Origin of the sequence: Ensifer sp. M14 (assembly GCF_003355565.1) — a bacterium.
Classification (GTDB): Bacteria; Pseudomonadota; Alphaproteobacteria; order Rhizobiales; family Rhizobiaceae; genus Ensifer.
Genome location: NZ_QJNR01000004.1, coordinates 1,334,521 through 1,391,555, shown reverse-complemented (window position 1 = coordinate 1,391,555; position 57,035 = coordinate 1,334,521). Strand labels below are relative to the sequence as shown.

The window sequence follows — 57,035 nt, the reverse complement described above, 5'->3', positions numbered from 1 at the left end:
CCTATACGGTGGCACTTCGCTGGAAGCCTGTCATGCATTGGCAAAGCTTCATCGCTGCGCCCGCCTTCGGCGCGCTCATCAGCGCCATTCCGTTGCTGTTCTGGGAAATCGGCAGCGGCACGGCAATCTTTCCCGACATGACCGGCTGGATCATCGTCCTCTACGCCGCCATCTTCCCATCCTTGATGTCGCAGGTGCTCTATGTGCGCGGCGTCGAGATGATCGGCGCCAATCGGGCCGGCCTGTTCATCAATGCTATTCCCGTCTTCGGCACCTTGCTGTCGGTGATGCTGATCGGCGAGACATTCCACACTTTCCACTTCATCGCCCTTCTGCTTGTTCTCGGCGGCATCGCCATTGCCGAAAAGGGCCGGCCCAAGCACTGACCGTGCGCGTCTGCGTAGTGAAGCCAAGCCGATGCAATCCCTAGACCTAGGGAGGCGCCTTAAGGCTTGGTTAGCAGATGGATGTTTCTGTCCGACCCAGATTATATTTCTGGGGCTAAGGCAGTGAAAAATATTAGAATTTCGACACGTATCTACTTACTGACAGCCATGGCGCTGATCTTCATGGCCGCCGCCATGGCCTACAAGACGCAGGTCGCCAACGCCGAAGTGAGCCAGGAGCGGCAGCAGATGCTGCGCAACGTCACCGAAGCGGCAATCTCGGCGATCGCAAGCTTCGAAGAACAGGAGCGCAGCGGCGCGCTGACCCGTGAGGAAGCGCAGAGCCGCGCCATCGCAGCCGTCATGGCCATGCGCTTCGGCCAGGACGGCTACTTCTTCATCAACAGCTTCGAAGGCATGATGGTGGCGCATCCGCTCGCCAAAAAGTTGATCGGCACCGATATCCGCGGCCTCAAGGATGCCAATGGCAAGGCGTTCAACGTCGAGCTGATCGCGCTTGCCCAAAACCCGGGCAACGGCATCGTCAACTACTACTGGGACAAGCCAGGCTACGAGGAGCCAGTCGAAAAATACTCCTACATCCAGGGCTTCAAGCCATGGGGCTGGGGCGTCGGCACTGGCGTTTACGCCGACGATCTCGCGGCAAAGTACAATGCTTCGCTGATGATGACTGTTATCATCACGGCGATTGCCGCCATCGCCACGCTAGCCGCCGCCATGGCGATCGGCCGGTCTATCAGCCGCCCGATCAACCGGCTGAAGGACGTCATGCTCGAAGTCTCGCGCAACGAAACCCGCTCGGATGTTCCCGACACCGGTCGCCGCGACGAGATCGGCAACATGGCCGATGCGCTCGTGCTGCTGCGCGCTTCGGTGATCGAACGCAACGCGCTCGAAATCCGCCAGCGCGAACAGCAGAAGGTGCTCGACAGCGAACGTAACGCCAGCGAGGAAATGCAGCAGGCGACCTCGCGCACCCAGGCCCACGTCGTCAGCACCATCGGGGGCGCTCTGGAAAGGCTTGCAAGTGGCGACCTGACAATCGACGTTCCCGAACTCGGCGTCGAATACGAAAAGCTACGCAAGGACTTCAACACCGCCGTCGACGCGCTACGCTCGACGGTAAGCGCGATCACCGACTCGACCTCGGTCGTCAACGGCAATGCCAATGAGATCAGCAAGGCGGCCAACGATCTGTCGCAGCGCACCGAGCAGCAGGCGGCCTCGCTTGAAGAGACTGCCGCGGCACTCGACGAGATCACCTCGGCCGTGCAGAACTCCACCAACCGTGCCGAAGAGGCAAGCCGCATGGTGGCCGACGCCCGCAAGGGCGCCACGGCATCGAGCGAGGTCGTGCGCGATGCGATCACCGCCATGGGACGCATCGAAACCTCATCGTCCAAGATCGGCGAGATCATCGGCGTCATCGACGACATCGCCTTCCAGACCAACCTTCTGGCGCTGAACGCAGGCGTCGAGGCGGCCCGCGCCGGCGATGCCGGCAAGGGCTTTGCCGTCGTTGCCCAGGAGGTTCGCGAACTGGCGCAGCGTTCGGCAACGGCTGCCAAGGAGATCAAGGGCCTGATCACCGCGTCGAGTGTCGAGGTTTCGGCCGGCGTGCGCCTGGTCGAAGCGACAGGCACAGCGCTCGGCGACATCGAACACCGGGTCAACGAGATCAACGACCGGATCGTGGCGATTGCGACCGCGGCGCGCGAACAGTCGGTCGGACTTCGCGAGATCAACACCGCCGTCAACCAGATGGACCAGATGACCCAGCAGAACGCCGCAATGGTGGAGCAGACATCGGCTGCAAGCCAGACGCTCGCTTCCGAAAGCAGCGTGCTCGCCGGCCGGCTGGCGCATTTCACCGTCGAGGAAAAGCAGTGGCGGCCTTCGGCCCGCCGCGCAGCCTGATCTGATAGCGACACAAGCAGAACGAAACAGGGGCGCCGGCCGAGCCGGCGCCCCTGTCGTTTCAGGTCAGTGAGCGTTCCATGTAGACCGCATCTTCGCCGTAGCTGGCGAGCTTCGATGCCAGCCGCTCGTCCATGCGGACGGAAAACCCCTGCCGCTCCCAGAAGCCGCGCGAACCGTTGACCGAGACCAGCGACATCGAGCGATAGCCTTCCGATCGGGCGATATCGGCAAGCAACGGCACGACATTGCCCCCTGCCCCGGATCCTCGCGTTTCAGGCAGAAGCGCCAGATCGTGAATGTACCAGGTGTCGGCAGCGTCAGGGATCTCTCCCAGTATCGAGTTCAGCGCAGGCGGCGCGCGGCGAAGCCACGGATGGCTCAGCACATAGCCTTGCGCGATGCCGCCGACCTCCAGCATGAAGCAGCCCTCAGGGCTCAGTTCCAACCGATCAGCCAGCACCTGATCTTCCTCAGGGAATGCCTCGTGCACCACCAGCTGAATTTCGGAAACCGAAACAAGATCGGGAAGGCTGGCTTCGCGCCAGCGGAAGGTCTGTTTTGCCATCACTGCCATCAACATTTCAAACCGAAAGAACGCACCGGCTTGACCCCGATGCGTTCCTGGTAGTCCTGGAATTCAACCGTCGGTTCGCCACCAAGCGGATCGTTCGCCCGGCGCATAGGCCTGAAAACCATGGCCGATTTGCGCCCGCCAGTCTTGTCCGCCAGACGGTGAACAAGACTGGCGCCTCGTTAATCAATCGACGTTGAACACCAGCGGCTTTGCCTGGCGGATGGCGGCGTTGGCGCGCAGCTTGTCGAGCACATCCTCGGAAACCGGGCCGTCGACATAAAGCAGCGCGATGGCGTCGCCGGCTTCCTTCTCGCGACCGAGCTGGAAGTTGGCGATGTTGACGCCGGCATTGCCGAGCGTGGTGCCGATAAAGCCGATCATGCCCGGCACGTCGGTGTTGGTGATGTAGACCATGTGGCTGCCGACATCGGCGTCGAGATTGATGCCCTTGATCTGGATGAAGCGCGGCTTGCCGTCGGAAAACACCGTGCCGGCGACCGAGCGCGTCTGGTTGGCGGTCTTGACCGTCAGCTTGATGTAGCCGTCGAACACACCGGTCTTGTCACGCTTGACCTCGGACAGGATGACGCCCTTTTCCTTGATCATGATCGGTGCCGAAACCATGTTGACGTCGGCAACCTGCGGCCGGATGAGGCCGGCAAGCACGGCGCTTGTCAGCGCCTTGGTGTTCATCGACGCAGTTGCGCCATCGTAGAGGATCTCGATTTCCTTGATCGCGCTTTCCGTCACCTGGCCGACGAAGGCGCCGAGCACGTCGGCAAGCCGGATGAAGGGCTTGAGGAGCGGGGCTTCTTCGGCAGTGATCGAGGGCATGTTGATGGCGTTGGAAACGGCACCCTTGACGAGGTAGTCCGACATCTGTTCGGCCACCTGCAGGGCGACGTTTTCCTGGGCTTCCGTGGTCGAAGCGCCGAGATGTGGCGTGCAGACAACGTTCGGCAGCCCGAAGAGCGGGCTCTCGGTTGCGGGCTCGACCTCGAACACGTCGAAGCCGGCGCCGGCAACATGGCCGGACTTGATCGCCTCGGCGAGCGCCTTCTCGTCGACGAGGCCGCCGCGAGCGCAATTGACGATCCGCACACCCGGCTTGGTCTTGGCAAGCGCTTCGGCATTGAGGATGCTGCGCGTCTTGTCCGTCAGTGGCACGTGCAGGGTGATGAAGTCGGCCTGGGCCAAAAGTTCGTCGAGCTCGACCTTGGTGACGCCCATTTCCTCGGCGCGCTCCTTCGACAGGAACGGGTCGTAGGCAAGCACATGCATCTTCAGGCCGATGGCGCGCGAGCAGACGATCGAGCCGATGTTGCCGGCGCCGATGACACCGAGCGTCTTGCCGGTGATTTCAACACCCATGAAGCGGGACTTCTCCCACTTGCCGGCCTGCGTCGAGGTATCGGCGGCCGGAAGCTGGCGGGCAACGGCAAAGAGCAGCGCGATCGCGTGTTCGGCCGTCGTGATCGAATTGCCGAAAGGCGTGTTCATGACGATGATACCGCGGCGCGAAGCGGCCGGAATATCGACATTGTCGACGCCGATGCCGGCGCGGCCGATGACCTTGAGATTGGTCGCAGCCGCGATCAGCTTCTCGGTCGCCTTGGTAGCCGAGCGGATGGCAAGGCCGTCATAATTACCGATGATTTCGGCAAGCTTGTCCTTGTCCTTGCCGAGCTTCGGCTGGAAATCGACTTCGACGCCGCGGTCGCGGAAGATCTGGACGGCAGTTTCCGACAGTTCGTCGGATACGAGAACGCGAGGTGCCATGATGGCCTCCTTGAAAAGATCAGGTCTGAACTTGAATGCGGTACAAGGGCTTCGCTCCCCATGAGGAGCGAAGCAAACGCTTGGGTTAGGCCGCTGCTTGCGACAGCGTCGCCTTCTGGGTCTCGAAGGCCCAGGTCAGCCACGGCATCAGCGCTGCCATGTCGGATGCTTCGATCGTGGCGCCGGCCCAGATCCGGAGACCGGACGGTGCATCGCGATAATGGCCGATGTCGAATGCGACACCTTCCTTTTCGAGGAGGGCGACAACGCCCTTGGCAAAGGCTGCCTGTCCGTCGGCATCAAGTGCTGCGACGTCCTTGTCGACGATCTTCAGGCAGACCGACGTATTGGAGCGGGTCTCGTCCTTCACCGCCAGGTTGGCGATCCAGCCGTTGGCGGCAACGAAGTCGAAGATCACCTGGGCATTGGCGTCGGCACGCGCCATCAGCCCCTTGAGCCCGCCGGCCTTCTCGGCCCAGACGAGGGCGTCGATATAGTCCTCGACGCAGAGCATCGACGGCGTGTTGATGGTTTCGCCGGTGAAGATGCCTTCGATCAGCTTGCCGCCCGAGGTCATGCGGAAGATCTTCGGCAACGGCCAAGCCGGCACGTAGGTCAGCAGGCGCTCAACGGCACGCGGCGAAAGGATGATGACGCCGTGGGCGCCCTCGCCGCCCAGAACCTTCTGCCAGGAGAAGGTGACGACATCGAGCTTGGCGAAATCGAGGTTCTGCGCGAAGGCGGCAGACGTCGCATCGCAGATCGTCAGGCCCTTGCGGTCGGCAGGGATGAAGTCGGCGTTCGGAACACGCACACCCGAGGTCGTGCCGTTCCAGGTGAAGACGACGTCGCGGTCGAAATCGACCTTCGAGAGATCGGGAAGTTCGCCGTAACCGGCTTCGAACTTGCGCACGTCGGCGAGCTTCAGCTGCTTGACCACATCGGTCACCCAGCCGGCGCCAAAGCTTTCCCAGGCGACCATGTCGACGCCGCGCTCACCGAGCATCGACCAGAGCGCCATTTCGACGGCGCCGGTATCGGAAGCGGGCACGATGCCGATGCGGTAATCGGCCGGCACTTCAAGAATGTCACGGGTAAGATCGATGGCCTGCTTGAGCTTCGTCTTGCCGACCTTGGCGCGGTGCGAACGACCGAGCGGAGCGTCGGAGAGAGCATCGAGCGACCAACCGGGGCGCTTCGAGCAAGGGCCAGAAGAAAAATGGGTGTTGTTCGGACGGACGTCCGGCTTGGCAGGCTTCGTCATGTGCTATCCTTCCAGATAGATAGCCCTTCGTTGGGGAAGGGTGTCCCGCCGTCGGAGATATTGCGGGTCCGGAAGGAAGTCAAGCGACTTGTGTCGCAATCGGGAATATTTTTGGCGTCGCAGGCAAGATCAGCAAAGGCGCAAGCAAGCCCGCCGACCGATTGTTACCAGAACGAGAAACGCAAGCCGGCTCTGATCTCATGACGGGAAAGACCGTCATCGAAGCCCTTTGTCCCGCTCGCGCCCGCAAGCGTCTCGGCGCCAAAGCCGAACATCTCGCCATCGCCGATATGCGAATAGCGGTAGCCGACGTCGAGCTTCAGGCGATCGCTGAGATCATAGGAAACACCGGCCATCAGTGCATAGGTGAAGCGCCAGCTGTCGTGGCCGTCGAATGAGGTGGTGGCTGGGACGCCGGCACAGGCGCCGCCGCCGGCAACGCAGCTCTCGCTGGCAAAGGTGGTGTTCCAGCGCAGATTGGTCGCTCCGATACCGGCGCCGAGATAGGGCGTGAAGCCGGCGAGCGTTCCGAAGTCGACATAGGCGTTGGCCATCAGGCCCAGCGCGGAAAAATCGGCCGTCGTCGACAAGGCGCAGGACGTGCCGCCCCCCTGCCCCGCGCAAGGGCTGGCACCGATTGACGAGCCGTCGAATCGGCCCGCGAAGTAGTCAGCCGTCACATCGGCGCGCACAGTGTCGGTGATCTGGTAGCCGAGGCCGATCGTGCCGGAAAGCGGCTTGTCGAAGCGCGCGCCGTCGAACGAGGTAGTGCTGTAGCTGCCGGTGCCCGCATCGAAGGTGCGGTAGAAGGGATCACCCGCGTCGCGCCAGCCGGCATAGCCGATGTCACCGCGGATGTAGAGGCCGTTGCTGCCGGTCGCTTCCTGGGCAATGGTGATTTCCGGCGCGTCGATCAGGGCCTCGTCAGCGGCAAGCGCCGCACCTGAGGCAATAAGGCCGATACCGAACGTGGCTCCGCAGATCCCGTTTCGCCATTCCATGCCCATGCCCTTTCGCTGCAATTGCCGTCACCGTACGGGATCCACCCATCGGCTGCTTCGTTCGGCGTTAACTATTGCAGGCGGAGGTTAACTCCCGGTTAACCACGATCTTTAACGGTTTTCGGTGTTGAAGAACGCAAAAAGGGCCGCCCTTGGCGACCCTTTGAAATACCAGATTGCTCTGCCGGTTATTGCAGGGCGTAGCGCATCCCGAGCTTGAAGTCGTGCGACGTGATATCCTTGAACTGCATCGGGCTGTTGACGACGGTGTTGTCGTAGGTGCGGATTTCGCCTGTCTTGGCATCGCCTAGATCCACATAGCTGTAGCCGAAATCCAGCGTCAGCCTATCCGTCGCCTTGTAGCCGACACCAGCGTGCAGCGCCCAGGCGAAATTCCACGTGGCATCGCTATCGGCCCAAGCAACCCCCTGCGTCGGTACGTTGATGTCGCGGAAACCGGAGATCTGGTTGCGCGAGGCACCTATGCCGGCGCCGACATAGGGAACGATCCCATTCCAGTCACCGATATCGACGTAGGCATTGGCCATTAGCAACCATTCGGATTTTGCCCCGTCATAGTCGTTCGTACCGTCCCAGATGGGACCGCTTGGGCCGCTGTGACCATACCGGTCAAGCGCCGCGAAATCGGCTTTGCCGCGATATTCAACTATGCCGTCCATGCGCAGCCAGTCATTGAACTGGTAGCCGATACCGACACCGACGACGGGTGCACTGTTGAAACCGCCCTCATCCACAAGCTCGTGATATTCGATCGCGTCGAACAACTCGTGGTTCAACTCTCCGAGCCTCTGGTTGCTCATACCAATATGGCCGCGCAGGTACCAGCCGCCGGCGGGAACAATTACCGGCACCGGTTCCTCAATGTAAAGGTCAGCCGCAGTGACCGGGCCCACGAGGGAGGCGCCAGCGACCACAGCAAGAATATACGTTCTCATCATATGACTCCGTGAATACCGGCAATTTTTGAACACAGGCGAAAGCCCGCAGAGATCAACATTTGTCTCGCTAGATGTCGCATGCGGGAGTTAAAGTTCGATTAAGCATAGAAATTAACTGAGAATCTTTACTTTGGCCGTGAATCAGCGACAGGCGCGTCCCGCATCAAACAAAAATGCCGGCCACCAAAGGTGCCGGCATCCTGGCTCAGACCATAGAACCGACGCCACTGGGCGCCGGAAATCGTGTCATCACGCAGCAGCGCTACGCGCGCTGCCGATGACATTGATCAGACCGTCGACGATCCGCTCGACCTGGCCGCGGTCATCCCCTTCGGCCATGACCCGTATCAAAGGCTCCGTGCCTGACGGACGGATCAGCAGGCGGCCGGACTTGGCAAGCTCGGCTTCCGCATCGGCGATCGCCTGGCGCACGGTTGCGTCTTCGAGCGGCTTGCCGGCGGAAACGCGCACATTCTTCAAAACCTGAGGCACCGGCTCGAAGCGATGGCAAATCTCGCTCACCGGTTTGCCCAGGCGCTTGACGACTGCAAGGATCTGCAGGGCAGCGACGAGACCGTCACCGGTCGTGCCGAAGTCCGAAAGCACGATATGGCCGGACTGCTCGCCACCGACGTTCAGCCCCTCCTGGCGCATCTGCTCGACAACGTAGCGGTCTCCGACCTTGGTGCGGCGCAGCTCGATACCACGGCCCGTGAGGTAACGTTCCAGGCCCAGGTTGGACATGACGGTTGCGGCGATTGCACCGCCGCGCAGCGTGCCGTCCTCGGCCCAGCTGTCGGCGATGACGGCCATCAACTGGTCGCCGTCGATGACGGTGCCGTTCTCGTCGACGATCAGAACCCGGTCGGCGTCGCCGTCGAGCGCGATGCCGATATCCGCCCGTACCTCATGCACCTTTCTGGACAGGGCTGCCGGATGGGTCGAGCCGCAATCGAGATTGATGTTGACGCCGTTCGGCTCGGTCCCGATCGTCACCACTTCTGCGCCGAGTTCCCAAAGTGCCTGGGGTGCAACCTTGTAGGCGGCGCCGTTGGCGCAATCGATGGCGATCCGCAGACCCTGAAGGGTGACATCGCGCGGCAAGGTGCGCTTGGCATGTTCGAGATAGCGGTAGATGTCGCCGTCAACGCGCTTGGCACGGCCGATGTCTTCCGCCTTGGCAAGCTGGCCGGAAAGGTCCTGATCGAGCAACGCCTCGATCCTGGCCTCGATATCGTCCGAAAGCTTGTAGCCATCGGGGCCGAACAGCTTGATGCCGTTGTCCTGGAAGGGATTGTGCGAGGCCGAGATCATCACGCCGATATCCGCGCGCAGCGAGCGCGTCAGCATCGCAACGCCCGGCGTCGGGATCGGCCCGAGCAGGAACACGTCGAGCCCCGCTGCCGTGAAACCGGCGACCATGGCGTTTTCGAGCATGTAGCCGGACAGACGTGTGTCCTTGCCGATCACCACCCGGTGGCGATGGGCGCCGTTGCGGAAGATCGTGCCGACGGCGATGCCCACCCGCATGGCGAGATCCGGCGTCATCGGAAAGGTGTTGGACTGGCCGCGGATACCGTCCGTGCCGAAATACTTGCGCTTCATAAGAACTCCATCGTTCCGCTGGGTCAACGCAGGCTTTGCCTGCTTCGCCTGTCTGCGTGCACCGCGACTGGGTTTCATTGACCAGACCTCATATCATTCCGGCTGTTGCCGTTGCTCCCGCGCTATAACAGCAAACCAAAGGCTGGGAGCTTTCGAATCTTCTTTGACACAAAACCAATGCAAACGGCAGCAACCGTAGCATCAGAAATCATTACATCGCGTTACCAAGTGCAATCCTGCGCCTCGGCAACAAAAAGCCGCCGCACCCTCCGGCGCGGCGGCTTCTAAGATAAGCGTCTGAAACCAACGCCGCTATTGCGGCTGCGGCTCGAACCCACCTTCGGATTCTTCGCCCTTGTTGCCGGACGAGCCTTCCTTCTTCACGCCGGCCGAAGGCACGGCGGAGCCGCGGTGCGGCGGCGTGTCGTCGCCAAGGTCGCGCGCCGGCTTTTCGCCGCGGATGAGCGCCTTGATTTCTTCACCGGTCAGGGTTTCATATTCGAGCAGCCCTTCCGCCAGCGCCACGAACTCGTGGTTCTTATCGGTGAGGATCTTGCGGGCGGTCTCGTAGGCCTCATCGATCAGGCGACGGATTTCGTTGTCGATCTTCTGGGCTGTCGCTTCCGACACGTTCTTCTGCTGGGCGACGGAGTGACCGAGGAACACTTCCTGCTGGTTCTCGCCGTAGGAAACCTGCCCGAGCTGGTCGGAGAAGCCCCATTGCGTCACCATTGCACGCGCAAGCTTGGTTGCCTGCTCGATGTCGGACGAGGCGCCCGAGGTGATGTTCTCCTTACCGAAGGTCAGTTCTTCGGCAACACGCCCACCCATCATGATGGCGAGACGCGAGACCATCCACTTGTAGCTCATGGAATAGCGGTCGCCTTCCGGCAGCTGCATCACCATGCCAAGTGCCCGTCCGCGCGGAATGATCGTCGCCTTGTGCAGCGGATCGGCAGAGGGAACATTGAGCGCCAGGATCGCGTGACCGGCTTCGTGGTAGGCGGTCAGCTTCTTTTCGGCTTCGGTCATGGCGGAGGAGCGGCGCTCCGCACCCATCATGATCTTGTCCTTGGCGTCTTCGAACTCAAGCATGGTGACGACGCGCTTGTTGCGACGCGCAGCCATCAGGGCAGCCTCGTTGACGAGGTTCATCAGGTCGGCACCGGAGAAGCCGGGCGTACCGCGAGCCAGAACCTTGAGGTCGACATTCGGCGCCAGCGGCACGTTGCGAACGTGCACCTTGAGGATGCGCTCGCGGCCGTTGATATCCGGGTTCGGCACGACGACCTGGCGGTCGAAACGGCCCGGACGCAGAAGGGCAGGATCAAGAACGTCGGGACGGTTGGTCGCCGCGATCAGGATGATGCCTTCATTGGCTTCGAAACCGTCCATCTCGACCAGCAACTGGTTGAGCGTCTGTTCGCGTTCGTCGTTACCGCCGCCGAGACCGGCACCACGGTGGCGACCGACGGCATCGATTTCGTCGATGAAGATGATGCAGGGTGCGTTCTTCTTGGCCTGCTCGAACATGTCGCGCACACGGCTTGCGCCGACGCCGACGAACATTTCGACGAAGTCAGAGCCGGAGATGGTGAAGAACGGAACGTTGGCTTCGCCAGCAACCGAGCGGGCAAGCAATGTCTTACCGGTACCGGGAGGACCGACGAGCAGCACGCCGCGCGGAATACGGCCGCCGAGACGCTGGAACTTCTGCGGGTCGCGCAGGAATTCGACGATTTCTTCCAGATCCTGCTTGGCTTCGTCGACGCCGGCAACATCATCAAAGGTGACGCGGCCATGTGCTTCGGTCAGAAGCTTGGCCTTGGACTTGCCGAAACCCATGGCGCCGCGCGAACCGCCCTGCATCTGGCGCATGAAGAACAGCCAGACGCCGAGGATCAACAGCATCGGAAGCAGCGTTCCGATGTAGCTCAGGAACCCGGACGAACCGTCGGTTTCCGGACGGACGGTCACCGTCACGTCCTTGGCTTCCAGGCGCTCGGTGAGCGCGGTGTCAACCGAAGGCGCATAGGTCTGGAACGTAGCGCCGCTTTCAGAATAGCTGCCGATGACCTTGGAGCCGGTGATCACGACTTCCTTGACGCGGCTTGCATCGACGTCCTTCAGGAACTGCGAGAACGGAATCTCGCGCGAGCCGGTGCGCTCGGTCGGCTGCTGAAACATGCTAAACAGCGCGATCAGCAAAAGCGCTATGATTGCCCAGAGGGCAAAATTACGAAAATTAGGGTTCATCGAACTCCCCGGAACCTGTCACGACCCGCACATTTCGCCGGGCCGCTTTCTTGCCCCTAACATAGGGTTCTGGCGACGCCTTGCCAAGGCAAACCGCCAACTACCGTTCCATTTCTGTCAACAGATCGTGAACCGGCGACCGAACATAGGGCTGACGCCCGAACAATCCGGCAATCATCTCGGCCATGATCCGGTCGAAACCCGGCAAAAAGGTGTCGTAGGGGCAAATGCGCGGCTCAACGGCGGCCTTCGCGGTGCAATTGTCGCCTGTGGATACAACATGCGGCGCCGAAAGTGCCGCCCGCTTGGCAACGCCCGGTGGCACTCCTGCGGCAATAAGTCTCTGCTGTTGCAGACCTCCGGCGTCGGTGGTGGTAATCTGCACCATCCCATTTCCGCCGTTTCGAACGGTAAAGCGACCATCCCAGACGCCAGTCTCTGCAGGCCGCAGCGCCAAAGTGGGCAGATCGCGCGCCTCGCGATAGAGATAAAGTCCCGTCGCGCGCTTGTCGAACACCACCCGCCCTGCGGTCAAACGCCCCGGCTCTTTCCGCACGAGAAACGCCACCAGTCGCGCAACCGTGTCTGCGGCCAATGAATGCGTGCGGCCGCCGACGACACCGGCCAGCGCCAGAAGTCCGCGCCGGCAATCGATGTCGCCACATCCGCGAGCAGCGGCACAGGAAACGCTGACCACGAGGTTTTCGTGAACGCGCGCATGGAGCCCGAGCCACCGGGCAGCCGCCTCGGACGACCGCGCCCGCGACGCGGCATCCCATGTGGAAACGTACTCCTCGCCCGTTTCAGCGAGGCGCACGCGCGTTCGCACCCGCTCGAACCGCGCATTGGCGTTGCTTGGATCATCGAACCAGCCCTCGCCCTCCGCCGCAAGAAAGGCCCTGACATCGGCGCGATGCAGACGAAGGAAGGGACGCAACACCCAGAAGCGCCTGTCGTACAGCACGTCGGCCGCCATTCCCGCGCCGCCAGGTCCCTGCCCGCGCTCGGATCGCATCAGGATTGTCTCGCGTTGATCATCCAGCGTGTGACCGGTGACGATGCAGGTGGCGCCGAGGTTATCGGCAGCTTCGGCCAGCAACTGATAGCGTTTTTCGCGTGCAGCGGCCTGAATTCCCGCCGCCGGCTTCTGACCGTCCCAGCGTTTGACGATATGGGCGATGCCGAGGCTGGCGCAGAAACCGGCAACGGCGTCCGCTTCGTCGGCTGAGCCCGGCCTCAAAGCATGATCGACCGTGCAGGCCGCAAGAGAAAGATCGGAATTGCCGGATGCCTCGATCGCCTTGTTTAAGGCGAGAAGCAGTCCCTTGGAATCGCTGCCGCCGGACACGGCTACGAGCAGTCGGGCGGGCCGATGGAAGGATGAGAGAAATCGTTTCGCCGTTTCGAGAACGACCAGACAGGTCGGCGTCTCAGCAGCCAAAGCGGCTTTGCTCGCTCGTCACCTTGGCGCGCACGGCCGGTGAGGCCTTCGGGTAGCGCTTGTTCACCTCGCGCAGCGTGGCGCAGGCGGTTTCCTTGTTGTCGAGAGCGCCGAGCGACATGCCGAGCTTCAACAGCATTTCCGGGGCTTTCGGTGATTTGGCGTGCGCCTGATGCGCATTCAGGAACGTCTTGGCCGCGTCGCTGTATTTGCCCTGCGAATACTGCGCCTCACCCATCCAGAAGCTGGCGTCGGCCGCCTTCTCGCCCTGAGGGAACACGTCGAGATAGTCGCGGAATTCCTGCTCGGCGGTGCTGTAGTCGCCGGACAGCACGTGTCCGTAGGCCGACTGATAGAGGTCGCCGGGGTTGTCGAGCGATGCGGTCTGCTGCTCGCTGTCCGGGTTGGCGTTGAGCCCGCCGTTATCGCCCGGAAGGGCCACGCCGGTGTCGACGCCGGGAGGCGTTGCGTTGGCGCCCGGCTGGGCGTCGGTCGTGGTCGAAATCGGATTGCCGCTCTCGTCGAAGACGATCTGGCCAAGCGTCGTTGGAGGCGCGGCACCGGTTGCGCCCTGATCGGCGCCCGATGCTGCCATCCCGGTGCCCGGATCGACGGGCGCCATCGTCTGGCTATCCGTCACCCCCGGGGTGACGGACGCCTGATCGCTGGACTTCGGCGTCTGCAATGCGCCGCTCTTCTTGGGGGAGGCCTTGCCGCTTTCCAGATCCTGGAAGCGGAACTCGTTGTCCTCCTGGAACTTCCGGATCTGTTCCTGCATCTGCAGGAGCTGGAAGCTCATTTCTTCGATACGCCCGTTGAGCGAGCGGATCTGTTCTTCAAGCTGGCCGATACGCGTGGTCTCGGACGCCTGTACCTTCACGACGGGAAGACTGTGCGAGCCTGCCGTGTCGGCCTGTGTCGTTCGGGCCACGAGCCCGGAAAGCGGCATGGCATTTGCTTGCTGGCCAAGGCCCGAAAGGGCCGCGAGACCAAGCAGTCCAGCCACGACAAATTTCTTCATTTCTTTGTCCTGTTCGAATACCGGTTTTCCCACCCTGGAATCGGGGCCCGCAATACATCTCGCCGATTCATCTGGATGATTGCCGCACAGTTTTCCAATTACCCTGAAAAAGCAACGGAGTTCGGCCAAAGTGTGGTAAAAAAGCAAAGGGCGGCACAAGGCCGCCCTTATAATTTAGCGATGCGTGATCGGAAGATCACATGCCGGCGCCACCGAGCACTGTCACGGCGCGGCGGTTCTGCGACCAGCACGAGATGTCGTCGCAAACCGCGACCGGCTTTTCCTTGCCGTAGGAAATCGTCTTCAGGCGGTTGGCCGGAACGCCACGCGAGATCAGATAGTCCTTGGTCGAAGCAGCGCGGCGTGCGCCGAGCGCCAGGTTGTATTCGCGGGTGCCGCGTTCGTCGGCATGACCTTCGACGGTGACGGCGTAGTTCGGGTACTTGGCGAGCCACTGAGCCTGACGGTCGAGCGTCTGCTGGGCGTCGGCGCGAACCGAGGTCGAGTCCGTGTCGAAGAAAATGCGGTCGCCGACGTTGACGGTAAAGTCCTGCTGCGAACCCGGCGTTGCGGAGCCCGCACCGCCGAGACCAAGCTCGCCCGCGCTGCCCGGAAGGTTCTTCTTCGACGCGCAGCCAGCGATGGCAAGGGTCATGACAAGTGCGATCATGACCGGGTTGCGAGCGATGGTCTGCATGCGGCCTGCGGCCGGGGTGTCAATTCGGCTCATGCGCCGGTCTCCTTGAGAAGTGTCTGAATTCACGGTTGCCAGACTGTAACCGGAAGCGGTTAATCGCTATTCAACAGTTATGGTTAACAAATCGATAATTTAAGCTCGGCGCCTGCTAGACCAGCACTTTGCGGCGAGAAAGCGGCATGCCCGCCACAATCCCCGCCGCAATTGAGAGCCTGCTATTCAAGCCGCGGCGACCAGGCCGGGTCCGAAGCGAAGCCCTGCGTGGGCACCGGCTGTTCGTTGTAGCCGGTCAGGTCGATCGAGTAGAGCTGCGGTCCACCGGCACCCGCATTCTGGCGGAAGAACATCAGCACGCGGCCATTCGGCGCCCAGGTCGGGCCTTCGTTGTGGAAGCCCGTCGTCAGGATGCGCTCACCCGAACCGTCGGTCTTCATCACGCCGATCGAGAACTTGCCGCCCGACTGCTTGGTGAAAGCGATAAGGTCGCCACGCGGAGACCAGACCGGCGTCGAGTAGGAGCCGTCGCCGAAGGAGATACGACGCTGACCGGAGCCATCGGCACCCATGACGTAGATCTGCTGGCGTCCGCCACGGTCGCTTTCAAAGGCGATCTGGCTGCCGTCAGGCGAATAGGACGGTGCGGTGTCGATCGCCGCGGTGCTGGTGAGGCGGGTCGTCGTGCGCGAGCGCAGGTCCATCGTGTAGATGTTGGCGTTGCCCTCCTGCTGCAGGCTCATGATGACGCGCTGGCCATCCGGCGAGAAGCGCGGCGAAAACGTCATGCCCGGGAAATTGCCGACCACCTCACGCTGTCCGGTTTCCAACTGCAGCAGGTAAACGCGCGGCTGGTTGTTTTCGAACGACATGTAGGTGACTTCCTGGCGGTTCGGCGAGAAGCGCGGTGTCAGAACGAGATCGTTGGAGTTGGTGAGCGGCCGCGGATTTGCGCCATCCTGGTCCATGATCGCAAGCTGGCGCTTGCGGGCGGTCTTCGGGCCGCTTTCGGCGACGTAGACGACACGCGTATCGAAATAGCCCTTTTCGCCGGTGATGCGCTCATAGATCGCATCGGCGATGATATGGGCGACACGACGCCAGTTTTCCGGCTGAGTGAAGAACTGCTGTCCGGTCATCTGCTGACCCGCGAACGTGTCCCAGAGACGGAACTCCGCCTTCAGGCGGCCGTCGGCCTCCTGCGTCACGCGACCGGTGACGAGCGCCTGGGCATTGATGACCTTCCAGTCCTCGAAGCGCGGCGCCGCGTCGGGGTTGCTGATCTTTTCGATGAAGGCACCGCGATCGATCGGCGCAAACAGCCCCGAACGCTTGAGGTCGGCTGCGACCACGTCAGAGATCTTCTTGCCGAGCTCACCCTGCAGGAAGTCGGTGATGGCAATCGGCAACGGCTCGACATTGCCCTTGTTAAGGGTGAGCTCGACCAATGCATTTGCCGGTGAGGCAGCCAGCCCACAGCCAGCAAGGATCACGACCATTAGGCGGAAAAAAGTGCGTCTCAGCATTCTATAAAGCCTTTCAGCCTCTCACTATCTTCAGAGCATCGAGCTCGGGTCGAAGTTGACCACGACCTCGCTCCACGAATCGTATTTGTCAGCCGGCAGCCCGGTGAAGGGTGCCGTCTTCAGCACGGCGCGTTTGGCACCGCTGGCAAGCGCACGTCGGGCAGCCTCCGAGCCACCAGTCGCCTCGACCTCCGGATCGCCAGCCAGGCTGCCATCGGGGTTGAGGCGGAAACTGACTTTAATGCGAACATCGGCGGCATCGGCCATGCCGGGAATGATCGACCAGTTGTTTTGGATCATCCCACGCAACGCATCCATTTCGCTCTGCGAGAGCGTATTGCCGCCTGTCGTCTTCTTGCCGCCCAGAGCTGCTTGCTCTGTGGAGCGCTTGGCACCGCCGCCGGAAGATTCCTGCTTGTTGAGCAGGGCCGCGATATCGTCGGCGTTAAAGTCGCTCTCCTTGGCGGAGGACGCCTTCTTCTGCTCCTTCGGGGTGTCTTCCTTCTTGCGGTCAGGCGTCTTTGCCGTCTGAGCCGGCTTTTCAACCTTTGGCTTCGCAGCCGGGGTCGGCACCTTTTCCGGCAGCGCTTCGGCTTCCGGGTTTTCGGCGGGCTTCTCTTCGGCGGGCGCCGGTTCCGGCTTCGTTTCCGGCTTCACTTCCTGCTTGGGCTCAGGCAGTGCGGCAACTTCCGTCGCGGGCTCCGAAGCTGGTTTGGTTTCTTCAACCTTCTTGATCTCTTCCTTGACCGGGTCCGGCGTTGGTTGTGTCTTCTCGGTCTTTTCCGGGGCGGCCGCGGACTCGTTCTTCGTCGGCTTGACGTTCGGCGTCGGCGGCGTCTTCAGGTCGATATCGTTGTCGCCGATGTTTTCGGCATTCTCGACGGGCGTTGGTTTCTTGGTCGGAACCGGCGACGACGTCTCCTTCTTCGGAGCCTTCTTGTCGCCCTGCTGAATCTGCGTCATTTCCGTGATCGGCACGATGTCGACCGGCAGAGCCTCGACGTCTGCAACCTGGAATTCAGCCGGGCTGCCGAGCGAAACCATCGCCCAGGTCAGAACCAGAGCGTGCAGCAGACCAGATGTGGCGAGACTGCCCTTCATGGCCAACGATCACTTTTCCTGTTCTTGCAGCGTCACGAGGCCGAGGTTCTTGAACCCGGCTGACGAGATGCGCGCCATGACCTTCATCACCGTGCCGTAGTCGGCATTGGTGTCGCCGCGCACGTAGATGCGTTCGTTGTAGCCGGTGGTGGCGATTGCCTCGAGCTTCGGCACGACCTCGTCGATCGCGATCGGCGTTTCCTGGAGGTAGATTTCACCGGCCGGATTGACCGAAACGGTGATCGGCTGCGTATCGGAGTTGAGCGCCTTGGCCTGCGTTTCCGGCAGGTCGATCGGCACGCCGACCGTCATCATCGGTGCGGCGACCATGAAGATGATGAGCAGCACCAGCATCACGTCCACAAAGGGCGTGACGTTGATTTCACTCATGATCGCTTTCTTGCCGCCGCGGCGACGACGACCGCCACCCGAACCCTTGGCTCCGCCAACCGACATACCCATCAGCTTGGTCTCCGTGCTCTCTGGCGATTACTGCGCTGCCTGGCGCGGGTTCTGCAGCTTCTCGTCGATCTGTCGCGACAGGATCGCGGAAAACTCGTCGGCGAAGGCTTCCATGCGCGCCGACAGCTTGCCGGCGTCGGCCGAAAACTTGTTGTAGGCGATAACGGCCGGGATAGCGGCAAGCAGGCCGATGGCGGTTGCCAGGAGCGCCTCGGCAATACCCGGCGCCACAACCGCAAGGTTGGTCGACTTCGAACCGGCGATCGCCTGGAACGAGGTCATGATACCGACGACGGTACCGAAGAGGCCGATGAAGGGAGCAGCCGAACCGATGGTCGCGAGCGACCCGAGGCGCGCTTCGAGCGATTCCGATTCACGGGCGAGCGTCACGTCCATGGCGCGGTCGATACGCATCTGAAGGCCGATCGGCGATCGCGCGCCGCGCTCGAAGCTCTTCTTCCACTCGCGCATCGCCGACACGAAGATCGCGCCCATGCCCGCCGTCTGCCGGTCGGAGAGCGTCCGGTACAGCTCTTCCAGCGACTGGCCCGACCAGAACACCTGCTCGAAGCCATCGAGCTGGCGACGGACACGGCCGTAGTTCAGCGTCTTGTCGACGACGATTGCCCAGGTCCATACCGAAGCTGCAATCAGCCCGAGCATGACCAGCTTCACGACAAGACCCGCCTGCATGAAGAGCGACCAGAGGCTCACGTCGTGCGTCGCAGCGGCCAATCCAACCTGTTCCATCGTTTTCAGTCCCCGAATCCAAACACCCGGCAAGAGCGGCTCATGCTCGTGACCGGGTAGCCCAAACGTTCTGTTGCAAGAGTGCCCCGGCGCCGCCGCTGGTCGCACCATCGCGACCTTTATTAGCTTAAGGTTGCCTTCTTGCCGTTAATTTTGGTCAAAGGATGACGTGCACTGCACAAATCCTGATGGGCTGATTAAGACACCATTATGGTTAAGGGAGTGTTACCGCGACTGTGTCTTTCCAGCCGCAGTTGGCGGCGCATACCCATCGCGGAACTTCCCCGCGCGGCAGACGTTTTCAGGCCATGAACACGCAAACGACACGACATCGCGACCGACGGGCGTCGCCGCAGCACTTCGATCAGCGTGACCGCCTGATCCTGGCGCTCTATGCGCAGCTTAAGGCCGAGCGAGAAACGCGCGCCGCCCTTGAGGAGGCGCTCGCCAACGGCGTGTTGTCGAGCGCGGTGCTGCAGGCCATCATCGCCGATCCCATCCCCGCCATTACCAGCGAAGACATCGCAGGCATCGAACAGGCCCTCGCCCACGACGCAGCCCGCGCATCGCCCCCCAAACCGTTGAGCGGAGAACGCTGATGCCTTCCCGCGCGCTCTGGAAGGGCCAGCTTCGGCTTTCCCTCGTCTCGATCCCGGTCGAGCTTTACAGCGCCACTCGCTCCGGTGCCAACGTCTCGTTCCGCCAGATCCACGAACCTTCGGGCAAGCCCGTGCATTATGAAAAGGTCGTCGACGGTATCGGACCTGTAGACACCGACGACATCGTCAAGGGTTACGAATACGAGTCCGGCAAATACGTGCTGCTGGAACCGAAGGAAGTGGATTCGATCAAGCTGGAAACGAAAAAGACGCTGGAGCTCGTCCAGTTCGTCGGGGCCTGCGACATCTCGCCGATCTATTTCGACAAACCCTATTATCTCGTGCCGACCGACGACCTTGCCGAGGATGCCTACCGCGTCGTGCGCGATGCCCTGCGAGCCGCCTCCAAGGTCGGGCTCGGCCAGCTGACGCTGCGCGGGCGGGAATATCTCGTCGCTGTCAAACCCTGCGGCGACGGCCTGCTGCTCGAAACGCTGCGCTACGCCGATGAGTTGCGCAAGGCCGACCCGCTGTTCTCGGGCCTGTCGGGCAAGAAGGCCGACAAGGAGCTGCTTGATGTCGCAACCGCGCTGATCGACCGCAAGACTGCGCCGTTCGATGCCGCCGTCTTCAAGGACAACTACACCGCCGCGCTGACAGACCTGGTCAAGCGCAAGATGAAGGGCAAGGCCACGCGGGTCGTGGTGGGTGAAGACGAACGGCCTTCGTCTGGAGGCGACAACGTCGTCGACCTGATGGCGGCCCTGAAGAAGAGCCTCGAAAGCAGCGGCAAGAAACCGCCCGCGAAACCGGCATCAACTGCCCGCCGGCGCAAATCCGCTTGAGGTGATCGATGGCTGTCCGCCAGAACCCGCTTTCCGAATACAACCGCCGCCGCGATTTTTCCAAGACGGGTGAGCCCGTGGGCAAGACGGCACCGGCACGCAAGGGCCAGAAGCGTTTCCTGGTCCAGAAGCACGATGCAACCCGCCTGCATTACGATTTTCGCCTGGAGTGGGGCGGCGTTTTGAAGAGCTGGGCGGTGACCCGTGGACCGAGCCTCAATCCCGAAGACAAGCGGCTGGCGGTGCGCACAGAGGACCACCCCATGGCCTATGGCGATTTCGAAGGGACAATCCCGGAAAAGCAGTATGGCGGCGGCACCGTCATGTTGTGGGACACCGGCTGGTGGGAGCCCGACAACAATCCGGAAGAAGGGCTCCGGGAAGGGAAGTTGAAATTCCACCTGCACGGCGAGCGCATGCAAGGCGGCTGGACGCTGGTACGTATGCGACCGCGGCCTGGCGAGAAGCGCGAGAACTGGCTGCTGATCAAGGAAACCGACGACATCGCGTCCGACGACGGCGAAAGCCTGATCGAGGACAACACCATGAGCGTCTTTACCGGCCGCACCATGACCGAGATCGCCGTCGCAAAAGGCGAAAGCAAGAAACACGTCTGGCAGTCTGAAAAGAGCGCAGCCGCCAACGTCAAAGCCGGCGCCATCGCCGAGGAACCGCCGAGACCGAGGGCGCGCAAGCGACCAGGCAAACCGCCAGCCTTTCAAAAGCCGCAGCTTGCCACGCTGGTTTCGCAAGCACCCGATGGCGACGAATGGATGAACGAGGTGAAGTTCGACGGCTATCGCCTGCTGGTGGCCGTCGGCGGCGGCGAGGCCAGGTGCTACACCCGCACCGGCCTCGACTGGACCGAAAAGTTTCACGCCATTTCCAACACGCTGGGAGAGCTCGACTGCAACTCGGCTCTGCTGGACGGCGAGGCGGTAGCAGTCGCCAGCGACGGCTCGCCGTTCTCCGCCCTGCAGAAAGCCTTGAAACGCGGCGGCGACACCCGCTTCTACGCTTTCGACCTGTTGGAGCTGGATGGCCGCGACCTGCGCAAGAAACCGCTCATTGAACGAAAGCACGAGCTGAAAGCGTTGCTCGACTCGATCGGCCCGACCGGCACGGTGCAATACAGTGAGCATGTCCGTGGCAACGGTGCCAAGGTCTTTGCCGCAATGTGCAAATCCGGTCAGGAAGGCATCATCGCCAAACAGGCCGACGCTCCCTACCAGAACCGGCGCACGCGCAGCTGGCTGAAGATCAAATGCACGAAGCGCCAGGAATTCGTGATCGGCGGCTATTCACCGTCTTCGAAGAAGGGACGCGCCTTCGCCTCGTTGCTCGTCGGAACGTTCGAGGATGGCAAGCTTGTCTATCAGGGGCGGGTCGGCACCGGTTTCGACGAGGCGCGGATGGAAGAGCTTTCAGACGCCTTTGCCAAGCGTCGGCGCAAGACGGCTCCTTTCGCCGCCGTGCCGGATACGATCGCCTGCGACGCAATCTGGCTCACACCGGATCTGGTCGCCGAGGTCGACTTCGCCGAATTCACCGACGACGGACACATTCGCCATGGCGCCTTCGAAGGGCTGCGCCGCGACAAGGAGGCAAAGACCGTGACACTCGAAAGACCGAAGGCAGCGAAAGAGGACAAAGCGCGTGCCGAACACACACCAGACAGCGCCAAACGCGCTTCGGGCAAAGCCCAGCGTGCTCAGGGCACAACATCGCGCGCGGCGAACTCCGATGCGGACGATACCGTTCTCGGCATTCGCATCACGCATCCGGAGCGCGAGCTGTTCCAGGGTGAGCGCGTAACCAAGCTCGATCTCGCCCGCTACTACGCGGTCGTGGCGGAGAAGATGCTGCCCTTTGCCGGCGATCATCTTCTGTCGCTGATGCGCTGCCCGCAGGGTACGCGGGGCCAATGCTTCTACCAGAAACATGCCAGCGAAGGTTTCCCCGGCGAGATCCTTGAGACGCCCGTGAGAGAATCCTCCGGTGACACCGAGAACTACATGTATGTGCGCGATGCCAAGGGTCTTGTCGCGGCGGTTCAGATGGGAACGCTCGAATTCCACATCTGGGGATCGCCGGTCGACAAGCTGGAGACGCCGGACCGGCTGGTGTTCGACCTCGACCCCGACCCGAGCGTCGATTTTGCTGCAGTCAAGGATGCCGCGCTGAGCCTTCGCAACGCTCTTGATGACATTGGCCTGCAATCGGTGCCGATGGTAACCGGCGGCAAGGGTGTGCATGTCATCGTGCCGCTGTCACCGCGCGCCCCTTGGGAGGACGCCAAGCGCTTCGCCAAGGCCTTTGCCCAGGGGTTCGCCGACCGCGATCCGGACAATTTCATTGCCACCATGTCGAAGGAGAAGCGCAAGGGCCGGATCTTCATCGACTGGCTGAGGAACGAGCGCGGCGCCACCGCGATCGCCCCCTACTCCACCCGGGCCCGCTCCGGCGGGCCGGTGGCGACGCCCGTCAGCTGGAGCGAGCTTTCAGATCTCGATTCAGCCAACACTTTCCACATCGCGGATATCCTCGAACGCATCGAAAGCGGCGCGGAACCGTGGGCGGAGCTTGGCAGCACCAAGCAGTCGCTGACCAAGGAGATTCTAGGCGCACTGCCCGAATAGGTGCTCAGGCTGCAGCCGCTTGCCGCTGCTTCTCAATCCAGGAGCGAACCGCCTTGCCGATCGCATCCGGGTGATCCTCCTGCAGGTAATGGGCGCCGGCACCCAGTGTCACGAGGCGTCAATTCTTCAATTCCGCCGCCTAGCCTTCTGCCTCCGCCGGCGAAACAAAAAAACGCCCTTGGGAAAGGACGCTTTCATGCTCGAAAAAAGGGAGACCGGCCTAGCCTGCGCTTTGCCTGGCTCGCGTGAACTTGGTTGCCAGTGCCTCCGGCAGCCGGCGGGGGCGGCCCTGGCCGTTGATCACGGCGATGATCACCTTGGCGGCGATCAGCAGCTGCCCGTCGCGGCGGATCTCCTGCAGCAGCACCATCTTGGCGCCGCCGGCTTTCTCGGTGACCGTGCCGATCGTCAGGATATCGTCCATGCGCGCCGGCGCCTTGAAGTCGATCTCCATGCGATGAACCACGAAAACGAGGCCTTCGCTGTCCCCTTCGATCGCCAACGTCGCCTGCTCGACGCCGAGCAGCCGCAGGAAATCGGTGCGGGCGCGCTCCATGAAATGCAGGTAACGGGCGTGGTAGACGACGCCGGAAAAATCGGTGTCTTCGTAATAGACGCGCTGGACCAGTCGATGGCCGTCTTCGGTCAGTTCGCCAGCAAGCGAGATCAGGGACATGCTTCTCTCCGACAAGAATTTGCCAAATCCTGTGCAGGAACAAAAACGCATTTGCAAGCATTGCAGCTTTGTCACAAACCTATCCTACACATGACACAGCTTTCCTTCCTGATCAGGAGAACCGTGCATGAAGATTGCGATCCTCGGCGGTGATGGTTTCGTCGGCTGGCCAACGGCCCTTCATCTCTCCGACGCCGGCCACGACATCCATATCCTCGACAATCTCTCGCGCCGCTGGATCGACACGGAACTTGGTGTTCAGTCTCTGACGCCGATGGATTCGATCCAGGAGCGCACCCGCATCTGGCATGCCGAAACTGGCCGCCGCATCCATTTCAACCTGATCGATCTGGCCCGCGACTACGAGTTGCTCAAGAACTGGCTGGCGGACCATCGCCCGGACGCGATCGTGCATTTCGCCGAACAGCGCGCCGCCCCCTATTCGATGAAGAGCGACCGGCACAAGAACTACACCGTCAACAACAACGTCAATGCCACGCACAATCTGCTGAACGCGTTGGTCGAACTAGAGCTCGATGCGCACCTCGTCCATCTCGGCACCATGGGCGTCTATGGATATTCCACCGTCGGCGCGGCAATCCCCGAGGGCTATCTGCCTGTCGGCATCGAGACGATTTCAGGTCAAACCGTGCGCCAGGAGATCCTCTACCCCTCCAATCCCGGCTCGATCTACCATATGACCAAATGCCTGGATCAGTTGCTGTTCCAGTTCTACGCCAAGAACGATGGCCTGCGGATCACCGACCTGCATCAGGGCATCGTCTGGGGCACCCACACCGAGCAGACGCGACGCCACGCGCAGCTGATCAACCGCTTCGACTACGACGGCGACTACGGCACGGTGCTCAATCGTTTTCTCATCCAGGCGGCGATCGGCTATCCCCTGACCGTGCATGGCAGCGGCGGGCAGACGCGCGCCTTCATCCACATCCAGGATTCCGTGCGCTGCATCGAGCTGGCGCTGAAGAACCCGCCCGCCCGCGGCAGCCGCGTCGAGATCTTCAACCAGATGACGGAAACTCACCGAGTGCGCGATCTCGCCGAAATGATCGCTGCGATCTCGGGTTCACAGATCGCCTGGCTGCCCAACCCGCGCAAGGAAGCGGCAGAAAACGACCTCGTCGTGCACAACGAAAAATTCCTGTCGCTCGGCCTCAGCCCAACGCGCCTGAAGGACGGCCTGCTTTCCGAAATCGTCGATGTCGCCAAAAAATTCGCCTATCGCGTCGATCGCGCCCGCGTTCCGGCCGTCTCCGCCTGGACCAGGGATATCGCGGCCCGCATCAACCACGACCCTGAAGGCATGCGGCTGAAATCCGTTTCATGACATCACTCGACGACTCCTTGGAGGGGCTCAATCCCTCCTCGCCCGCCACTGCGAACCATGCGTTCGTGACGCTCGTCACCAACGAAGATTACGCGCTGGGCGCTCGCGCGCTCGCCCGCTCGATCCGCCGGACAGGCACACCTGCCGATATCGTCGTTCTCCACACCGGCGGTGTTGCAGCCGACGCTCTCGCACCGCTCTCTGCCTTCGGCTGCCGGCTTGTCGAGACTGAACTGCTGCCGCTCTCGGATGCCTTCAACGAACGTCACGCCCGTCGCAATGTCCACGACAAGGCGCCCTTCACCAAGGGGCGCAAGCCGGCGTTTCACTCACCACTCGACAATTTCTGCAAGCTGCGGCTCTGGCAGCTGACCGACTATCGCAGCTGCGTGTTCATCGACGCAGACGCGATCGTTCTCAAAAACATCGACCGGTTGTTTCGTTATCCGGAGTTTTCAGCCGCTCCAAACGTCTATGAAAGCCTTGCCGATTTTCACCGCATGAACTCCGGCGTCTTCGTTGCCGAGCCATCCGCCGCGACGTTCCGCGCCATGCTCCACAGGCTCGATGCGCCCGACGCCTTCTGGCCGCGCACCGACCAGACCTTTTTGCAGACCTTCTTCCCCGAATGGCACGGCCTGCCGGTGACGATGAACATGCTGCAATATGTCTGGTTCAACCTGCCCGAACTTTGGGACTGGTCGTCAATCTCCGTGCTGCACTACCAATATGAAAAGCCGTGGGAGAAGGATCATCCCCGCACCGAGCAGGTTCGCCCGTTGATCGACCTCTGGTTTGCCTATCTCACCGGCGAAGATATCCCCGACATCCCAACGCTCGCCAATCCGGCTCGATCATGACGCGCGTGCTCGTCTCAGGTGGTACCGGTTTCGTCGGGCGTTTCATCGTCGAGCATATGCTGGCGAGCGGATACGACGTGGTTGTTGGCGGCCGCAACCCGCCAGCTCCTGCCTTTTTTTCGAAACCCGTCGCCTTCGTTGCGCTGAAACTCGACCCGGATATCGACCAGAGTCCTGTCTTCCGCCACGTCGACCACTTCGTCCACGCCGCCTTCCAGCATGTCGAAGGTCGTTATCGTGGCGGCGAAGGCGGTGACCCGGAAGGGTTCCGTCGCAGCAACCTCGATGGCTCGGTCACCCTGTTTCGAACCGCGCGCGACCAGGGCATGAAGCGGTGCGTCTTCCTGTCGAGCCGCGCCGTCTACGGCAATCAGCCGGCTGGGGCAGAGCTCCTTGAAGAGACGCCGTGCCACCCTGACAGCCTCTATGGTGTGATCAAGCTGGAAGCCGAAAATGCACTCGCCAAGCTAAGTACGGACAGGTTCAAGGCGCTGAGCCTGCGTGTGACCGGCGTCTACGGAGCACCCGGCAGCGGCGGCGCGCACAAGTGGCAGCCGCTTTTCGATGATTATCTGTCGGGCCGCATGATCGCACCACGGGCCGGCACGGAAGTGCATGGGGACGACGTGGCCGCCGCCGTTCGCATTCTCCTCCATGCACCATTGGATCGCCTTCAGTGCGGAGTACTCAATGTCTCCGACGTCCTCGTCGACAACAGTGCCATTCTGGCAATGGTTCAGGATATGACCGGCTCCAGGCACGCCCTTCCGGGCCGAGCCGCCCTGACTGCGTTCAATGTCATGAATACTGAAAAGATCCGGGCACTTGGCTGGCAGCCGGGCGGGCTCAAGCGTTTGCAGACAACAGTCAAAAGTCTGCTCGCCTGACGGTCGCCTGTTCGCCACAGCCGTACCACCATAAACAGAAAGGCCCGGCGTCGTGTGCGACGCCGGGCCTTTCCTTTCGGCCACGGGTCAAATTCAGACCCGTGATCCCCCAAAATCAAGCAACCGAGGGCAGGCCCATCATCGGCTCGACCCGCGTTTTCATCTGCACTGCCGGCTTCTTGTCCGCCGGAAGCACGAAGAGAAGGCTATGCGAGATGACGATCGCCGCTGCGAGCAGCACGCCATAAGCCATCAGGATCACCGTCATCGGAACGACGAAGTTGAGCTGCGGCAATGCGCCGAGCATCAGCGGCACGTACCAGGAAGTCGCCGAGACAGCACCGGAGATGAGGAAGGTGCTACGCTGTTTGGTCGACATGCCTTCCATCAGCGAACGGCCGATCTGCATCTTCACCTTCGGCAGGATCACCGCATGGATGAAGGCGCCATTGACCGTCAGGATGGCGACAATGGTCATTTTCGCCCAGACCTTTTCATTGCCGAGTTTGATCGGTTCGAAAAAGCCGTAGTAGGCCAGGAAGCCGAAGCCGGTGACCCACAGCAGGATCAGGCCCCAATTGACGATCTTCGACCCGAAGTGGAACACCGCCCAGTGTTCCGGGGTCACTTTCCCCTTGATGAAGAACCGCACGATCATCAGATCGAGAACGGTAGCTGCGCCCAGTCCCAGCGCCAACCCTATGAAATGGAGTATGCGTAGACCCGTCTTGAGTGCGGCGACGGGATCGAGGCTCAGCGTATTGATCAGAAACATGAGACCCATTGAAAGTACCTTTTCGATATCGGCAGTATCACACGGGGATGGCGCCACCCCGAATGGCGCACCCTACAAAATTCCCTCAGACTGAATGAAATCGACGCTGAACTATAACCGCTTCTGTCTGTCCCTGGACGGCACGTGATACTGCAAATGCCCTTATTCGCCCGGCGTCTTGTTACTGGCGAAATCGGCTCAAAGCGCGGCACAGATGTGGCTAAAATAAGAATACAATAAAGTAGACATACGCCATACACAGATATTCAATCCCTGCCTTGGCGATATAGCTCGGTAATTGCGACAGTAACGGCGATCATCATCCTAACCGATGTCGATGGCAACGATCTCCGGCGGCGATCCGATTCGGATCGGCAAGTTCGAAAGCCCCAAGCCACCGGAGACGATCATGTGCCGGTCGCCCTCGAGGATATGTCCGTAGGCATAACGGTTGCCGTATCGCGACGGCACGAGCGGTGAATACCCCAGGAGCCTCACCTGCCCGCCATGGGTATGACCTGCGAGCGTCAGCGAAACACGCGCGGGCACGTCGACGAAGATATCAGGCTCGTGGGCCATGAGAATGATCGGCTCGTCGCCCTCGATACCCGCCAGCGTACCCGGCAGGTCATCCAGCCCGGGGATCATGCCGAAGCCATCCGGGGCCGGATAGCTGGGTTCGAGTTGATCGGCGAGACCCGCAAGCCAGAAGGATCGTCCGTCCTTTTCCAGGCGCAGTGCGCGATTGTCATAAACGGGAATCCCGACGCCGGCGAGCGCCCTGTGCGCCCGCGTTGGACCATGCCCCGCTCGGCTGGCAATCGGATCGTTGAGCCAATCGTGGTTGCCCATGATCGCATGGACGCCGAGCGGCGCCTTCAGCCGCGCCAATGCGTCGGCCCAGCGGGCGGGCTCGACGAAGCCGGTCAGGCGCAGGCTGCTCATATAGTCGCCGAGCAAAAGGATGATGTCACCGCCAAGCGCACTGGCCTGATCACAGATGCCGGCTATCCGGCTCACGGGCATCCACGGCTCGCAGGCGTGGATATCCGCCAGCACAACGAGCCTGAGCTTCAGTCCTGGTGGCCAATTGGCGGGTCGCAAGGCGTAGGACGTCACAAGCGGCCGCTGCAACGGCTCCACACCGACGGCATAGGCGCTGGTGCCGAACCCAGCCATCACCAGGCCGCCGAGAAGCTTGAGGAACCCGCGCCGCGCCAGCATGCACTCTTCCCTTCGATGGGTGGATTTCGAGCCGCCGGCCGCCATCATGGAAGCAGTGCAGGCAACGGAACGTGCTCACCGATCGTCGACGGTCGGCGCTTCCTTGCCGGATCATAGCGAGCACACGACGACGCCGAAATACGTCATTCGGCCACGCACCTAAGCCATGCGGCCGGGACCTCCTCAGCCGAGATCGATGACCAAGATCTCGGGAGGTACGCCGAAGCGGACCGGCGCAATCGAGCAGCCGAGCCCGCCGGAAACGATCAGGCTGCGATTTCCTTCGACGATATGCCCGTAGGCGTAGCGATCGCCGAAACGGGAGGGCACGACGGGAGCGTGGCCGAGAAAACGGACCTGCCCGCCGTGGGTATGGCCTGACAGCGTCAAGGCAACGCGCGAAGGAACCTTCGGAAAAATGTCCGGTTCATGCGCCAGCAGGATCACCGGCGCGTCGTCGTCGACCTGTGCCAAGGTGCCGTCGAGGTCGTCGAGGCCCTGCATGTATTTGCGCATCCACTTCTTGCCCGGCACAAGCGCAAGCTGATCTTCGAGCCCGGCGAGCCAGAAGCCCATGCCATCCTTTTCCAGGCGGATGGCGCGGTTGCTGTAGACATTGATGCCGACGTCGGCGAGCGCCTTGTGGCCGAAGGTGAGGCCGCCGCTGTTCTTCTGCGCGGTTCGGTCTTCCCACCAGTCGTGATTGCCCATGACCGCATGCACGCCGAGCGGCGCTTCAAGCGTCGCCAGCGCCTTCGACCATTCGCTGGAATGCACGTAGCGCGTCACGAGGTTCATGCCGGCGGCATAGTCGCCGAGAAGAACGGTGATATCGCCGCCGAGCGCATTGGCCTGGCGGCAGATCGAGGCGATGCGGTTGGCGGACATCCAGGGTTCGCAGGCATGGATGTCGGCCAGCGCCACCACCCGCAGCTTCAAGCCCGGCGTCCAGCCCGGCGGTGTCAGCGCATAGCGCGTCACGCTCAGCCGGGCGAGCGGTTCGATGGCAAAGGCGTAGCCGCCCAGTGCTGCCATGCTGGCGATGCCGCCGCCGAGAAACTTCAGGAGCCCGCGGCGGGTGATCATTCACTCGTCCTCGAGCGTCATGCGAAACTGGGCCGCCTCGACCTCTTTCGGCGGATTGAGACCAATGTGTTTCCAGGCATTGGCGGTCAAAACCCGGCCGCGCGGCGTGCGCTGGATAAAACCCTGCTGGATCAGATAGGGCTCGATGATGTCTTCGATCGCATCGCGCGGTTCGGAGAGACCGGCAGCGATGGTCTCGATGCCGACAGGCCCGCCGGCGAAATTCTGGGCGATCATGAAGAGATAGCGGCGGTCGAGCTGGTCGAGCCCCATATTGTCGACGAGCAGCCGCGTCAGCGCCTCGTCGGCGATTGTCTTCGTCACCGCCTCGGCCCGCGCGACTTCGGCAAAATCGCGCACGCGGCGCAGCAGCCGGCCGGCGATACGGGGCGTTCCGCGGGCGCGCCGCGCAATCTCGCGGGCGCCGTCGTCGGTCATGCCGAGCCCCATCAGCCGGGATCCGCGACGCACGATCGATTCCAGTTCCTCGACCGTGTAGAAATTGAGCCGTACCGGAATGCCGAAACGGTCGCGCAGCGGCGTCGTCAAGAGGCCGAGGCGCGTGGTTGCCGCCACCAGCGTGAACTTCGACAGGTCGATCTTCACCGAGCGCGCCGCCGGTCCCTCGCCGATGATGAGGTCGAGCTGGAAATCTTCCATCGCCGGATAGAGGATTTCCTCGACCGCCGGATTGAGCCGGTGAATTTCGTCTATGAAGAGAACATCGCGCTCTTCGAGGTTGGTGAGAAGCGCCGCAAGATCCCCAGCCTTGGCGATAACGGGTCCGGAGGTCGAGCGGAAGTTGACGCCCAGTTCCTTCGCCATGATCTGCGCCAGCGTCGTCTTGCCGAGGCCGGGAGGCCCGACGAACAGCACGTGATCGAGCGCCTCGCCGCGGTTCTTCGCCGCTTCGATGAAGATCTTCAGGTTGGCGCGCGCTTCCGCCTGGCCGGTAAATTCGTCCAGCGACTGCGGACGCATGGTCGCATCGAGATCTTCGCCGCGCTTGTCCGGCGTTATCAGGCGAGCGGCATCAGTCATCCATCCGTTCCAATCGATCGGGCATTCGTGCACATGGTGTCAAAGAATATGGCCGTTTTGCATCGGCGGGCCCGACAACGCAAGCCGTCATCGCGCCAATTCCTTGAGGCCCAGCCGGATCAGCCTGGCGCTGTCGGCATCCTCGCCGCCATTCTTCAGCGCCGCGGCAACCGCATTGGCGGCCTGGTCGCGCGAGTAGCCGAGATTGGTCAGCGCCGACACGGCGTCGGAAACCGGCGCAGAGGCGACGCCTTCGCCCAGTTCCTGCTTGAGGCCGATCGAGCCGGACATTTCGCCGGCAAAGGCCGGCGCCTTGTTTTTCAGTTCGGTGACGATGCGCACCGCCACCTTCGGGCCGACGCCCGGCGCGCGCGACACCGAGGTCTTGTCCTGCAGCGCGATCGCGTTTGCAAGCTCGCCCGGCGTCAGCGTCGACAGAAGGGCGAGCGCCACCTTGGAACCCACGCCTTGCACGCTCTGCAGCAAGCGGAACCACTCGCGCTCCAGCGCCGTCAGGAAGCCGAACAGCTTCAGCTGGTCCTCGCGCACATAGGTTTCGATAAACAGCACCGCCGCCTCTCCCGCCGAACCGAGCTTCGACAAGGTGCGCGCCGAACAATGGGCGACATAGCCGACGCCATGCACGTCGAGAACAACGTGATCCTCGCCGATTTCGTCGATGGTACCCTTCAATTTGCCGATCATGTGGCGTCGTCTCTCATGAATGGATTGCGGGATGGCCGGACCGACCATCGGAAATTAATGGCAGAAGCGCAACTACCCCATCAGGGCCGCGAGCCGGCTGGTCACCGACAGGCGGTTGTGCGCGTGGCAAATGGCGATCGCCAGCGCGTCGGCAGCATCGTTGCCCTTGAATTCGGCCTTCGGCATCAGAACCTTCAGCATCATGTGGATCTGCTGCTTTTCGCCATGGCCGACGCCAATGACGGCCTTCTTGACCGCGTTCGGTGCATATTCGGCAACCCGCAAGCCCGCGCGCGCCGGCACCAGCATGGCGATGCCACGCGCCTGGCCGAGCTTCAGCGTCGCCGTCGCGTCCTTGTTGACGAAGGTCTGCTCCACGGCCGCCTCGTGCGGCTGATAGCTGTGCACCACTTCGGCAAGGCCATCGTGCAACTGGCAGAGCCGCGAGGCGAGATCCATGTCGCCATCAGACGTGACCGTGCCGGATGCAACGAACCGCAGCGAATTGCCGAGCGTTTCGATGATGCCCCAGCCGGTACGGCGGAGGCCCGGATCGATGCCGATGATGCGAATCGTGGTCTGCATGAAATTCACCCTATGCTGCGTGCCCGGACGCTGCCAGCAAAAAGTGAACAAAACAAAAACATCCACATGAGGCGGGCGCGACCGCCGGAAATCTCGAGCGCCACTCTTGGATTGAGGAATTTTGACCTTACATAGGTCTTCAATCAATTTCGCTCAATAAAGGCCTTGCTCATGGCGTCGTTCTCCGTCCTCGATCTCTCCCCGATCACCGAAGGCGGCAGTGTCGCCCAGTCGCTGGAAAACTCCAGGCTGCTGGCGCAGGCGGCCGAAGAGAACGGCTACAAGCGTTTCTGGCTGGCCGAGCACCACGGCATGAAGGGCATCGCGAGTGCTGCGACCTCGATCGTCATCTCCCATGTGGCCGCCGGTACGAAGACGATCCGTGTCGGCTCCGGCGGCATCATGCTGCCGAACCATTCGCCGCTGGTGATCGCCGAACAGTTCGGAACGCTGGCCGCGCTCTATCCCGGCCGCATCGATCTTGGTCTCGGACGTGCACCCGGCACCGACATGCGCACCGCCCAGGCCCTTCGCCGCAACATGGAGGCGAGCGCCAACAATTTCCCCAACGACGTGGTCGAGCTGCAGGCGTTGCTCGGGCCCGTCGCCGACAACCAGGCGATCATCGCGGTTCCCGGCGCCGACACCAACGTGCCGATCTGGCTGCTCGGCTCCAGCCACTACAGCGCCCACCTTGCCGGCATGCTCGGCCTGCCCTTCGCCTTCGCCTCGCATTTCGCACCCGACATGCTGCTGTCGGCGCTCGAAATCTATCGCGAACGCTTCACGCCTTCGGAAACACTTTCCAAACCACATGTGATGGTCGGCGTCATGGGTGTGGCGGCGTCCACCGACGAGGAGGCGAACTACCTCTTTACCTCGATGCAGCAATCCTTCGTCGCCCTGCGCCGCAACGCCCGCGGCCGGTTCCCCGCACCCGTCGCGTCCATGGATGGGTTGTGGAGTTCGGATGAAAAGATCTTCGTCGATCACGCGATGTCCTATGCCATCGTCGGCGGCCCGGAAACGATCCGCCGGAAGATCGGGACATTCCTTGAGCAGACGAAGGCCGACGAACTGATCATCTCCATGCCGATCTTCGACATGGAGGCGCGGCTGAAATCGCTGCGACTTTTCGCCGAGGCGCAGCAGCAGCTTTCAAAGGCGGCCTAAGCATGTCGCGCAAAAGTGCGCAGCGGTTTTGCGATAACGACATGCGGAAAAACAACGTTTAAAGCGCAGTCAGCGAATCCTAGAGATCGCGACGCGCTTAGCCTCTCAGCCCTTCGCGGCGTGGAAGGCCGGCGGGATGTCGTCCATCCGGTCAAAGAAACGATCCGGCCCGAGCGATCTCAGAAACGCCGGGTCGGCGTAGCCCCAGCCGACGGCGCCGGCACAGATGCGCGCCTTGCGGGCGGCCTCGATATCGCGGGCTTCGTCGCCGATCGCAAGGATGCGCGACGGGGCGATGCCGGCAAACTTGACAACTTTCTTGAAATGCTGCGCCTTGCCGAACAACGTCGCGCCGCACTCAAAAAGGTCGACGGCAGCGGCGGTCTCGCCCAGCGCCATGCGAATGGCCGCTTCGCCATTGGAACTGACGACCGCGATACCGACGCCGGCCGACTTCAACCCGGTCAGCATGTCGGACACACCAGGGAATAGCTGGATCGCCTGTGCCCGCCCTGCCATTTCCTTGCGCATGAACGTTGCTATCTGCGGCAGCTTCCACATAGGCACGCCCATATGCGCGATGATCTCGCGGCTGCCCATGGCGCGCAGCCCCTTGAACTCCTCGACGGATAGCTGTCGGAAGCCGAAGCGTGCGGCGGCAAGGTTGCTCGCCGCCATGAACCACTCGGCGGTATCGGCGAGCGTGCCGTCAAAGTCGAAGATCGCGAACTCATACGTCATCGGTGACTTCCCATCGGCGATATCCAAAGAAAAACCCGCGCCCTGCGGGACACGGGTAAATCAAAACATCTACAGCGCCCGCGCTCCCTATCGGGTGCGCAAAGGTCGCTGTAGCAGTTTGCATTGCCGCATGTTTTTCTCCCTGAACCGGATAGGTGTTAAGGGAACATGCAGGACGAATAGATCCGGATCAGGCAGAAAGCTTCGCCATAACCTCGTCGGAAACTTCGAAGTTCGAATAGACGTTCTGGACGTCGTCGTCGTCTTCGAGGATGTCGATGAGCTTCATCAGCGACTGTGCCTTCTCCTCGTCCACCGGCACGGTGTTCTGGGCTTTCCAGATCGCATTGACGGTTTCGGCTTCGCCGAGCGTGTCTTCAAGAGCCTTGGAGACTTCGCCGATCGCTTCGAAGCCGCAGATGATCGTGTGGCCTTCCTCGTCGGTGGTTACATCGTCGGCACCGGCGTCGATGGCAGCTTCCATCACCTTGTCGGCGTCGCCGACCGAAAGCTTATAGGTGATCTCGCCGACACGATCGAACGAGAAGGAAACCGAGCCGGTTTCACCGAGCGCGCCGCCGGCCTTGGTGAAGGTCGAGCGGACGTTGGAGGCGGTGCGGTTGCGGTTGTCGGTCAGCGCTTCGACGATAACGGCGACGCCGCCCGGGCCGTAGCCTTCATAACGGACTTCTTCGTAGTTCTCCGCGTCGCCGCCGGAGGCCTTCTTGATCGCCCGCTCGATGTTGTCCTTCGGCATCGACTGTGCCTTGGCGTTTTGGATCGCCAGACGCAGGCGCGCGTTCATTACCGGATCGGGCATGCCGGTCTTGGCGGCAACCGTGATTTCGCGCGCGAGCTTGGAAAACATTTTCGAGCGCACCGCATCCTGACGGCCCTTGCGGTGCATGATGTTCTTGAACTGTGAATGGCCAGCCATGGCACCCTCTGCATGCATGAATTTGAATGGAATGGGGCGCCTTATAGTTTTATTGCCGCTTTCCGTCCAGCAGGGCGCGTTTCTTTTCAGTCGGCGGAGATGCGTCCACGGCTGAGAACGAAGGCATGACCGTCGTCGCGGCGGCAGGAAAGGCCCGTTCGTTCCGAGATGCAGGAAAACGGTCCGCCCGACCACGTCGCCCCGTATTCGAGAACCGGCGCGGCAGAACAGCAGCTGGGATCCCCGACCTCGCGATTGATCGTCGCGACACCCGACCGTCCAAGCGTTGCCCTGACGTAACGCGGCGCGATGATATCGCAGGACAATTCCGGCCCGCCGTCTTCAGGTTGATAGGTCGCCGTGCCGCCGGCGGGCGTAAAGATGCAGCCGATATTGCCGGATGGCATCACGAACTCTTCCTGCTCGGCAACCGGTATCGCCGTCGCTTGTGGTGTCGATTGGGGTGTGGCTTGCGGCTGCTGTGTATCGGGAGGCGGCAAGCGCGGTGGCGGCGCGCCGCCGGCCAGAGCCGTGTTTTCCAGGGCCATGATCGAAAGAGACACAAACGCAACGACGCCGACCACTGACAACTTCATTGGGCAATCCCGATGTTCAGACGCCCTGGAGAATATAAATCAGCGGTTTGCTTGGCAAGGAACGCAGCGAGACTTTGACGCTTGTCTCGGTCGCGAAGCTCTTGTCGAAATCGTCGCCGAACATGTCGAGGAAAGCATTGATCGGCGGACCGCGCCGGTGCATCGGCAGGATTAACGCTGCACGCAGCCGCGACACGACGCGGCTCATGCTTTCGGCCCCCATCGTCAAGCCACCGTCGACCGGCACCATCAAGACATCGAGCCTGCCGATCTGCCGGTAGTGGCTGTCGTCGAGTTCGTGATGCAGATGGCCGAGATGGCCGATGCACAGGCCCGCCACCTCGAAGATGAAGATGGAATTGCCATCATGCTCCATCGTCATGGCGCCGGAACGGATGTCCGTGGTGACGTTGCGGATATAAGCGTCGCCGACGACGACATCGTGCCGCGCCGGCTCGCCATCATCACCCCAGCCATGCAGCACCGTGCGGATCGCCGGATCCGGCGTCAATGTGTAGTGGCTGGAATGGGCCTTGTTCATCGTCGCCACGGTCGGCGGAGCCGACGGGCGGAACAAGCCATTGTAATCCGTGGCGATCGAAACACCGCCCGGCGTCTCGATCAGAAAGGTGGAGTGGCCGAGATAACTGATCGTCACCTCGCCAGCGGACGCTTGCGCTGTCGTGGCAGCAGCCGCCGTGAAGCGTGCGAAGGTCGCCTTGGGCAAGGTCTCGGCGATTGCCTGGCATTGGCTGACCTGCGCGGGCGCTGCCTGCGCATGCGCGACCGACGGCCAGAAGGCATGCAGAAGCCAGATGGCGGCAAAAGTGTAGGCAAGGTAGCGGAGCATCATCCTTCACCTTTCACACCTCGCACGCATGACCTGTGCCCAAACACATTCGACTTGGGTACAGGTCGTGCGGCCGTTCGACAGGACCCTCGGCGAACGCTTCTCGTAAACGCCGCCGTCACGGGCGAGAGGAGGATTGTTCAAGCGCGCCGTTACGTCCAGCGACAAAGGTGCGGGCGGCACTCACGTTTGCGTCATTGTGCCGCCATGACAGACGATGCCTGCCTTCCTGTTCACAACGAGACGCCCCGGCGTTGTCACCGGGGCGTTGGGTCTTTGACTTCCGTGCGTCCGCGTCACTCGGCCGGCGTCGGAGCCGGCTCGCCTGCCGCAGCCGGCTTGCGACGGCGCAACGAGCGAAGCGCAACGTAGAACACCGGCGTCAGGAACAGGCCGAGGAAGGTCACGCCCAGCATGCCGGAGAACACGGCCGTTCCGAGCGATTGGCGCATTTCGGCACCCGGGCCTGTGGCGATCATCAACGGCACCACGCCGAGAATGAAGGCGAAGGCCGTCATCAGGATCGGACGCAGGCGCAACTGGCTGGCCTCGACCGCCGCCTCGATCGGCGTCTTGCCCTCATCCTCACCCTGACGCGCGAACTCGACGATCAGGATCGCGTTCTTCGCCGCAAGCCCGATCAGCACGATCAACCCGATCTGGGTCAGCACGTTGTTGTCGAGCCCCCGCACGAACACGCCGATGAGTGCCGAAAGCACACCGAGCGGCACAATCAGGATGATCGCCAGCGGCAGGACCCAGCTTTCATACTGCGCCGCCAGCGCCAGGAACACGAAGACAACCGACAGCGCGAAGATGAAGACCGCGGTGTTGCCGGTCTGGCGTTCCTGGAAGGCAAGCTCCGTCCACTCGAAAGTGGTTCCCTGCGGCAAGATTTGGGCGGCGAGCGCCTCCATCTTGTCGAGAGCCGTGCCGGTAGAAACGCCGGGCGCCGGGTTGCCCTGTATCGGCACCGATACGTACATGTTGTAGCGCTGCACGAGAGCAGGACCCGCAGTGTCGCGGATTTCGACCAGCGTCCCCATCGGCACCAGGGCGCCGGTGGCAGAGCGGACCTTCAGCGCCAGGATGTCGTCACGCTCCAGACGGTATTGCTGGTCCGCCTGCGCCCGCACCTGGTAGACACGGCCGAAGGCGTTGAAGTCGTTGACATAGGATGTGCCGAGGTTGATCGACAGTGCCTCGAAGATATTCGGGATCGGCACGTTCAAGGTCCTCGCCTTGTCGCGGTCGATCGCCAGGAAGTATTGCGGGCTCGACGCCGAGAACGTGGTGAAGACCCCGGTCAGCCCCTCGGTCTGATTGGCGGCGCCCATCATCTGGTAGGCAAGCCCCAGCACCCGGCGCATGTCGGCGCTCTGTCGATCCATGATCTGCATCTTGAAGCCGCCGGAGTTGCCTATGCCGCGCACAGACGGCGGCGGCACCGCGATGATGAAGGCCTCCTGGATGCTCTGCAGGCTGCCATAAAGCTGACCGATGATCTGGTTGGCGCCCTGGCCGTGTTTCAAGCGCTCTTCGAAACTCTCGAAGGAGGCAAAGATCACGCCCGAATTGGAGGCGTTGGTGAAGGTCGCACCGTTGAAGCCGGCAAAGGCGACGGCGTTTTTCACGCCCGGCACGTCCTGGATGATCTTCGACGCGCGCTTGACCACCGCATCTGTACGATCGAGCGAAGCCCCATCCGGAAGCTGGATGACGACGATGGCGTAACCCTGGTCCATGGTCGGGACGAAGCCGCTCGGCACGATCTGCGCCATGTACCAGGTGGCGCCGAGCAGGCCGACGAAGACGATGAGCGCCGCAGCGAGCGCCGTTTTTGTCGAAACCAGCTTGCGCACGATCCAGGCATAGCCTTCGGCCATGCGGTCGAAACCATTGTTGAAGCCGTTGGCCAGCAAACGGCCAAACCGGGTGAGCGGGTTGCGGCTTTCGTGGTGATTGTTCTCGTGCGGTTTCAACAGGATCGCTGCAAGCGCCGGCGAGAGCGTCAGCGAATTGAAAGCAGAGATCACCGTCGCCACAGAAATCGTCACGGCGAACTGCAGGTAGAACTGGCCGGCAATACCGGGGATGAAGGCCGTTGGGATGAAGACGGCGGTCAACACCAGCGATATCGCGATGACCGCTGCTCCCACTTCATCCATGGTCACGTGCGAGGCCTCGCGCGGGGTCATGCCGCGCGCCAGGTTTCGCTCGACGTTCTCGACCACGACGATGGCATCGTCGACGACGATGCCGATCGCCAGCACCAGGCCGAACAATGTCAGCATGTTGAGCGAGAAACCGAAGGCATAGAGAAATGCGAAGGTACCGACCAGCGACACGGGGATCGCAACGATCGGGATGATCGCCGTGCGCCAGGATTGCAGGAAGACGAGAACCACGAGCGCCACGAGAATCGCGGCTTCGCCGATCGTCTTATAGACCTCGTTGATCGACTCGGAGATGAATTCGGTCGGATTGTAGACGATCCGGTACTCGAGACCGTCTGGAAAGTCCTTCGATACGTCCGTCATCACCTTCTGTATCGCGGCGGCCGCGTCGAGCGCATTGGTGCCCGGCCGCGAGAAGATGCCGAGCGCTACGGCCGGGCTGCCGTCCAGATAGCTGTTGTTGACGTATTCTCGGGCACCCAGTTCGATGCGCGCCACGTCCTGGAGTTGCACCAGGCGCCCGCTTTCCGTCGCCTTGACGATGACGTAGCGGAACTGCCGCGCATCGCTGAAGCGGCCGTCGGTGGTAACGGTATACTGGAACGCGCTGTCGCCCGGCGTTGGCGGAGCGCCGATCGATCCACCTGAGACCTGAACGTTCTGCTCGCGCAGCGCCTGCACGACGTCCCCGGCTGTCATTCCATAGGCCGAGAGCTTTTCCGGATCGAGCCAGACGCGCAGGGCATATTCGCGCTCGCCAAACAGGATGACGTCGCCGACGCCATCGAGACGAACCAGCAGATCTCGGATGCGGGTGCGGGCATAGTTCGACACGTAAAGCTGGTCGTAACGCTCATTCGGCGACAACAGATGCACGACCATCATCAGATCGGGCGAGCTTTTCGCCGTGGTGATGCCGATGCGCCGGACCTCTTCGGGCAGGCGCGGTTCGGCGATCGAGACGCGGTTCTGCACCAGAACCTGCGCCTGATCGAGGTCGGTTCCAAGCTTGAAGGTGATCGTCAGCGCCATCGAGCCGTCGGCGGTCGAATAGGAGGACATGTAGAGCATGTTCTCGACGCCGTTGATTTCCTGCTCCAGCGGCGTTGCCACGGTGTTGGCGATGGTCTCGGCATCGGCGCCCGGATAGGCGGCGCGCACGACAATCGTCGGCGGCGCGATTTCCGGATACTGCGCCACCGGCAGCTGGAAGTAGGCGATGCTACCGACGATCAACAACACGATCGAAAGCACCGATGCGAAGATCGGCCGGTCGACGAAGAAATGGGCAAATCTCATTGAGCGCTCCCCGCCGCTTGAGCTTCGGGAGGCAGTTCGATGATCTCGGGTTTCACCTTGGTGCCGGGCCGCGCCCGCATCAGGCCGTTGACGACGATGGTTTCGTCGCCGGTCATGCCGGAGCGGATGACGCGGTAACCATGCAGCTTCGGCCCAAGCCGCACCGGCTTGGTCGCAACGGTGCCGTCTTCACGCACCTCATAGACGATGCGCTCGTTCTGGTCGGCGCCAATCGCCTCATCTGGAATGAGCACCGCCTTGTAGGTGTTCGAGCCCTCGAGCTCGGCACGACCGAACAGGCCCGGCTGCAATATGTAATCGGGATTGTCGAAACGGGCGCGCACCCGCATCGTACCGCTTGCCTGGTCGAGCCGGTTCTCGGCAAAATCGAGCTTGCCCTTGAACGGCGCCTCGTTGGCATCGGCGATCGTGACCATGACCTCGAGCGAGCCGCCACCCTCCTGCAGCGCGCTGCCGCGTTGGCGCGCGACCCGCGCGTAGGACAGCAGGCGTCGCTCATCGACGTCGAAGTAAAAATCGATCGGATCGAGCGAAACGATCGTGGTCAACACGGTCTGATCCGCCTGGACGAGGTTGCCGGTCGAGATCAGCCGGCGATCGACGCGGCCGCTAAGCGGCGCGGTGATCGTCGTATAATCGAGATCGAGTTTCGCGCGCTCCATCGCGGCTTCCGCTCCGCGCACGGCGGCTTGTGCCGACAGCAATTCCCGACGGTGGTCGTCGAGGGTGGAAACAGAGAGCGTGCCGGTCCCCGTCAGGGATTCCGTGCGCTTGAACTGCGTCTCGGCAAAGGCGAGAGACGAACGGGTCGATTCGAGCGTCGCCTCCGCCTGCGACAGGGCCGTGCGATAGGGCCGCTGGTCGATGACGAAGAGCTTGTCGCCCTTCTTCACCAAGGCACCGTCGGTGAAGTTCACTTCGTCGAGATACCCGCCGACGCGGGCGCGGATGGCAACCTCGTCGACCGCTTCGAAGCGGCCGATGAACTCGTCGCTATCGATGACGTCGCGCACAACCGGCTTGGCGGCGGTGACGGTGGGAAGCTGCGCATCCTGCGCCGCCACGTTTGCCGCCGAGAAAAGGGAAATTGAAGCGCCGAAGATCATCGGCAAATGCCACTTTGAAAACATGCACGCTCTCCGAATGCACCGACAGCGCCGCGCTTCAAACACGGCGCGGAAAAGACGCTGTCACGCTTGAAACTCGCTGCACAATTGTCTCCGATCGACGCCGATCCAAGCAATTTGCAGTAAAATAGAGAACGCCCGGCACGGGACATTGGTCGTCCGAATACCCGCGGCGACATTTCAAACCCGCAATCCTGTGCTGCGGATGGTACTTCAATATGGAAGACTTGCGGACGTCGGCCGTGTCCGAAACGGCGCTGACATGGCGGTAACCTGCCATCATTTCGCCGGGTTGTCACCTTGAAAAAAATCAATTCCGCGAAGGTGATACGCATACGATCCCGCGCCTCGATCAGGCGCGGGCGAGAGGGTGCGTTAGCCGGAAATCGTCAATCTGAGGATGGCTCAGGCCCAGAAATCCGGGATCGTTTCCGTCAGGCGCGGGCCAAGGCGCAACGGCGCTATCTTTTCGGCAAGGCCGGTGCGGTCGGAAATCTCCACACCGAGACCGCAGATGGTTGCAGGTCCTGACGCCGCCTCGAAGCGCCCCTTCGGCATCTTCGAAATGAAACGATTGAGCGGCTCTTCCTTGTCCATGCCGAGCGAGGAATCGTAGTCGCCGCACATGCCGGCATCGCTCATATAGGCGGTGCCGCCATTGAGGATCTGATGGTCGGCCGTCGGCACATGCGTGTGCGTGCCGACGACGAGGCTCGCCCGTCCGTCGACGAAATGGCCAAAGCACTGCTTCTCGCTCGTTGCCTCGGCATGGAAGTCGAAGACGATGGCATCCGCCTGCTCGCTGAGCGGGCAGGCAGCAAGGATAGCTTCTGCGCTCTTGAAGGGATCGTCGAGCTCGGGGTGCATGAAGACGCGCCCCATGACATTGGCAACCAGCACGCGCGCGCCGTTGCGCGCAAAGAACAGGTTCGATCCGCGCCCGGGCGTGCCTGCGGGATAGTTTGCCGGCCGCAGGAATTGGTCGTGCCGCTCGCAGAAGACGACCGCTTCTTTCTGGTCCCAGACATGGTTGCCGGTGGTGACGACATCGGCACCGGCATTGATCGTCTCTAGAAAGATATCCTCGGTAATGCCGAAGCCGCCAGCGGCATTCTCGCCGTTGACGATGACGAAATCGAGCTTGAGGTCACTGACCAATCCCGGAAGACGCTCCCAGACCGCCGTGCGGCCCGTCTTGCCAACCATATCTCCCAGAAACAAAAGCCTCATGCCCGTTCAATCCCACCAGACCAGTTCGAGCAAAAGCGCGTGGCTGTTTTGCATGCGAACTTGTGTAAAAACAAAGTGATAGAGCGCGGTTGGGAGTCCGTGGAACGCCTGACGCGCCCTAGAAATGCCGAAACCCGCTCTCCGTAAGCACGGCGTCCAGCGCGACGTCGTGCGGTTCCGCCGGCACTGATGCCACTTCCTGGCAGTCGAATGCAATCCCGATCAGCTTCGGCAGGTGGCCTTTGTTGCGCAGTTTGTCGATCGCGCGGTCATAGTAACCGGCGCCGTAGCCGATGCGGTGGCCGGTTGCGTCGAAAGCCGACAACGGCACCAGCATGATATCCGGGTCGAGTTCCGGCGCGTCCGGTCCCGGACCCGTCGTGCCGAAACCGGTCTCGATGATGGGAGCGCCGTTGAGCAGTTCGCGAAACACGATCGTCTTCTTGTCCATGATGACGGGCAGGCAAAGCCTTGCGCCACGCTGCCGAAGACGCGCCAATAGCGGCCTGATGTCGACCTCGGAGCGGATCGGCCAGAACCCGGAAACGATGTGGCCTGGATCGAGCGCAATGACGTCGCCGGCGTGATCGGCCATGGTCAGGCTCGCCTCGATGCGGATCTCCGGCGCCATCGCGTCGCGAAGCGCCAGACTATCCCTGCGCAAGGCGGCTTTCAGATCCTTTGGTGACATCATTCCCCTCCGACAGGCTGCGCGCAAACATTGGACCGGCGCCACATTCTTTTTCCCGAAATGATACAGGACGCCGTTTTCCGATCGATTTCCCGCATCGACGCCTGTGGCATAGCGCGTTGCGGCCTTTAGCTCGAACCACGTCACCGCCGGTTTTGCAACAGTTTGCGACAGTTAAACGCCATGTTCCCGCAACGGTACAAAGTTAGCGTTCCGTTCATCATGGGCAACGGTTCTGCTTTCGCATCGGCAGGGGCGCGTGCAAATACAAACATGATTTCAAATAATTAGCAGGAACTAATGCCCGCGTTCGATGTATGGACGCGCTCCTGCAGGCAGCAGTGGAAAAGCCGACGTCCATGAAGGACCAGATGAACGAACTCGAACCATTGGAATTGCGTTGCCTGACGCTGGCCGCCCGCGGCCGCACACGTCAGGACATGATGCGCGAGACCGATATTCCCCTCGACCGTATCGACAGGGCCCTTCAGGACGCCATGCGCAAGCTGCAGGCGGGCAACCTTGCAGAAGCGATCTTCCGCGCCGCCCGGCTCGATATCATTTCATAACTGCGAGTGTGAGCGATAGACCGCATCCCGGCTCATCCTCTCCTCCCAGCGATCGTCCAACGGCAGATCGCTGCGCCCTGCATCTCGTAAGAGATGCGGCTTATCGCGCGGCATCGCTGGAGGCGTCGCCACGCAAGCGTCTGCCAACAACGAGCGGCTGTGCGATAGGAGCCGGGAGCGAAGAGTGACCTGAAGATCAGAGAAGAAGGCAAGAGCAAGAACGCTCATCGGGGCAACCTTGATGTCGATCGGTTGAGCCTATTGTCTTCGCCTCGTTGACATCTGACAAACGAATTGCAAGCATGACTGCCATCAGAAACCCTGATGGTGAACACCATGTCCGCTCCGCTCGACAGCGATCTGCTCAGAACCTTTCTCGCCGTTGCCGATGCAGGCAACCTGACGCGCGCCGCCGACAGCATCGGCCGGACCCAATCCGCCGTCAGCATGCAATTGAAGAAGCTTGAGGATATGCTCGGCGACCCCTTGTTCGAGCGTCACTCGCGCGGGGTGGTGCCGACAGCGCAGGGCTTGCGCCTCGTCGACAACGCCCGCCGGATCGTCGCCCTGCTCGACGACACCGCCGCATCGATGCGGCTGCCGGCGCTCGCCGGCACGGTCAGGATCGGGATTTCCGAAGAATACATCAACTCCACCCTTCCGAAAGCTCTGGGCGCCTTCGCCGCCGTCCATCCCGGCGTGGAAGTGACGGTACAGCAGGGCGTGTCGATATCGAACGTCAATGCCCTGGCCGCCGGTGAAATCGACATCGCCGTGGTTTTCGAACCGGGCGGCCCGACGCGCAACGAAGTCCTGATGGTCGATCCCACTGTCTGGGTGACGTCGGACCAGCACGAGGCCCATCAGCGCCGCCCACTGCCGATCGCCACCTATACCTATCTGGCAGGCGGCTGGTGTGACGAGCTTGCGATGAAGGGCCTGAAGAAGCGCCGGATCGAGAGCCGGGTTGCCTATGCCAGCCGCACCAGCAACGGCCTGATCGCCGCCGTGGTCTCGGGGCTTGCCATCGCGCCTTTATCGCGCAGCGCCATCCCGGCCGGCTGCCGCGAACTGACCGAAGACGACGGTTTCAGCGTCATCGACTTTTCGAACGTCGTGCTGCGCACCCGCCCAGGCCATCGCTCGCAGACCATCGACGCCATGGCCGACGCCGTCCGCAGCGCGTTTGCCACGAACTAAAACTGAGGCGAAAAAAGGAGAAGAGGTGCGATCCACACAACCGATGGATATTTTACGATCCCGGGTGCCTACAAACGTAGGTGGGCGCCATATGTCCGGACCCACGAGCCGGGCAGGGACAGCTCCCTTGAGATCGAGTATGTTAGCTGCTTGATTCCGAACGATGAATTACCGATCAGACTACAGTCGGCGCACCTCTAAATCCTCACGATTTTCTTGAATCTCGACTCCGTTCAATGCAGCCAGTGTTGCAAGCGGTGTCAAAATTTGCAACCGCAAAACCGCGTCTGATATCGCCGGTTTAACAGAGATGGTTGCGCTCACATTGTGAAAGAAACGTGCAAACTGCTGGCAATAGAAATCCAGCTTTTAAGATCAGCCAGCAGACCAAGAACTGTCTCCATATTCATTCTATCGCGCCCGACACCATCAAGATCGGACTTTTCGTCTCCTTCTTTCTCTTAAAAAGAATCGAAGACAAAGCCCGGATAATACTGCCAGCGTGATCAGCACGAATGCGTTCAAATCCGAACGCAGCGGGGCACCAAGTATCTTCTTTACGAGGCTGTACATGGCTGAAACGAATGTAACGGATGCCAAAAACAGCCCCGCTCGGATGCCTCTATCGTCTAAAATTTCGATCATCATTGCGGGCAGAGATCGCAAAACTTGAAATTTTGATACCGTATCTTGGTCGGGATAGTTTGGTGCAGCGGGCGCGTTCTTCAGGATAGCTTTCGCCACTCCCCCGAAGAAATGTTCGGCTAAAAATGCCAGAGCGATGACACCGAGCACTACGGAAAGAGCAGCGGACTGCGAGATGACGTGGTTGTGATACAGCGGCAGAGGAACAAGCACGATCAACGCCAAAAACGCGCCAATCGCTAACCTGCGAGCAAGCGCGCGTTCCACACTTTCGAATTCAGATTGTTTCAGCAGAACGGGCACTGCCCATGGGCTGCGGCGGTACACAACGCGACCGTCTTCCAGTGTATCCAATACTCTGTTTGGGACGGGCACTGTTCGTTTTCCTTCGGCTTCGCTGCTGCCGCCTACATCTGGTAGCGCCGAACAGTCGCGGACGATCATTCGGGACGCGCAACGGTGTCCCTTTTCGCTATTCGCTAATCTTCAATCGTCGCGACCAACTCTCGGTCAACAACGCAGGCTTCGAGCGACGGAAGCTCTTCGTTCAGCACGCGGATAAATGCCGGTTTAAACCCGGCTATTGAGGCAACCAGCGTGTTCCAGCAATTTCAGGCATCATCATCATCGCCCTTTCCTCGCCCCACTGGCGACCTCTGGCGGCTTCTTCGTCTATCGGTCGTTTGCCAAAGCGGAAATCGCCACGCTGACCCAAGAGAACGTCCTGTAAAAGGCGGCGAACGAAACCCAAAAGGACACGATCCTGACCATGGAGAAGGACGCTGAACGGCTCGCCCAATCGTAAGCGACAAGCCGGGGCCGTTCAGGCCTCGTAGTTCCACGGTTTGATCGCGACGGTTATGCCGCCGGTTTTTAATGTGGGCTGAATATTGCTTCGGACACACCTTTCATTGCCGCATCTGCGGCGCGTCCCTCCTTGGTGGTCGGGAAGAACAGACCACCACCGTACTTGCTCGGAGTTGTTGTTTGCCTGCGACCAGTAACTTTATCGGTTTCGGTGTATGAGTTCACGGCAAGCGCCTGCCTATTTCCGGCTTCAGCGAAACTCTTTAACCCCATGTACGAGGCGGTCATCTTATGCAGACCGTTTTCCGTCCTCACAGGCGAGTTGCTGACAAGCGCAACAATCGGGTAGCCCCGCCTTTGCGCTTCCTTAGCAGCCCTGTATGTCATTTCCGCCTCGATTTGCTCAGCGGATGAAGCCGAACTACCCACAACCGTAAAGGCGGGGCCATTTGTGTTCGACAGTGCGAACCCTGAATTGGTTCCCTGCGTCGACTGGCAAGCCGTCAATACGATAAGGAAAAGCAAAGCGATTGCGGACTTCATGATTGTCTCCCGGTCAGGAAGCATTGAAACTAGCAATTGTAAATGTCTGATTAATTGTAAGCGGTTAGCCGATAGCGTCAGCGGAGAAGTTCCACCGCATGAGCAGCTCAATGTCTCTCGGCTGGAAAACAGCCAATTTGCGACCGGCTTTCGTTTTCACAATGGTATTCATAGATTGGGAAATTTGGGGCGGCATCAGTGAAGTGCCGCCGATGCTCTAAGCAGCGTGATCGCGGCGATTATCGAGTATGAAATCTACCGTGTATTGGGCGTCACGATCATCGCCATTCCCGAATCGATAACGGTTTAGATGCAGCGTTTCGATTGTCTCTTCACGGGTCAGCTTGACCTTGAACAGCAGATCGACCGCCGCTTGGTGGAAGTTCTGCGAACCCATACCGAGACCAGCCGCAACCGCCCATTTGTCCAGCACTTCATCAACACTCATGGTGCCGATGCGGGCAACGACTGGCTTAGCGACGGTATCGACAACCGACTTGCCGTCTTCGACCGGATCGCGATCCATGTATGTCATGACGTTAAGGAAGGCGGTTTCGACACCAGTTTTCACAGTTCCGTCAATAAACAGATCGGCACCATGGATGGAGACAGACGGCATGTGGAAGCGTGCCATGATCGTCTTCTTGGACTTATCGACAATGAACGCGCTGCCGAATTCGTCGGCGATCTCCTGAATGAGGTGGGCAACGATATGGCTATAACCATAGGCGTTCACCGGCTGGCTAAGCGGAATGTCGAGACGGAAGCGCGGCGCTTCGGCTGTAGAACTGAAGCTATTCGTGATCAGGTGTGACTTGCCACGCGCCTTGAGCCATTCAGAGAACGCCTGCACATCGCCCGTCACTTCATCGAAATCAAGCGTAATGACCTTGGTGGCTTCGATATTGCCCTTTACCTTGTGATTGCTCGCCGACTTGAAGACCCCTTCCCGGTACATCGTTGATTGCTCTTTGCGCGGCGGTCTATCGTGCAAGGCAAATTCCTTGCTGTCGGCGACCCAATCCACCCATGATGCTTTGACTTCATCCCAAAGGTCAGCGGACCATAAATCCATCCACTTGCGGCGATTGAAGCCGTCATAGTTGGGAAGCTTGGCGACAGCCTTCACAGCGTTCTTGTGGTTCGACTTCTTCTGATAGTCGCTCTGCGTCTTCTTTTCCTTCGGGGCAAGGGCGGCAAGACCCGTATCGAGAAAGATCGGTTCACCACATGCGGCGATGTCGGCAACGAACCGGGCAGCACGATAATCGAAGAAGACCAGAATCGCAGGGCGCTTGGTGCGTTCCCCACGGTGCATGTCGCGGATCGATGAACGTCCTACAGCCTGATAGGCGCGTTCCAATGCCGTAGCGCGGTCAATTTCCGCCTTTGTGAGTTTGAAGAGCGCACTAAGCACCCGATAGGTATCGCCATGCTCGTTGCAGGCGGCAAGATGAATGGCGACATCGACTTCTTTGAACGAGTCCCAACCGCGTGCTACCGGGCTAAGAAGAATTCCGTTGTCCGCATCCTTCCAATAGAAGTCATTCTTCACGCCCTTCGGCTTGTTGTTCATGAAAACGAGATGCTTCGTATCTTCCGGATATCCATGTTCAGCAAACAGCCGCTTAACGGCGTCATGGCTGACGTCGAACGTCGGTTGATAGTCAATCTGGTTATAGGTGGTCTTCGAACAGTTCTTTTCGGTGTGGTAGTAAACCAAGACCTGATTAGCCATATGCTCGGAAAGCTTCTCATAGCGAACGGCGTTCATGATTTGCGAATGCAACTCGAATTCGACCGCGTGGAAACCGCCCCAAATCAAGCTCATCAATGAGAAATTGAAATTAGCGCCAAGAACCGTGACCGAAGCGAATTTATCGTACACGGCGGGCTTCATGATTGAGTGCAGAACTAGCGACGGCTCGAGTCCGCTCCGGAAGTCTGACCAAACGCCTTCTTCAGCAAAGACATCATAGAAGTCAGTAGCCTTCGCCTTGCGTACAGCGTCAACAAGTTCGCTCTTCGCCTTGGCTTGTTCTTCGATATGGTTTGTCGCGAGAAACCTTTCGCCTTCGTCCGTGACAATGATCCGACGCACCCCTTTAACACCGCCAACAGGCAGGGAAGTGAGGTAGGAAGCGACCGCCCCTTGCGACGTCACAATACCGTTCAACCAGATGCGTTCATGTACAGGCTGGATTTCGTCCATGAACAGCCCGTAATCGCCGACGTTCGCGCCATCAGCACGCAAGGCAACGTCCTGATTGCTGATCAGAACTTGGTATTCCCCGCTGGCAATGGCGTCATTGAGGATGGTCGTGCAAGTGACTTCCGGCTTTTCCGGATCGAACGGGAAGGCGTCCGTATCAATGCGCAATACCGAGACATTCTCGGCTTTCAAATGCGCTTCGATTTCCTTGGCGAGGTTAATGGACTGAATGCCGATAAGAGATTTGCCCGTGAAGGGATGGGCGACGAACTGTTCAAGACCGTATGTCTTGCCGCCACCAATATCCGGATCAGCGAATTTAATATGCCGACGCTTCTGTGTGAAATCTTGGAAGTTTGAAAACAAGTAAATTACTCCGAAATAGAATAGAAAAATAAAGGGACTATAGCGGCTGTCGGAATGCGCTATAGTCCCTTTGACTTTCAAATTGTCTTCGGAGGTATTGCGAAACCTTTGCTGTCTAATGACCCAAGAAACACGAGCCATTTCCGACAGCTTGATTTCTTAATTGTATTTAGTGACGAACGATGTTTCGAAAGGCTCAAAACAGCCATTTTGTCAAATATTTTTGGGGGTGATCCGTTGCGGCTATGGAAAGCCGGAAGGCGTCATGACCGCCTTTCTGAACCGTCATTATAATACACGAATTATATATCAAAATCAATAGCTTGATGGGAACTATTATGCTTGCCACCAACCATAACATTCGCCTTCGGCGAGGGCGCGAAGCGCCCTGTCACTGATGTTTTAATGATGGGTTGATTGGTGGATCGGCGACCGACGATCAGTGGATTGACGGCTATTCGCCGCTGGTCTGAGATACGGGATATTTCCTTTTATAGTTTTCTCTATAGGAATCTCTTTAGAAGAATCTATAATTCCAAATAATGAGAAGAGAAAGTATCCTGCTTCTTATTCAGGCTGGCGGAACATTGATCATTCAAACTGTCCAACACACGGTAATCCCCCCGTTTTCAACGGGGCTCCGCGGTAGAATTCACGCGGCCATTTTCAGTTTCTGTGCGGGCGTGATGCCGCCGATGCCCATATTGGGACGTTCGTTGTTGTAGGTCCATAGCCACTGCGTGGCAAATTCCTGTGCCTCCTCAATGCTTTCGATGATGTGCTGGTCGAGCCATTCATGTCGGACGGTCCGGTTATAGCGTTCGACATAAGCATTCTGCTGCGGCTTTCCCGGCTGGATGTGGCTCAAGGCGATGCCCCGTTTCTCGGCCCATTCCATAAGCTTGCCGCTGACGTATTCAGGCCCGTTGTCAACCCGTATTGCCATCGGCTTACCGCGCCACTCGATGATCTGGTTCAGGCTGCGGATGACACGCTCGGCAGGTAGCGAGAAATCCACCTCGATGCCCAGCCCCTCGCGGTTGAAGTCGTCCAGAACGTTCAACAGGCGGAATTGCCTGCCATCCTCAAGACGATCCGCCATGAAGTCCATAGACCAGACCAGGTTCGGTTTCTCCGGTACGGCCAGAGCATCCGGCTTCTCGCGCCTCAACCGCTTGCGTGGTTTGATCCTGAGGTTCAGTTCCAGCTCGCGATAGATGCGGTATACCCGCTTATGGTTCCAGCGATGCCCCCGGACATTGCGCAGGTAGAGAAAGCACAGGCCGAAGCCCCAGCTCTTCTTCGCCCGCGTCAACCCGATCAGGAGATCGGCGATCTGCTCGTTCTCCTCGTTCAGCTTGGCGCTGTAACGATAGCAGGTTTCGCTGACACCAAAGGTGCGGCAGGCGAGTGCAATGCTCACCCCGCGCAACGCCACCGCTTTCCCGGCCATCTCCCGGCGTTGAGATGGCCGCGTCACTTTTTTCCAAGAGCCTCTTTGAGCAGTTCCGCCTGCATGCTCATCTCCGCATACATCTTCTTCAGCCGACGGTTTTCGTCTTCAAGAGCCTTCATCTGGCTGATCATCGACGCGTCCATGCCGCCGTATTTAGCTCGCCATTTGTAAAACGACGCCGTGCTCATCCCGTGCTCCCGGCATAGATCAGGCACGGGAACGCCGCCCTCCGCCTGGCGCAGGATTGCAAGGATTTGCGGTTCGCTGAATCTGCTCGTCTTCATCAAAATCTCCTCGATCATAAAGCCCGAGAAAATTCTACTTTTGAAGTCCGTTAATTGGCGGGGGGATTACCACACCAGAACCGGGCGCGAAGCGCCCTCGCCGAAGGCGATGGTAGGGTTTGGAAGCGATTGGCAACGTTCTCGATTTGCCCATGACACTTACATACATGTTGTATGCCGAACTAAGTCAGAACAATGTTCAACAATGAACAATAAAATCAGTCCGCTCGTGATGCCATAATCCGCCCTCTCCCTGCCCGCGCCCGGAAAAACCGCTGAAAATCGCTCATTCGGACCCGATTTGCTCGTATCCGCTTGATATTCGTAGGTCACCATAGTCCGACCGTTTGGACGACCATGACCGATGTAAGGATAGCGGCGAAGATGACCGCACAGACGACAGGAAAGCGTCCGGTGCCGGATACTTCCATACCGAGAATTTTGAAGCTGAATTGTTCGGGGTCTTTGGGGAGTTTTGTCTTAGCCATTCGCAGCACACACCTTTCACCAAAAGAAAAATGATGATTGGGGGACTGCTCCTGCTCCGCATCCACCATGAATCGGTGGTGGTGCGCAAGGGGTAGCGATTTACCGGTAACAACTGACAGGGGGTAAGCTGTGGTTATGCCCGTCGTCCAACCTTTCCACAGGTTCACCATAGCCCGAAAGCCTTGCCAGCCAAGACCAACAGGGCAAGGCAGACAATAGACGTCACGGAACGCTTTCCCGTCGCATGACCTTCCATCAAGCCAAAGAGAAGCTTGAAGCTCAAGTGTTCATCATCGTCGGGTTTCTTTGGGAGTTTTGCCATTCGCAGACCCTTTCTATCACCAAAAGAAATGATGACCGGGCTGCTTGCTGCGCAATGTCCGTGAATCGTTTTGGGTGTGCAAGGGGTTTCAGGATTTCTCTCAATAGCTGCGACGAGAGAAAACTTTGAACGAATATGTCTGTTTGAGGTTGCCAACGAAAAAAGCGGCTGTCGCGTCCACCAGTCCCGGAAAACATGTCATCACAAAACACCTGCCGCCATGCCGCCGATTACCAGCACAGCCAACAGGAAGACACAGGCAATAGGGAAACGCCCGATAGCGCTTGCTTCCATGAAGGGCAGCTTCAGCTTGAGATGTTCGGGGTCTTTAGAGGGATTGGGTTTCGGCATCGGCAGACCTTTCTATCACCAAAAGAAAAAGTGCTGCTGCCTGCTGCGCAGTTAGGCAGAAGGCGGGTTAACGATCAAGTGGACAGCGGGGAAAAGGTCCGGAAGTGATCAGAAACTAAGAACTTGCTCTAGCTCTTGTGCGTCAAATTAGTGGACAAACGAAAAGGCGGCTCCGAAGAACCGCCCGTGCCGCGAAACAGATCGTGCATGCTGGCTTAGATCGCCTCACAAACGCGCATAATCGTTGCGTGGCTCACACCCATGGATTTCGCCACGGAACGGTATGACGCGCCTTCCTTGACCGCCTGACGAGCTTCGTCCTTCTGCTGATCGGTAAGGGACTTCGGGCGACCAAGTGTCTTGCCTTCTGCCCTAGCCCGCGCAAGACCGGCATGGGTTCGTTCAATCAACAGTTCCCGCTCGAATTGGGCGACGGCTGCGAACACCTTCATGACTAAACCGCCCATTGCCGAACCAAGGTCAAAGCCAGCGAGTGCAATGCAATGCACTTCAATGCCCGCTTCGGTAAGGTCGACAAGAGTGGACTGGACATCGATGCTATCGCGTCCAAGACGGTCGATCTTCGTGATAATAAGCCGGTCGCCGCGTTCCATGCGTTCCAAGAGCTTTTGAAAGCCGGGGCGTTCTTTTGCTGGCGTGCTGCCGGAAATCGTCTCTGCAACTATCCTATGCGGCTCGATGACAAAGCCTTTGTTGGTGATCTCTAGGATTTGGTTCTCGGTTGACTGTTCGGTGGTCGATACCCGGCAATATGCGAATGTGCGGCTCATGAAAAATCCTCGGCGGTTCAAAATCGTGGTTCACAATAGCAATCGGTTCAAAAGTGAGTCAACCCGTTTATGAACCGCTGTTTTCCGGGTCGTTTGGCGTGGTGCAAATCCGCACGATTCTGAACCGCCAACAGCGATCAACAAAGCGTTGCATTCCAACATTTTTACACGCTAATATTGATCGATGGATTCCCATGCCCATTTGGAGAGGCACGAATGAAGACCCTTATCGCAGCGCTGACATTGTCACTCATTGCCGCCCCGGCTTTCGCATTATGCATGGGCTCGGATACCTTGCAGTCATGCACCGATACATCGGGCAACAGCTACACGACCACGCGAATGGGCAATACGACCTTCATGCAGGGCAGCAACGCTGAAACAGGCTCGACGTGGTCGTAGAACAGCACGACGATGGGTAATACCACTCTGCACAACGGCATTGATAAGGACGGCGATGCTTGGTCTTCGTCGTACATCAACGGGATCTGCAATTAAGCAATATGGGCGGCAGCAAAACTCGGTAGAACCTTCAACCTCACACACTCCAGCAGCGTAGTCGTGGCGGTCGTCCGCTGGTGTAACGCGGGGTAAGGGTGCGGTTGATTAGCGGTCGTTGGCGTGCGCCAACGGTGAGCGGTTGATTTAACCGCTCGAAACCTATCGCGGGTCTGTTGAGTTAATGTCGGGAACCGACCTGGACCGTGTGGGACGGATGCCTCGATTTGCTTCTATGGCTTCAGCCACGTCAACGCGATGATAGAACTCTTGTAAGTCGTTCAAGGCGATCAGAAAATCCCTCACATGAGGTTCAATCAGTTGAAATTCCCGCGTAACATCCAAAATGCCAACGGCGATTTCTACACCTGCGTAGCCTTTAGCCCTCGTGGTGCGCCACCCCTCGGGCAGAATGGCATTGAGGGCGCGTTCCGCACCTATCGGATCTCTGGATTCTACTCGGAGTTCAGCCGTCCCCATTTTCATTTTCATGAGAAGTGAATCCCCTCTTGCTGGCAGTGCATGGGGAAGGTGAATAATCGAAGAGTCATATCCAGCCTGCTCAAGCCACGCCATCCGGAGTTGTGGATAGTGCTTAGCTGCAATCGAATAGACAGATTGATGGAAATTGGTCATTCGGCTGTCTGCTCGCTTGACGTATCCAGTCCTTGCGTCGTTGATCGCCTCTTCGAGAGTGTAAATCTTAAACGCGTTTGCGGCAGCGTCTTCTTCTTCCAGCCAGCGCTTCACCCATTCGTAGGTGATAAATCCGTCCACAACGGCGGCGTCTTCTGCTGGGATGTACGCTCGATAGCTTTCCGGTGAAAACATGGCAACAACGTAACTCTGCCAAAGCCCCCTCTTTAGCCCATCGTCCCCCCTGCGGCGATATCGACCAAGTTGATCCGGCATGAGCAGAGCACGCACCTTATTTTCGATAAGTACGCCCAACTTCTCTGCTCCAACTGCGATCACAGCTTCAACATCTGTCTCGCCCAGCGACGTTTCGTGGACACTACGTCGGACGCTAACTGCTGCCCCGGAGCCAGCTATGCCCAAAGCATTGCAAAGATCTTTGACAAACTGGGGTTTTGTTCCGAGGAGTTCACACAACAATACGTCGGTCATTACCTCTTCGATCCGGCGAAGAGTTCTGCTCTTCTCGAAAATAGAGTTCAAACGTTCCTCCCGAATAATGCGCTCACTCAAATATCATCCTATCGTCTGATTCGGGGTTTCAACGACAACTAGGCAATCGTAAAGTGAAAAAAGGTAAGATCTATATGCCCAGCGCTGGCCCCTCTGCTTGGCAGCAGTTTCTTGCTGAACCAGAAAAGCAGTGGCGAAAGGGATACTCCGCCAGAACCCTTGCCCATTGTTGGGAACAGAGTGACGGGTTACCCCCCGAAATAGCAGCTATGTTTCCGCAAGGCTGTGAGCTTTTGATTGCCATTCCGGAATACAAGGTTCGCCTCCCCGGAGGAGCGAGAGACAGCCAGAATGATCTCTTCGCGCTTGTTCGCTGCAACCAACTTACGTGTGCGGTGATGATCGAGGGCAAGGTCAATGAGCCATTCGGGCCCACTGTTGGGGATTGGTTCAGAGCGCCGTCGCCGGGCAAGGTGGTGAGAATGCAGCACCTCTGCAAGATTCTTGGTCTTGAGAAAACACCGCCGGAGCACATTCGATATCAATTGCTGCACCGCGCAGCCTCGGCTCTCATCGAAGCAGACCGCTTCAAAACTGATGAAGCAGCGATGATCGTTCAGTCTTTTTCCCCGACTAGTATGTGGTTTGAGGATTTTGTCGCCTTCGCAGCCTTGTTCGGCGTTGAACCAAAAATGGGGGAGCCAATAGGGGCCATTTTGAGTAACGGCGGAATGTTGAGAATCGGATGGGCTCAGGGCAATTCTGCTTACCTTTCAGCTTAAGCGCCTGCATAATTTTCAGCATACTATGCGTGGACTGAAGTTCGCCAATAGATTGGAAACATGAGACAATGGCTTTTTCAGAAGAAGTTTGCGCCCGCTTGGGGAACTATGTTTACCTCTTTGCGCCGAGCAATTCCCTCGCTTCGGAAACGGTGATCCATCTTTCGTGCACGGACACGAGTCGATGTATTAGCCTGTGACAGCAAGCGCATAGCAAAGCCATGTGAGACAGCTTCGTCGTTCTCTCACCATCCAACAGGGGTGCGGTTGCATGGTGAGCTTCAAACATTGCAGCGCGAACGTCGCCGTCAAGTTCGCTGCCTGTGGCATCGCATACATCGCAGGAGAGGCCTGTTTTCTCACGTCGATTAATCAGTTTCCGTCTGACACCAGGCGCACGTTCACGGACAAAATGCGTTCTTAGCCGCCCCTTTCCCTCTACCGAGTCGATGTCTTCTTCAGTCGGAGGCACGACCGCCGTGTCGGTGACTTTCTGCCACCCCATTACTTTGCTTGTACCCCACCCTTGACTTGCGGGTACGAAACCCGTTTGTACCAGAACAGCTTTCCAGGCTTTATCTCGCAGATAGTTGAACAGGATGTTGTTCGGCGAATAGAAGTTCCCCGTGCCCGCCCCGCCAGGACCATAGCGCTCCACCAAGACAGCCCATACGTCAGGGGCTTCATGTACAATTACGTCTCGAAATGCCTGCGTAGTGAACGACTCCGAAAGTTTTTGGTCCACGCGGGTCCATACGGAGTCAATCAGGTCGAACAGTTCTGGCACGAGTGAATTCCTGCTAATGTCGGTGTGGACTATTTTGCGCTGGGCACTTTGACGTTTGCGGCAATCACAAGATCGCTAAACTTGGAGATACACTAAGCTGAGTGAGGCCATGGCGTTTCCGTCACGAGCCGGCGCAGCGTTAGCGGCAATCCACAGTCAGAACCGAGAGAGAATGTCCTATTCTGCCCGGGGAAGCAACGAGCAAGCTCAAGCGCATAGCGAAAACTGAGGTTCCAAGCTTCAATCTTGCCCACCATTGCAGCAACAAGTGTTTTCTACTGCCTCGGATGATCATCTTGTACGTTCAGCGCGCGGTGAAGCATAGGATGAATGTGAATCTTGGTTTCGAGATCAATGGAATCTACGCTGATAACGGGAACATCTTGATAGGAGTAGATATAGCGCTCCCCCGATGAAGTTTTAATGCCGACGGCGCCCATACGGTACAACTCGCTCACAATGATCCTGACCAGCGCAAGAGCAGCAGCCTCCGAACTCTCGCGAATATATCGGTCAACCCCAACTTGAATGGGATCGCTTTCATTCGAGCCGGTTTGGTCCACTTGCAGTACGAAATCGTCGAGAAATGTTCTGTTCGATATGTCGCGGGATGTAAATCTTCCACGACGATTTGCGAGAAGTTTGAAAACAATCTGAAGCGAGGGGAATGCACTCTGCCATTCATATACCAGGGCCTGCATTCGAATGCGCGAATACTCTGATTCCGCCTCTTTGATGATCTTAGGTGTGACTTCGGTCTTTCCCTGCGCTCGCTGAAAGCACTCATTGACAAATGAAATCACGTCACGCGGGCGTTTTAGGGTCCTATCGATAATATAATCGATGGGATCTCGGTTCCCAATCTTATTCCTGAAAATATCATCGAATGTGACATTCTCTGAAGTGTACTTCTTC

52 protein-coding genes (2 of these 52 only partly in view) are annotated in these 57,035 nt (G+C 59.8%); 13 read left to right on the top strand and 39 right to left on the bottom strand.

Annotated features, from left to right (window positions below):
- Window positions 1-386, top strand: partial view of a DMT family transporter gene (locus tag BLJAPNOD_RS06600; RefSeq protein ID WP_115419296.1) — the end only. 499 nt of this gene lie to the left of the window's left edge; the window shows 386 of its 885 coding nt (coding positions 500-885); its start codon lies beyond the left edge, outside the window; it ends in the stop codon at window positions 384-386.
- A gap of 123 nt (window positions 387-509) precedes the next feature.
- Window positions 510-2,324, top strand: a complete 1,815-nt coding sequence (locus BLJAPNOD_RS06595) for a methyl-accepting chemotaxis protein (RefSeq protein ID WP_115419295.1) — start codon at window positions 510-512, stop codon at window positions 2,322-2,324.
- A 61-nt stretch (window positions 2,325-2,385) separates the two neighbouring features.
- Here the strand turns inward: BLJAPNOD_RS06595 and BLJAPNOD_RS06590 are convergent, their stop codons facing one another.
- The 14 genes from BLJAPNOD_RS06590 to tolQ all read right to left on the bottom strand — a co-directional run bounded on the left by BLJAPNOD_RS06590 (window position 2,386) and on the right by tolQ (window position 18,757).
- Window positions 2,386-2,892 (bottom strand): GNAT family N-acetyltransferase, encoded by a 507-nt coding sequence (locus tag BLJAPNOD_RS06590; protein WP_115421164.1) that lies wholly within the window; start codon window positions 2,890-2,892, stop codon window positions 2,386-2,388.
- A 192-nt stretch (window positions 2,893-3,084) separates the two neighbouring features.
- A complete protein-coding gene (gene serA, locus BLJAPNOD_RS06585) occupies window positions 3,085-4,680 on the bottom strand; it encodes a phosphoglycerate dehydrogenase (protein WP_077500716.1) in 1,596 nt (531 codons plus the stop codon).
- An 85-nt stretch (window positions 4,681-4,765) separates the two neighbouring features.
- Window positions 4,766-5,944, bottom strand: coding sequence for a phosphoserine transaminase (locus tag BLJAPNOD_RS06580; protein WP_115419294.1), 1,179 nt, complete (start codon window positions 5,942-5,944; stop codon window positions 4,766-4,768).
- A gap of 164 nt (window positions 5,945-6,108) precedes the next feature.
- Window positions 6,109-6,945, bottom strand: coding sequence for an outer membrane protein (locus BLJAPNOD_RS06575; RefSeq protein ID WP_115421163.1), 837 nt, complete (start codon window positions 6,943-6,945; stop codon window positions 6,109-6,111).
- Between the two features lie 188 nt (window positions 6,946-7,133).
- Window positions 7,134-7,901, bottom strand: coding sequence for an outer membrane protein (locus BLJAPNOD_RS06570; RefSeq protein ID WP_115419293.1), 768 nt, complete (start codon window positions 7,899-7,901; stop codon window positions 7,134-7,136).
- A 252-nt stretch (window positions 7,902-8,153) separates the two neighbouring features.
- Window positions 8,154-9,509 carry a phosphoglucosamine mutase gene (gene glmM / locus BLJAPNOD_RS06565; RefSeq protein WP_115419292.1) on the bottom strand — a complete coding sequence of 452 codons (1,356 nt, stop codon included), beginning with the start codon at window positions 9,507-9,509 and terminating at the stop codon, window positions 8,154-8,156.
- Between the two features lie 312 nt (window positions 9,510-9,821).
- Window positions 9,822-11,765, bottom strand: a complete 1,944-nt coding sequence (gene ftsH, locus BLJAPNOD_RS06560) for an ATP-dependent zinc metalloprotease FtsH (protein WP_025424724.1) — start codon at window positions 11,763-11,765, stop codon at window positions 9,822-9,824.
- Window positions 11,766-11,865: 100 nt separating this feature from the next.
- On the bottom strand, window positions 11,866-13,206 hold the full coding sequence (tilS, locus tag BLJAPNOD_RS06555) for a tRNA lysidine(34) synthetase TilS (protein WP_244610883.1): 1,341 nt from the start codon (window positions 13,204-13,206) through the stop codon (window positions 11,866-11,868).
- The gene (ybgF, locus tag BLJAPNOD_RS06550) at window positions 13,196-14,227 is read right to left on the bottom strand and encodes a tol-pal system protein YbgF (protein ID WP_115419291.1); all 1,032 of its coding nucleotides are present in this window, start codon (window positions 14,225-14,227) and stop codon (window positions 13,196-13,198) included. Before ybgF ends, tilS begins: the two co-directional genes overlap by 11 nt.
- Before the next feature lie 196 nt (window positions 14,228-14,423).
- Window positions 14,424-14,957, bottom strand: a complete 534-nt coding sequence (gene pal / locus BLJAPNOD_RS06545; RefSeq protein WP_077500711.1) for a peptidoglycan-associated lipoprotein Pal — start codon at window positions 14,955-14,957, stop codon at window positions 14,424-14,426.
- Window positions 14,958-15,139: 182 nt separating this feature from the next.
- Window positions 15,140-16,444, bottom strand: a complete 1,305-nt coding sequence (tolB, locus tag BLJAPNOD_RS06540) for a Tol-Pal system beta propeller repeat protein TolB (protein WP_077500710.1) — start codon at window positions 16,442-16,444, stop codon at window positions 15,140-15,142.
- 30 nt (window positions 16,445-16,474) lie between these two features.
- Window positions 16,475-17,545 (bottom strand): cell envelope integrity protein TolA, encoded by a 1,071-nt coding sequence (locus tag BLJAPNOD_RS06535; RefSeq protein ID WP_115419290.1) that lies wholly within the window; start codon window positions 17,543-17,545, stop codon window positions 16,475-16,477.
- A 9-nt stretch (window positions 17,546-17,554) separates the two neighbouring features.
- On the bottom strand, window positions 17,555-18,007 hold the full coding sequence (gene tolR / locus BLJAPNOD_RS06530; RefSeq protein ID WP_077500708.1) for a protein TolR: 453 nt from the start codon (window positions 18,005-18,007) through the stop codon (window positions 17,555-17,557).
- 27 nt (window positions 18,008-18,034) lie between these two features.
- Window positions 18,035-18,757: a protein TolQ gene (tolQ, locus tag BLJAPNOD_RS06525; protein WP_077500707.1), complete on the bottom strand. Its 723-nt coding sequence runs from the start codon at window positions 18,755-18,757 to the stop codon at window positions 18,035-18,037.
- A gap of 308 nt (window positions 18,758-19,065) precedes the next feature.
- Here tolQ and BLJAPNOD_RS06520 point away from each other — a divergent pair, with 308 nt between their 5' ends.
- The 3 genes from BLJAPNOD_RS06520 to ligD are packed head-to-tail and all read left to right on the top strand — an operon-like array spanning window position 19,066 to window position 22,840.
- Complete coding sequence (locus tag BLJAPNOD_RS06520) at window positions 19,066-19,356, top strand: hypothetical protein (protein WP_077500706.1); 291 nt, start codon at window positions 19,066-19,068, stop codon at window positions 19,354-19,356.
- Complete coding sequence (locus BLJAPNOD_RS06515) at window positions 19,356-20,201, top strand: Ku protein (protein ID WP_115419289.1); 846 nt, start codon at window positions 19,356-19,358, stop codon at window positions 20,199-20,201. The genes BLJAPNOD_RS06520 and BLJAPNOD_RS06515 overlap by 1 nt, the downstream gene beginning before the upstream one ends.
- Window positions 20,202-20,209: 8 nt before the next feature.
- Complete coding sequence (gene ligD / locus BLJAPNOD_RS06510; protein ID WP_115419288.1) at window positions 20,210-22,840, top strand: DNA ligase D; 2,631 nt, start codon at window positions 20,210-20,212, stop codon at window positions 22,838-22,840.
- Window positions 22,841-23,060: 220 nt separating this feature from the next.
- On the opposite strand, the gene ybgC is transcribed toward ligD, so the two are convergent.
- Window positions 23,061-23,516 carry a tol-pal system-associated acyl-CoA thioesterase gene (gene ybgC / locus BLJAPNOD_RS06505; RefSeq protein ID WP_077500703.1) on the bottom strand — a complete coding sequence of 152 codons (456 nt, stop codon included), beginning with the start codon at window positions 23,514-23,516 and terminating at the stop codon, window positions 23,061-23,063.
- A 127-nt stretch (window positions 23,517-23,643) separates the two neighbouring features.
- Here ybgC and BLJAPNOD_RS06500 point away from each other — a divergent pair, with 127 nt between their 5' ends.
- Genes BLJAPNOD_RS06500 through BLJAPNOD_RS06490 form a run of 3 tightly spaced genes read left to right on the top strand, consistent with a single transcriptional unit; the run spans window position 23,644 to window position 26,611 of the window.
- Complete coding sequence (locus BLJAPNOD_RS06500) at window positions 23,644-24,864, top strand: NAD-dependent epimerase/dehydratase family protein (RefSeq protein ID WP_077500702.1); 1,221 nt, start codon at window positions 23,644-23,646, stop codon at window positions 24,862-24,864.
- A complete protein-coding gene (locus BLJAPNOD_RS06495) occupies window positions 24,861-25,724 on the top strand; it encodes a glycosyltransferase (protein WP_115419287.1) in 864 nt (287 codons plus the stop codon). Before BLJAPNOD_RS06500 ends, BLJAPNOD_RS06495 begins: the two co-directional genes overlap by 4 nt.
- Window positions 25,721-26,611 (top strand): NAD(P)-dependent oxidoreductase, encoded by an 891-nt coding sequence (locus BLJAPNOD_RS06490; RefSeq protein ID WP_115419286.1) that lies wholly within the window; start codon window positions 25,721-25,723, stop codon window positions 26,609-26,611. The genes BLJAPNOD_RS06495 and BLJAPNOD_RS06490 overlap by 4 nt, the downstream gene beginning before the upstream one ends.
- Before the next feature lie 115 nt (window positions 26,612-26,726).
- Here BLJAPNOD_RS06490 and BLJAPNOD_RS06485 read toward each other — a convergent pair whose 3' ends face one another.
- From BLJAPNOD_RS06485 to ruvC, 6 genes are all read right to left on the bottom strand, one after another.
- Window positions 26,727-27,395, bottom strand: coding sequence for a hypothetical protein (locus tag BLJAPNOD_RS06485; protein ID WP_176354913.1), 669 nt, complete (start codon window positions 27,393-27,395; stop codon window positions 26,727-26,729).
- A 315-nt stretch (window positions 27,396-27,710) separates the two neighbouring features.
- The gene (locus tag BLJAPNOD_RS06480; protein WP_115419285.1) at window positions 27,711-28,610 is read right to left on the bottom strand and encodes a metallophosphoesterase; all 900 of its coding nucleotides are present in this window, start codon (window positions 28,608-28,610) and stop codon (window positions 27,711-27,713) included.
- A 183-nt stretch (window positions 28,611-28,793) separates the two neighbouring features.
- Entirely contained in the window at window positions 28,794-29,696 is a 903-nt protein-coding gene (locus BLJAPNOD_RS06475; RefSeq protein WP_077500698.1) for a metallophosphoesterase, read from the bottom strand.
- Entirely contained in the window at window positions 29,697-30,737 is a 1,041-nt protein-coding gene (gene ruvB / locus BLJAPNOD_RS06470; RefSeq protein WP_115419284.1) for a Holliday junction branch migration DNA helicase RuvB, read from the bottom strand.
- 87 nt (window positions 30,738-30,824) lie between these two features.
- Entirely contained in the window at window positions 30,825-31,442 is a 618-nt protein-coding gene (gene ruvA, locus BLJAPNOD_RS06465) for a Holliday junction branch migration protein RuvA (protein WP_077500696.1), read from the bottom strand.
- Window positions 31,443-31,514: 72 nt separating this feature from the next.
- Window positions 31,515-32,027 (bottom strand): crossover junction endodeoxyribonuclease RuvC, encoded by a 513-nt coding sequence (gene ruvC / locus BLJAPNOD_RS06460; protein WP_053249697.1) that lies wholly within the window; start codon window positions 32,025-32,027, stop codon window positions 31,515-31,517.
- Window positions 32,028-32,198: 171 nt separating this feature from the next.
- Between ruvC and BLJAPNOD_RS06455 the strand changes: the two genes are divergently transcribed.
- Window positions 32,199-33,200, top strand: coding sequence for an LLM class flavin-dependent oxidoreductase (locus tag BLJAPNOD_RS06455; protein WP_115419283.1), 1,002 nt, complete (start codon window positions 32,199-32,201; stop codon window positions 33,198-33,200).
- A 105-nt stretch (window positions 33,201-33,305) separates the two neighbouring features.
- Here the strand turns inward: BLJAPNOD_RS06455 and BLJAPNOD_RS06450 are convergent, their stop codons facing one another.
- From BLJAPNOD_RS06450 to BLJAPNOD_RS06415, 8 genes are all read right to left on the bottom strand, one after another.
- Window positions 33,306-33,941: an HAD hydrolase-like protein gene (locus BLJAPNOD_RS06450; protein WP_115419282.1), complete on the bottom strand. Its 636-nt coding sequence runs from the start codon at window positions 33,939-33,941 to the stop codon at window positions 33,306-33,308.
- A gap of 190 nt (window positions 33,942-34,131) precedes the next feature.
- On the bottom strand, window positions 34,132-34,878 hold the full coding sequence (locus tag BLJAPNOD_RS06445; RefSeq protein WP_077500693.1) for a YebC/PmpR family DNA-binding transcriptional regulator: 747 nt from the start codon (window positions 34,876-34,878) through the stop codon (window positions 34,132-34,134).
- 86 nt (window positions 34,879-34,964) lie between these two features.
- On the bottom strand, window positions 34,965-35,474 hold the full coding sequence (locus BLJAPNOD_RS06440; RefSeq protein WP_115419281.1) for a DUF6636 domain-containing protein: 510 nt from the start codon (window positions 35,472-35,474) through the stop codon (window positions 34,965-34,967).
- A gap of 16 nt (window positions 35,475-35,490) precedes the next feature.
- Window positions 35,491-36,327, bottom strand: a complete 837-nt coding sequence (locus tag BLJAPNOD_RS06435; protein ID WP_115419280.1) for an MBL fold metallo-hydrolase — start codon at window positions 36,325-36,327, stop codon at window positions 35,491-35,493.
- Window positions 36,328-36,620: 293 nt separating this feature from the next.
- Window positions 36,621-39,800, bottom strand: coding sequence for a multidrug efflux RND transporter permease subunit (locus BLJAPNOD_RS06430; RefSeq protein WP_115419279.1), 3,180 nt, complete (start codon window positions 39,798-39,800; stop codon window positions 36,621-36,623).
- Window positions 39,797-40,951, bottom strand: coding sequence for an efflux RND transporter periplasmic adaptor subunit (locus tag BLJAPNOD_RS06425; RefSeq protein ID WP_115419278.1), 1,155 nt, complete (start codon window positions 40,949-40,951; stop codon window positions 39,797-39,799). Before BLJAPNOD_RS06425 ends, BLJAPNOD_RS06430 begins: the two co-directional genes overlap by 4 nt.
- A gap of 402 nt (window positions 40,952-41,353) precedes the next feature.
- Window positions 41,354-42,178 (bottom strand): TIGR00282 family metallophosphoesterase, encoded by an 825-nt coding sequence (locus tag BLJAPNOD_RS06420; protein WP_115419277.1) that lies wholly within the window; start codon window positions 42,176-42,178, stop codon window positions 41,354-41,356.
- 118 nt (window positions 42,179-42,296) lie between these two features.
- Window positions 42,297-42,869, bottom strand: coding sequence for a 5-formyltetrahydrofolate cyclo-ligase (locus BLJAPNOD_RS06415; RefSeq protein ID WP_115421161.1), 573 nt, complete (start codon window positions 42,867-42,869; stop codon window positions 42,297-42,299).
- A gap of 359 nt (window positions 42,870-43,228) precedes the next feature.
- Between BLJAPNOD_RS06415 and BLJAPNOD_RS06410 the strand changes: the two genes are divergently transcribed.
- The gene (locus tag BLJAPNOD_RS06410; RefSeq protein ID WP_077500742.1) at window positions 43,229-43,438 is read left to right on the top strand and encodes a transcriptional regulator; all 210 of its coding nucleotides are present in this window, start codon (window positions 43,229-43,231) and stop codon (window positions 43,436-43,438) included.
- Window positions 43,439-43,762: 324 nt separating this feature from the next.
- The gene (locus tag BLJAPNOD_RS06405) at window positions 43,763-44,638 is read left to right on the top strand and encodes a LysR family transcriptional regulator (RefSeq protein WP_115419276.1); all 876 of its coding nucleotides are present in this window, start codon (window positions 43,763-43,765) and stop codon (window positions 44,636-44,638) included.
- Between the two features lie 429 nt (window positions 44,639-45,067).
- Here the strand turns inward: BLJAPNOD_RS06405 and BLJAPNOD_RS06400 are convergent, their stop codons facing one another.
- From BLJAPNOD_RS06400 to BLJAPNOD_RS06375, 7 genes are all read right to left on the bottom strand, one after another.
- Entirely contained in the window at window positions 45,068-45,727 is a 660-nt protein-coding gene (locus tag BLJAPNOD_RS06400) for a hypothetical protein (protein WP_147294526.1), read from the bottom strand.
- Window positions 45,728-46,156: 429 nt separating this feature from the next.
- Window positions 46,157-46,633, bottom strand: a complete 477-nt coding sequence (locus BLJAPNOD_RS06395) for a hypothetical protein (RefSeq protein WP_115419274.1) — start codon at window positions 46,631-46,633, stop codon at window positions 46,157-46,159.
- A 217-nt stretch (window positions 46,634-46,850) separates the two neighbouring features.
- Entirely contained in the window at window positions 46,851-49,211 is a 2,361-nt protein-coding gene (locus tag BLJAPNOD_RS06390; protein ID WP_115419273.1) for a hypothetical protein, read from the bottom strand.
- 652 nt (window positions 49,212-49,863) lie between these two features.
- A protein-coding gene (locus tag BLJAPNOD_RS06385; protein ID WP_115421160.1) for an IS3 family transposase occupies window positions 49,864-50,951 on the bottom strand; the annotation gives its coding sequence in 2 pieces (ribosomal slippage) (window positions 49,864-50,690 and window positions 50,690-50,951; 1,089 coding nt in all).
- 329 nt (window positions 50,952-51,280) lie between these two features.
- On the bottom strand, window positions 51,281-51,610 hold the full coding sequence (locus BLJAPNOD_RS06380) for a hypothetical protein (protein WP_115419272.1): 330 nt from the start codon (window positions 51,608-51,610) through the stop codon (window positions 51,281-51,283).
- Window positions 51,611-51,963: 353 nt separating this feature from the next.
- Complete coding sequence (locus tag BLJAPNOD_RS35570) at window positions 51,964-52,113, bottom strand: hypothetical protein (protein WP_199565904.1); 150 nt, start codon at window positions 52,111-52,113, stop codon at window positions 51,964-51,966.
- A gap of 215 nt (window positions 52,114-52,328) precedes the next feature.
- The gene (locus tag BLJAPNOD_RS06375) at window positions 52,329-52,904 is read right to left on the bottom strand and encodes a recombinase family protein (protein WP_115419271.1); all 576 of its coding nucleotides are present in this window, start codon (window positions 52,902-52,904) and stop codon (window positions 52,329-52,331) included.
- Window positions 52,905-53,120: 216 nt separating this feature from the next.
- On the opposite strand from BLJAPNOD_RS06375, the gene BLJAPNOD_RS06370 reads away from it, so the two are divergent.
- Window positions 53,121-53,306: a hypothetical protein gene (locus BLJAPNOD_RS06370; RefSeq protein WP_115419270.1), complete on the top strand. Its 186-nt coding sequence runs from the start codon at window positions 53,121-53,123 to the stop codon at window positions 53,304-53,306.
- Window positions 53,307-53,564: 258 nt separating this feature from the next.
- Here the strand turns inward: BLJAPNOD_RS06370 and BLJAPNOD_RS06365 are convergent, their stop codons facing one another.
- Window positions 53,565-54,611, bottom strand: a complete 1,047-nt coding sequence (locus tag BLJAPNOD_RS06365; RefSeq protein WP_147294525.1) for a hypothetical protein — start codon at window positions 54,609-54,611, stop codon at window positions 53,565-53,567.
- A 53-nt stretch (window positions 54,612-54,664) separates the two neighbouring features.
- Between BLJAPNOD_RS06365 and BLJAPNOD_RS06360 the strand changes: the two genes are divergently transcribed.
- Complete coding sequence (locus BLJAPNOD_RS06360; RefSeq protein WP_199565903.1) at window positions 54,665-55,333, top strand: hypothetical protein; 669 nt, start codon at window positions 54,665-54,667, stop codon at window positions 55,331-55,333.
- A 112-nt stretch (window positions 55,334-55,445) separates the two neighbouring features.
- Here the strand turns inward: BLJAPNOD_RS06360 and BLJAPNOD_RS35140 are convergent, their stop codons facing one another.
- A complete protein-coding gene (locus BLJAPNOD_RS35140; protein WP_147294524.1) occupies window positions 55,446-56,120 on the bottom strand; it encodes a hypothetical protein in 675 nt (224 codons plus the stop codon).
- 275 nt (window positions 56,121-56,395) lie between these two features.
- Window positions 56,396-57,035 carry the 3' end of a DNA repair ATPase gene (locus BLJAPNOD_RS06355; protein ID WP_115419267.1) on the bottom strand. 1,025 nt of this gene lie beyond the right edge of the window, so the window shows 640 of its 1,665 coding nt (coding positions 1,026-1,665); its start codon lies off the right edge, out of view — the gene reads right to left on this strand; its stop codon occupies window positions 56,396-56,398.

Excerpts from the sequence above, each read along its gene's own strand:
- tolR (WP_077500708.1), bottom strand. The coding sequence starts at position 18,007 with ATGGGTATGTCGGTTGGCGGAGCCAAGGGTTCGGGTGGCGGTCGTCGT.
- BLJAPNOD_RS06420 (WP_115419277.1), bottom strand. The coding sequence starts at position 42,178 with ATGAGGCTTTTGTTTCTGGGAGATATGGTTGGCAAGACGGGCCGCACG.
- serA (WP_077500716.1), bottom strand. The coding sequence starts at position 4,680 with ATGGCACCTCGCGTTCTCGTATCCGACGAACTGTCGGAAACTGCCGTC.
- BLJAPNOD_RS06445 (WP_077500693.1), bottom strand. The coding sequence starts at position 34,878 with ATGGCTGGCCATTCACAGTTCAAGAACATCATGCACCGCAAGGGCCGT.
- BLJAPNOD_RS35570 (WP_199565904.1), bottom strand. The coding sequence starts at position 52,113 with ATGCCGAAACCCAATCCCTCTAAAGACCCCGAACATCTCAAGCTGAAG.
- BLJAPNOD_RS06405 (WP_115419276.1), top strand. The coding sequence starts at position 43,763 with ATGGTGAACACCATGTCCGCTCCGCTCGACAGCGATCTGCTCAGAACC.
- BLJAPNOD_RS06570 (WP_115419293.1), bottom strand. The coding sequence starts at position 7,901 with ATGAGAACGTATATTCTTGCTGTGGTCGCTGGCGCCTCCCTCGTGGGC.
- BLJAPNOD_RS06485 (WP_176354913.1), bottom strand. The coding sequence starts at position 27,395 with ATGGGTCTCATGTTTCTGATCAATACGCTGAGCCTCGATCCCGTCGCC.
- ruvA (WP_077500696.1), bottom strand. The coding sequence starts at position 31,442 with ATGATCGGCAAATTGAAGGGTACCATCGACGAAATCGGCGAGGATCAC.
- BLJAPNOD_RS06435 (WP_115419280.1), bottom strand. The coding sequence starts at position 36,327 with ATGATGCTCCGCTACCTTGCCTACACTTTTGCCGCCATCTGGCTTCTG.
- BLJAPNOD_RS06375 (WP_115419271.1), bottom strand. The coding sequence starts at position 52,904 with ATGAGCCGCACATTCGCATATTGCCGGGTATCGACCACCGAACAGTCA.
- BLJAPNOD_RS06450 (WP_115419282.1), bottom strand. The coding sequence starts at position 33,941 with ATGACGTATGAGTTCGCGATCTTCGACTTTGACGGCACGCTCGCCGAT.
- BLJAPNOD_RS06480 (WP_115419285.1), bottom strand. The coding sequence starts at position 28,610 with ATGCTGGCGCGGCGCGGGTTCCTCAAGCTTCTCGGCGGCCTGGTGATG.
- ftsH (WP_025424724.1), bottom strand. The coding sequence starts at position 11,765 with ATGAACCCTAATTTTCGTAATTTTGCCCTCTGGGCAATCATAGCGCTT.
- BLJAPNOD_RS06580 (WP_115419294.1), bottom strand. The coding sequence starts at position 5,944 with ATGACGAAGCCTGCCAAGCCGGACGTCCGTCCGAACAACACCCATTTT.
- glmM (WP_115419292.1), bottom strand. The coding sequence starts at position 9,509 with ATGAAGCGCAAGTATTTCGGCACGGACGGTATCCGCGGCCAGTCCAAC.
- tolQ (WP_077500707.1), bottom strand. The coding sequence starts at position 18,757 with ATGGAACAGGTTGGATTGGCCGCTGCGACGCACGACGTGAGCCTCTGG.
- BLJAPNOD_RS06395 (WP_115419274.1), bottom strand. The coding sequence starts at position 46,633 with ATGAAGTCCGCAATCGCTTTGCTTTTCCTTATCGTATTGACGGCTTGC.
- BLJAPNOD_RS06400 (WP_147294526.1), bottom strand. The coding sequence starts at position 45,727 with ATGATCGTCCGCGACTGTTCGGCGCTACCAGATGTAGGCGGCAGCAGC.
- BLJAPNOD_RS06490 (WP_115419286.1), top strand. The coding sequence starts at position 25,721 with ATGACGCGCGTGCTCGTCTCAGGTGGTACCGGTTTCGTCGGGCGTTTC.
- BLJAPNOD_RS06475 (WP_077500698.1), bottom strand. The coding sequence starts at position 29,696 with ATGATCACCCGCCGCGGGCTCCTGAAGTTTCTCGGCGGCGGCATCGCC.
- BLJAPNOD_RS06415 (WP_115421161.1), bottom strand. The coding sequence starts at position 42,869 with ATGTCACCAAAGGATCTGAAAGCCGCCTTGCGCAGGGATAGTCTGGCG.
- BLJAPNOD_RS06500 (WP_077500702.1), top strand. The coding sequence starts at position 23,644 with ATGAAGATTGCGATCCTCGGCGGTGATGGTTTCGTCGGCTGGCCAACG.
- BLJAPNOD_RS06440 (WP_115419281.1), bottom strand. The coding sequence starts at position 35,474 with ATGAAGTTGTCAGTGGTCGGCGTCGTTGCGTTTGTGTCTCTTTCGATC.
- pal (WP_077500711.1), bottom strand. The coding sequence starts at position 14,957 with ATGAGCCGAATTGACACCCCGGCCGCAGGCCGCATGCAGACCATCGCT.
- BLJAPNOD_RS06410 (WP_077500742.1), top strand. The coding sequence starts at position 43,229 with ATGAAGGACCAGATGAACGAACTCGAACCATTGGAATTGCGTTGCCTG.
- tolB (WP_077500710.1), bottom strand. The coding sequence starts at position 16,444 with ATGCTGAGACGCACTTTTTTCCGCCTAATGGTCGTGATCCTTGCTGGC.
- BLJAPNOD_RS06495 (WP_115419287.1), top strand. The coding sequence starts at position 24,861 with ATGACATCACTCGACGACTCCTTGGAGGGGCTCAATCCCTCCTCGCCC.
- ybgC (WP_077500703.1), bottom strand. The coding sequence starts at position 23,516 with ATGTCCCTGATCTCGCTTGCTGGCGAACTGACCGAAGACGGCCATCGA.
- BLJAPNOD_RS06425 (WP_115419278.1), bottom strand. The coding sequence starts at position 40,951 with ATGTTTTCAAAGTGGCATTTGCCGATGATCTTCGGCGCTTCAATTTCC.
- BLJAPNOD_RS06535 (WP_115419290.1), bottom strand. The coding sequence starts at position 17,545 with ATGAAGGGCAGTCTCGCCACATCTGGTCTGCTGCACGCTCTGGTTCTG.
- BLJAPNOD_RS06590 (WP_115421164.1), bottom strand. The coding sequence starts at position 2,892 with ATGGCAAAACAGACCTTCCGCTGGCGCGAAGCCAGCCTTCCCGATCTT.
- BLJAPNOD_RS06455 (WP_115419283.1), top strand. The coding sequence starts at position 32,199 with ATGGCGTCGTTCTCCGTCCTCGATCTCTCCCCGATCACCGAAGGCGGC.
- ligD (WP_115419288.1), top strand. The coding sequence starts at position 20,210 with ATGGCTGTCCGCCAGAACCCGCTTTCCGAATACAACCGCCGCCGCGAT.
- BLJAPNOD_RS06575 (WP_115421163.1), bottom strand. The coding sequence starts at position 6,945 with ATGGAATGGCGAAACGGGATCTGCGGAGCCACGTTCGGTATCGGCCTT.
- ruvB (WP_115419284.1), bottom strand. The coding sequence starts at position 30,737 with ATGACTGATGCCGCTCGCCTGATAACGCCGGACAAGCGCGGCGAAGAT.
- ruvC (WP_053249697.1), bottom strand. The coding sequence starts at position 32,027 with ATGCAGACCACGATTCGCATCATCGGCATCGATCCGGGCCTCCGCCGT.
- BLJAPNOD_RS06520 (WP_077500706.1), top strand. The coding sequence starts at position 19,066 with ATGAACACGCAAACGACACGACATCGCGACCGACGGGCGTCGCCGCAG.
- BLJAPNOD_RS06515 (WP_115419289.1), top strand. The coding sequence starts at position 19,356 with ATGCCTTCCCGCGCGCTCTGGAAGGGCCAGCTTCGGCTTTCCCTCGTC.
- BLJAPNOD_RS06380 (WP_115419272.1), bottom strand. The coding sequence starts at position 51,610 with ATGGTGAACCTGTGGAAAGGTTGGACGACGGGCATAACCACAGCTTAC.
- BLJAPNOD_RS06370 (WP_115419270.1), top strand. The coding sequence starts at position 53,121 with ATGAAGACCCTTATCGCAGCGCTGACATTGTCACTCATTGCCGCCCCG.
- ybgF (WP_115419291.1), bottom strand. The coding sequence starts at position 14,227 with ATGAAGAAATTTGTCGTGGCTGGACTGCTTGGTCTCGCGGCCCTTTCG.
- BLJAPNOD_RS06430 (WP_115419279.1), bottom strand. The coding sequence starts at position 39,800 with ATGAGATTTGCCCATTTCTTCGTCGACCGGCCGATCTTCGCATCGGTG.